The 57671-nt window shown below is 60.1% G+C and carries 47 protein-coding genes and 2 tRNA genes (2 of these 49 running past the window's edge); 14 read left to right on the forward strand and 35 right to left on the reverse strand.

Going from position 1 to position 57671, the window contains the following annotated elements; translation table 11 throughout:
* The 4 genes from BK665_RS00755 to amaB all read right to left on the reverse strand — a co-directional run.
* Positions 1 to 509: the 5' portion of an ABC transporter permease subunit gene (locus BK665_RS00755; RefSeq protein WP_123402406.1), read on the reverse strand. The gene continues 406 nt to the left of window position 1, outside the view; only the first 509 of its 915 coding nucleotides appear in the window; its start codon is at positions 507 to 509; its stop codon lies beyond the left edge, outside the window.
* A gap of 170 nt (positions 510 to 679) precedes the next feature.
* Positions 680 to 1813 carry a branched-chain amino acid ABC transporter substrate-binding protein gene (locus tag BK665_RS00760; protein WP_123402407.1) on the reverse strand — a complete coding sequence of 378 codons (1134 nt, stop codon included), beginning with the start codon at positions 1811 to 1813 and terminating at the stop codon, positions 680 to 682.
* Positions 1814 to 2177: 364 nt separating this feature from the next.
* On the reverse strand, positions 2178 to 3461 hold the full coding sequence (amaA, locus tag BK665_RS00765) for an L-pipecolate oxidase (protein ID WP_123402408.1): 1284 nt from the start codon (positions 3459 to 3461) through the stop codon (positions 2178 to 2180).
* Positions 3462 to 3618: 157 nt separating this feature from the next.
* Entirely contained in the window at positions 3619 to 5109 is a 1491-nt protein-coding gene (amaB, locus tag BK665_RS00770; RefSeq protein WP_123402409.1) for an L-piperidine-6-carboxylate dehydrogenase, read from the reverse strand.
* A 185-nt stretch (positions 5110 to 5294) separates the two neighbouring features.
* On the opposite strand from amaB, the gene BK665_RS00775 reads away from it, so the two are divergent.
* The 3 genes from BK665_RS00775 (at position 5295) to nadE (ending at position 8490) form a co-directional block, all read left to right on the forward strand.
* Positions 5295 to 6206 carry a LysR family transcriptional regulator gene (locus BK665_RS00775; RefSeq protein WP_123402410.1) on the forward strand — a complete coding sequence of 304 codons (912 nt, stop codon included), beginning with the start codon at positions 5295 to 5297 and terminating at the stop codon, positions 6204 to 6206.
* 228 nt (positions 6207 to 6434) lie between these two features.
* Entirely contained in the window at positions 6435 to 7658 is a 1224-nt protein-coding gene (gene pncB, locus BK665_RS00780) for a nicotinate phosphoribosyltransferase (protein ID WP_123402411.1), read from the forward strand.
* A 4-nt stretch (positions 7659 to 7662) separates the two neighbouring features.
* Positions 7663 to 8490 carry an NAD(+) synthase gene (gene nadE / locus BK665_RS00785; protein ID WP_123402412.1) on the forward strand — a complete coding sequence of 276 codons (828 nt, stop codon included), beginning with the start codon at positions 7663 to 7665 and terminating at the stop codon, positions 8488 to 8490.
* Positions 8491 to 8670: 180 nt separating this feature from the next.
* Here the strand turns inward: nadE and azu are convergent, their stop codons facing one another.
* A complete protein-coding gene (azu, locus tag BK665_RS00790) occupies positions 8671 to 9117 on the reverse strand; it encodes an azurin (protein ID WP_123402413.1) in 447 nt (148 codons plus the stop codon).
* Positions 9118 to 9459: 342 nt separating this feature from the next.
* Here azu and BK665_RS00795 point away from each other — a divergent pair, with 342 nt between their 5' ends.
* Positions 9460 to 10047 (forward strand): cytokinin riboside 5'-monophosphate phosphoribohydrolase, encoded by a 588-nt coding sequence (locus tag BK665_RS00795; RefSeq protein ID WP_123402414.1) that lies wholly within the window; start codon positions 9460 to 9462, stop codon positions 10045 to 10047.
* A 68-nt stretch (positions 10048 to 10115) separates the two neighbouring features.
* Positions 10116 to 10307, forward strand: a complete 192-nt coding sequence (locus tag BK665_RS00800; protein WP_033055559.1) for a hypothetical protein — start codon at positions 10116 to 10118, stop codon at positions 10305 to 10307.
* Positions 10308 to 10380: 73 nt separating this feature from the next.
* Here the strand turns inward: BK665_RS00800 and BK665_RS00805 are convergent, their stop codons facing one another.
* The 12 genes from BK665_RS00805 to rnr form a co-directional block, all read right to left on the reverse strand.
* Entirely contained in the window at positions 10381 to 10758 is a 378-nt protein-coding gene (locus tag BK665_RS00805) for an NUDIX hydrolase (RefSeq protein WP_123402415.1), read from the reverse strand.
* Between the two features lie 138 nt (positions 10759 to 10896).
* Positions 10897 to 11787, reverse strand: a complete 891-nt coding sequence (locus BK665_RS00815) for a transglutaminase family protein (RefSeq protein ID WP_123402416.1) — start codon at positions 11785 to 11787, stop codon at positions 10897 to 10899.
* Positions 11787 to 14273 carry a circularly permuted type 2 ATP-grasp protein gene (locus BK665_RS00820; protein ID WP_123402417.1) on the reverse strand — a complete coding sequence of 829 codons (2487 nt, stop codon included), beginning with the start codon at positions 14271 to 14273 and terminating at the stop codon, positions 11787 to 11789. Before BK665_RS00820 ends, BK665_RS00815 begins: the two co-directional genes overlap by 1 nt.
* Before the next feature lie 88 nt (positions 14274 to 14361).
* The gene (locus tag BK665_RS00825; protein ID WP_123402418.1) at positions 14362 to 17637 is read right to left on the reverse strand and encodes a transglutaminase family protein; all 3276 of its coding nucleotides are present in this window, start codon (positions 17635 to 17637) and stop codon (positions 14362 to 14364) included.
* A 487-nt stretch (positions 17638 to 18124) separates the two neighbouring features.
* A complete protein-coding gene (locus tag BK665_RS00835) occupies positions 18125 to 20428 on the reverse strand; it encodes a YgiQ family radical SAM protein (protein WP_123402758.1) in 2304 nt (767 codons plus the stop codon).
* A gap of 200 nt (positions 20429 to 20628) precedes the next feature.
* A complete protein-coding gene (dnaB, locus tag BK665_RS00845) occupies positions 20629 to 22023 on the reverse strand; it encodes a replicative DNA helicase (protein WP_123402757.1) in 1395 nt (464 codons plus the stop codon).
* A gap of 125 nt (positions 22024 to 22148) precedes the next feature.
* Positions 22149 to 22595: a 50S ribosomal protein L9 gene (gene rplI / locus BK665_RS00850; RefSeq protein ID WP_054044100.1), complete on the reverse strand. Its 447-nt coding sequence runs from the start codon at positions 22593 to 22595 to the stop codon at positions 22149 to 22151.
* A gap of 19 nt (positions 22596 to 22614) precedes the next feature.
* Entirely contained in the window at positions 22615 to 23508 is an 894-nt protein-coding gene (locus BK665_RS00855; RefSeq protein ID WP_123402421.1) for a YybS family protein, read from the reverse strand.
* A 36-nt stretch (positions 23509 to 23544) separates the two neighbouring features.
* Positions 23545 to 23775: a 30S ribosomal protein S18 gene (rpsR, locus tag BK665_RS00860; protein WP_002551829.1), complete on the reverse strand. Its 231-nt coding sequence runs from the start codon at positions 23773 to 23775 to the stop codon at positions 23545 to 23547.
* 28 nt (positions 23776 to 23803) lie between these two features.
* Positions 23804 to 24226 (reverse strand): 30S ribosomal protein S6, encoded by a 423-nt coding sequence (gene rpsF, locus BK665_RS00865; protein WP_007939579.1) that lies wholly within the window; start codon positions 24224 to 24226, stop codon positions 23804 to 23806.
* 317 nt (positions 24227 to 24543) lie between these two features.
* The gene (rlmB, locus tag BK665_RS00875) at positions 24544 to 25311 is read right to left on the reverse strand and encodes a 23S rRNA (guanosine(2251)-2'-O)-methyltransferase RlmB (RefSeq protein ID WP_123402423.1); all 768 of its coding nucleotides are present in this window, start codon (positions 25309 to 25311) and stop codon (positions 24544 to 24546) included.
* Positions 25308 to 27947 (reverse strand): ribonuclease R, encoded by a 2640-nt coding sequence (gene rnr, locus BK665_RS00880; protein ID WP_123402424.1) that lies wholly within the window; start codon positions 27945 to 27947, stop codon positions 25308 to 25310. The genes rlmB and rnr overlap by 4 nt, the downstream gene beginning before the upstream one ends.
* 226 nt (positions 27948 to 28173) lie before the next feature.
* On the opposite strand from rnr, the gene BK665_RS00885 reads away from it, so the two are divergent.
* From BK665_RS00885 to BK665_RS00900, 4 genes are all read left to right on the forward strand, one after another.
* A tRNA-Leu gene (locus tag BK665_RS00885) sits at positions 28174 to 28260 on the forward strand.
* Between the two features lie 166 nt (positions 28261 to 28426).
* Positions 28427 to 28513: transfer RNA gene (locus BK665_RS00890), tRNA-Leu, on the forward strand.
* Positions 28514 to 28829: 316 nt separating this feature from the next.
* Positions 28830 to 29840 (forward strand): extracellular solute-binding protein, encoded by a 1011-nt coding sequence (locus BK665_RS00895; RefSeq protein WP_123402425.1) that lies wholly within the window; start codon positions 28830 to 28832, stop codon positions 29838 to 29840.
* Positions 29840 to 31405, forward strand: coding sequence for an ABC transporter permease (locus BK665_RS00900; RefSeq protein WP_123402426.1), 1566 nt, complete (start codon positions 29840 to 29842; stop codon positions 31403 to 31405). The genes BK665_RS00895 and BK665_RS00900 overlap by 1 nt, the downstream gene beginning before the upstream one ends.
* A 96-nt stretch (positions 31406 to 31501) precedes the next feature.
* On the opposite strand, the gene BK665_RS00905 is transcribed toward BK665_RS00900, so the two are convergent.
* From BK665_RS00905 to BK665_RS00960, 12 genes are all read right to left on the reverse strand, one after another.
* The gene (locus tag BK665_RS00905; protein WP_123402427.1) at positions 31502 to 33436 is read right to left on the reverse strand and encodes a methyl-accepting chemotaxis protein; all 1935 of its coding nucleotides are present in this window, start codon (positions 33434 to 33436) and stop codon (positions 31502 to 31504) included.
* A 149-nt stretch (positions 33437 to 33585) separates the two neighbouring features.
* The gene (locus BK665_RS00910; RefSeq protein WP_010464193.1) at positions 33586 to 34878 is read right to left on the reverse strand and encodes an adenylosuccinate synthase; all 1293 of its coding nucleotides are present in this window, start codon (positions 34876 to 34878) and stop codon (positions 33586 to 33588) included.
* Between the two features lie 54 nt (positions 34879 to 34932).
* Complete coding sequence (locus BK665_RS00915) at positions 34933 to 36120, reverse strand: ATP phosphoribosyltransferase regulatory subunit (protein WP_123402428.1); 1188 nt, start codon at positions 36118 to 36120, stop codon at positions 34933 to 34935.
* Positions 36121 to 36435: 315 nt separating this feature from the next.
* Positions 36436 to 37305 (reverse strand): protease modulator HflC, encoded by an 870-nt coding sequence (gene hflC, locus BK665_RS00920; protein WP_123402429.1) that lies wholly within the window; start codon positions 37303 to 37305, stop codon positions 36436 to 36438.
* On the reverse strand, positions 37305 to 38477 hold the full coding sequence (gene hflK, locus BK665_RS00925; protein ID WP_123402430.1) for an FtsH protease activity modulator HflK: 1173 nt from the start codon (positions 38475 to 38477) through the stop codon (positions 37305 to 37307). The genes hflC and hflK overlap by 1 nt, the downstream gene beginning before the upstream one ends.
* 96 nt (positions 38478 to 38573) lie before the next feature.
* Positions 38574 to 39875 carry a ribosome rescue GTPase HflX gene (gene hflX, locus BK665_RS00930; RefSeq protein ID WP_123402431.1) on the reverse strand — a complete coding sequence of 434 codons (1302 nt, stop codon included), beginning with the start codon at positions 39873 to 39875 and terminating at the stop codon, positions 38574 to 38576.
* A gap of 12 nt (positions 39876 to 39887) precedes the next feature.
* Entirely contained in the window at positions 39888 to 40148 is a 261-nt protein-coding gene (gene hfq, locus BK665_RS00935; protein WP_007902656.1) for an RNA chaperone Hfq, read from the reverse strand.
* A gap of 94 nt (positions 40149 to 40242) precedes the next feature.
* A complete protein-coding gene (gene miaA, locus BK665_RS00940; RefSeq protein WP_123402432.1) occupies positions 40243 to 41214 on the reverse strand; it encodes a tRNA (adenosine(37)-N6)-dimethylallyltransferase MiaA in 972 nt (323 codons plus the stop codon).
* Complete coding sequence (mutL, locus tag BK665_RS00945) at positions 41214 to 43124, reverse strand: DNA mismatch repair endonuclease MutL (protein WP_123402433.1); 1911 nt, start codon at positions 43122 to 43124, stop codon at positions 41214 to 41216. Before mutL ends, miaA begins: the two co-directional genes overlap by 1 nt.
* On the reverse strand, positions 43121 to 44551 hold the full coding sequence (locus BK665_RS00950; RefSeq protein WP_123402434.1) for an N-acetylmuramoyl-L-alanine amidase: 1431 nt from the start codon (positions 44549 to 44551) through the stop codon (positions 43121 to 43123). Before BK665_RS00950 ends, mutL begins: the two co-directional genes overlap by 4 nt.
* The gene (gene tsaE, locus BK665_RS00955; protein ID WP_123402435.1) at positions 44552 to 45022 is read right to left on the reverse strand and encodes a tRNA (adenosine(37)-N6)-threonylcarbamoyltransferase complex ATPase subunit type 1 TsaE; all 471 of its coding nucleotides are present in this window, start codon (positions 45020 to 45022) and stop codon (positions 44552 to 44554) included. It abuts the gene before it with no gap.
* Positions 45010 to 46506: an NAD(P)H-hydrate dehydratase gene (locus tag BK665_RS00960; protein WP_123402436.1), complete on the reverse strand. Its 1497-nt coding sequence runs from the start codon at positions 46504 to 46506 to the stop codon at positions 45010 to 45012. The genes tsaE and BK665_RS00960 overlap by 13 nt, the downstream gene beginning before the upstream one ends.
* 63 nt (positions 46507 to 46569) lie before the next feature.
* On the opposite strand from BK665_RS00960, the gene queG reads away from it, so the two are divergent.
* On the forward strand, positions 46570 to 47658 hold the full coding sequence (queG, locus tag BK665_RS00965) for a tRNA epoxyqueuosine(34) reductase QueG (protein ID WP_123402437.1): 1089 nt from the start codon (positions 46570 to 46572) through the stop codon (positions 47656 to 47658).
* Positions 47659 to 47676: 18 nt separating this feature from the next.
* Here queG and BK665_RS00970 read toward each other — a convergent pair whose 3' ends face one another.
* The 3 genes from BK665_RS00970 to orn form a co-directional block, all read right to left on the reverse strand.
* Entirely contained in the window at positions 47677 to 48741 is a 1065-nt protein-coding gene (locus BK665_RS00970; RefSeq protein WP_123402438.1) for a Fic family protein, read from the reverse strand.
* Positions 48742 to 48911: 170 nt separating this feature from the next.
* A complete protein-coding gene (locus BK665_RS00975; protein WP_123402439.1) occupies positions 48912 to 49523 on the reverse strand; it encodes a trimeric intracellular cation channel family protein in 612 nt (203 codons plus the stop codon).
* A gap of 198 nt (positions 49524 to 49721) precedes the next feature.
* Positions 49722 to 50264 carry an oligoribonuclease gene (orn, locus tag BK665_RS00980; protein ID WP_123402440.1) on the reverse strand — a complete coding sequence of 181 codons (543 nt, stop codon included), beginning with the start codon at positions 50262 to 50264 and terminating at the stop codon, positions 49722 to 49724.
* Between the two features lie 107 nt (positions 50265 to 50371).
* On the opposite strand from orn, the gene rsgA reads away from it, so the two are divergent.
* Positions 50372 to 51403: a small ribosomal subunit biogenesis GTPase RsgA gene (gene rsgA, locus BK665_RS00985; RefSeq protein ID WP_123402441.1), complete on the forward strand. Its 1032-nt coding sequence runs from the start codon at positions 50372 to 50374 to the stop codon at positions 51401 to 51403.
* A gap of 157 nt (positions 51404 to 51560) precedes the next feature.
* Here rsgA and BK665_RS00995 read toward each other — a convergent pair whose 3' ends face one another.
* The 3 genes from BK665_RS00995 to motA all read right to left on the reverse strand — a co-directional run bounded on the left by BK665_RS00995 (position 51561) and on the right by motA (position 54987).
* Positions 51561 to 51830, reverse strand: a complete 270-nt coding sequence (locus BK665_RS00995; RefSeq protein WP_123402443.1) for a hypothetical protein — start codon at positions 51828 to 51830, stop codon at positions 51561 to 51563.
* Positions 51831 to 53085: 1255 nt separating this feature from the next.
* Entirely contained in the window at positions 53086 to 54132 is a 1047-nt protein-coding gene (motB, locus tag BK665_RS01000) for a flagellar motor protein MotB (RefSeq protein ID WP_123402444.1), read from the reverse strand.
* Between the two features lie 3 nt (positions 54133 to 54135).
* The gene (gene motA / locus BK665_RS01005) at positions 54136 to 54987 is read right to left on the reverse strand and encodes a flagellar motor stator protein MotA (RefSeq protein WP_123402445.1); all 852 of its coding nucleotides are present in this window, start codon (positions 54985 to 54987) and stop codon (positions 54136 to 54138) included.
* A 166-nt stretch (positions 54988 to 55153) separates the two neighbouring features.
* On the opposite strand from motA, the gene BK665_RS01010 reads away from it, so the two are divergent.
* The 3 genes in view from BK665_RS01010 to asd are tightly spaced (at most 42 nt apart) and all read left to right on the forward strand, a layout consistent with a single transcriptional unit that may run on beyond the window.
* Complete coding sequence (locus tag BK665_RS01010) at positions 55154 to 56692, forward strand: HDOD domain-containing protein (RefSeq protein WP_123402446.1); 1539 nt, start codon at positions 55154 to 55156, stop codon at positions 56690 to 56692.
* A gap of 42 nt (positions 56693 to 56734) precedes the next feature.
* A complete protein-coding gene (locus BK665_RS01015; RefSeq protein ID WP_123402447.1) occupies positions 56735 to 57550 on the forward strand; it encodes a rhodanese-like domain-containing protein in 816 nt (271 codons plus the stop codon).
* A gap of 18 nt (positions 57551 to 57568) precedes the next feature.
* Positions 57569 to 57671, forward strand: partial view of an archaetidylserine decarboxylase gene (gene asd, locus BK665_RS01020; RefSeq protein WP_054053334.1) — the beginning only. 758 nt of this gene lie beyond the right edge of the window; 103 of the gene's 861 nt are visible here — the first part of the coding sequence; its start codon is at positions 57569 to 57571; its stop codon lies off the right edge, out of view.

Here is a 57671-nt window from a genome sequence, read left to right on the forward strand (position 1 = left end):
ACATAGGTCAGCAGGGCCATCCCGGCGAACGCTGCGACCAGAATGAAGATCTTGGTGTAGGTCAGCTGGACGAAGCCAGTGCCGACATCCACGCGCCATGCGCCAGTCAGGAGTGTTGGCACACCCTGTTGCCGCGCACCTTGGGCGATTTGTGCATAGTTTTGCAGGATCAGGGAAATACCGATGGCGCTGATCAGCGGTGCCAGTCGTGTGGAGTTGCGCAGCGGTTTATAAGCGACGCGCTCGATGACCCAGCCATACACCGCCGTGACGACGATGGTGAAGACCAGAGTGCCGAGCATCAGCAGCGGGAAGGATTCAATACCGAAGTAAGCCAGCAGAGCCAGACTGATTGCCGCGAGGTAAGCGGAAATCATGTAAACCTCGCCGTGGGCGAAGTTGATCATGCCGATGATGCCATAGACCATTGTGTAGCCGATGGCGATCAGGCCATAGACCGACCCGAGGGTCAGGCCGTTGACCAGTTGCTGCAGGAAAATACCATCCATAACGCAATCTCACGCATTTGAGAGACTGCACAGAAGCGGGTTGCAACGGACCGGGGTTCAGCCGCCAGTGCAACACGGTTGTGTGCAGCTCTACGAGAAAAGACAGGTACTGCACGGACATGTTCTTTGAATGCCCGGCGCACATGGCGCCGGGCAATCAATGGTTCATATCACTTCTGTTTTTCCAGCTGGTGGTATTTGCCGTCCTTGTCCCACTGGTAAACCACGTAGTCGGAGACTTTCAGGTCGCCCTTCTTGTCCCACTCCTTCTCGCCCATCACGGTTTTGACCTTGTTGGCTTTCAGCCACTCGGCGGCTTTTTCGCCAGTGTTGGACTTGGCGCCGTTGAAAGCAGCCGCCAGGGTCTGGACCGAAGCGTAGGCGTACAGGGTGTAGCCTTCAGGCTCGGTGCCGGCTTTGCGGAAAGCGTCTACCACGGTCTTGCTGTCTGGCAGCAGGCGTGGGTCGGCGCCGAAGGTCATCAGCACGCCGTCGACGTATTGCGGGCCGCCAGCGGTGGTCACCAGTTCATCGGTCACGATGCCGTCGTCGGACATGAATTTCACGTCTTTGAGGCCTTCGGTACGCAGTTGTTTAACCAGTGGACCGGCTTCCGGGTGCAGGCCGCCGAAGTAGACCACGTCGGCACCGGCCGCACGGATCTTGGTGACCACGGCGCTGAAGTCTTTCTCGCCGCGGGTCAGGCCTTCGTACAGCACTGGCGTCACGCCGCGCTTGATCAACTGGGCCTTGGTGGCATCCGCCAGGCCTTGGCCGTAGGTGTCTTTGTCGTGCAGTACGGCAACTTTCTTGCCCTTGAGCACGTCGACGATGTAGTCGCCAGCCACGATGCCTTGCTGGTCGTCACGCCCGCACATACGGAACATGGCGCTCAGGCCGCGTTCGGTAACCTGTGGGTTGGTGGAACCTGGGGTGATCGCGATGATGCCCGCTTCGTCGTAGATCTCGGAGGCCGGGATGGTCGACGAGGAGCAGAAGTGGCCGACGACGCCAGCGACTTTCTGGTTGGTCAGGTCCTTGGCGACCGTCACAGCCTGTTTCGGTTCGCAGGCGTCATCGCCCTTGACCAGTACGATTTTTTCCCCGTTGACGCCGCCCGATGCGTTGATGGCATCGGCTGCTGCCTGTGCACCCTTCATGTACTGCTCGCCAAATGCCGCGTTGGCGCCAGTCATTGGACCTGCCACACCGATTTTCACATCAGCCTGTGCAAACGCAGAAACACCCAACGCAGTTGCCACTGCGAGGGCCAGAAAGCCTTTCTTGTAAAACGTCTGGGACATGAGGTGGTGCTCCAAGGTTTTTTTTTAGTTGGCACTGCGACTTCTCTGGTTGCTCAGAGCAAGGGCCGTGCCATCGGTTTTTTATTCTGAAAAAAGTCGCTGCTTTATTGTTATTTCGACTGTTTCGATCCCATTTTCATTGGGCGTGCAACCGTCTAAACCGCGGGAGGTGAAACCATATTTTTTAAAAGGCGCAACCCGCACGCGCCATCATTGCAACCGCGGCACCAAACGACGTGCAACCAGCCTGTAACAACGTGCGTCACCGAAGTGCACACTGCTGGTGCGGTACTGCTACAACCCGCACCATTACAGGCTAGTCGCTACGCGAAAAAGCGCCCCGTCCAGCAACACATTTCAACAATCAAATCACGATCCGCAAGCACTGGCCTGCGTGATACAGCGAAAAACCGGCCTCGTACAGACAACTGCGCAGGCCGACGCCCGCCACGGGCTGCATCGGTGCGAACGGAATCGGTAGCGCCTGAGGACTTCCGTTACACAAATAGTCGGCGAAGGCTTTGCCGACCACCGTGCCAGTGGTCACGCCCCGGCCGTTGTAACCGGTGACTGCCACTAAACCGGGCGCCGGTTCGAACAGGCGCATCAGGTGATCCGGGGTGAAAGCGATGCGGCCGGTCCAGGTGCATTCCCATTCCACTGGCTTGAGGTAGGGGAAGTAATGCTGCTGGACGCGATCGGCCCAGGCTTTCAGGAACCAGGTCGGTTTCTGATTGCCGTTGCCCAGGCTGCCGAGCAACAGGCGCCCGTCTTTATCGCGACGCACACTACTGAGTACCTGGCGGGTGTCCCAGGAGCCTTGGCCACCAGGCAGGATTTGCTGCGCCGCCTCTTCGGTCAGCGGCACGGAAGCCACTTGGTAGTAATAACCGGGGAAGAAATTGCGCCGCAGCTCGGTCCAGTCGCCTTCGGTGTAGGCGTTGGACGCGATCACTACCTGATCGGCGAGTACCGAGCCCTGGGCGGTTTGTACTGACCACTTTTGGCCCTGACGTTCGAGTCGGGTCACCGGGGAATGATCGAACAGTTGACCACCGAGCTTGAGCGCCGCATTGGCCAGCCCCGTGGTGTAAGCCATCGGATTGATGGTGCCGGCACGTCGATCCAGCAACGCGGCGGCAATCTTTTTGGTGCCGGTGGCTTGTTCGCAGGCCTGGCCGGTCAACAGCTCAACCGGTGCCCCGCGACGTTTCCATTGTTCTTCACGACTGCGCAAATCCGCTTCGCCACGGGCGTTGTGCGCCATGTGCAGCGTGCCTTCGCGGCGCAACTGGCAATCGATGTTGTACTTATCCACAAGGCTGAACACCAGGGACGGTGCGGCGCCGAGCATGCGGTTGAGCTGACTGCCCACCGCTTCGCCGAACCCGGCTTCGATCTCGTCCGGTGGAATCCACATCCCGGCGTTGACCAGCCCGACGTTGCGCCCGGACCCGCCATGGCCGGCACGATGGGCTTCCACCACGCAGACGCTTTTACCTGCTTCCAACAGATGCACCGCCGCCGACAGACCGGTGAAACCGGCGCCGATCACGCAGACATCGACCTTCACTTCACCCTTGAGCGCCGTATTGTCGGGCCTTTGCGGCGTCAGTTTTTCCCACAGACACTCTTCGCGTAACGGCATTGCCAGACTCCAATCAGAAACCTAACCAACACACACATTCCAATGTGGGAGCGGGCTTGCTCGCGAAAGCGGTGTGTCAGATAACATCAATGTCGACTGACAGATTGCATTCGCGAGCAAGCCCGCTCCCACAGGGGATCATCGCTTGACTCGAGATTTAGTCGAACGTAATACCCTGAGCCAACGGCAGCTCCAGCGAATAGTTCACGGTGTTGGTCTGGCGACGCATGTAGGCGCGCCATGCATCGGAGCCCGATTCACGACCGCCACCGGTTTCCTTCTCGCCACCAAACGCGCCGCCAATTTCCGCGCCGCTCGGGCCGATGTTGACGTTGGCGATGCCGCAGTCGCTGCCCACGTCCGACATGAATTGCTCGGCTTCACGCACGTCGGTGGTGAAGATGCACGAAGACAGGCCTTGGGGTACAGCGTTGTTCAGGCGCATCGCTTCGTTGAAATCGGTGTAGCCGACCACGTAGAGGATCGGGGCGAAGGTCTCGTTGCACACCACATCGCTTTGCTCCGGCATCTCGACGATGGCCGGGGACACGTAGTAGGCATTCGGGAATTTGTCTTCCAGTTGACGCTTGCCACCAAACACCCGGCCGCCTTCGCTCAAGGCTTGTTCCAGGGCTTCCTGCATGTTTTCGAAACTGTTTTTGTCGATCAGCGGGCCGATCAGGTTGCCTTCCAGCGGGTTGCCGATGCGGACCTTGGCGTAGGCAGCCTTCAGGCGGGTGACAATTTCTTCCTTCACCGATTCGTGGGCGATCAAGCGACGCAGGGTGGTGCAACGCTGGCCGGCAGTGCCGACGGCGCTGAAGAGGATGGCGCGCACGGCCATGTCCAGGTCGGCGCTTGGGCCGAGGATCATCGCGTTGTTGCCGCCCAGTTCGAGGATGCTGCGAGCGAAACGTGCGGCGATTTTCGGCGCCACTTCGCGGCCCATACGGGTGCTGCCGGTAGCGCTGATCAGCGCGACACGCGGGTCATCGACCAGTGCTTCGCCGGCATCGCGGCCGCCGATGATCACTTGGCTCAGGTGCGGTGGTGCGTCGCTGAAGTTTTTCAGCACACGATCAAACAGTGCCTGGCAAGCCAGGGCGGTCAGCGGGGTTTTTTCCGACGGCTTCCAGATCACCGGGTTACCGCAGACCAGCGCCAGCGCAGTGTTCCAGGCCCAGACCGCGACCGGGAAGTTGAACGCGCTGATCACGCCGACAACGCCCAGCGGGTGCCAGGTTTCGCGCATGTGGTGGCCAGGACGCTCGGAAGCGATGGTCAAACCGTACAGTTGACGGGACAGACCAACGGCGAAGTCGCAGATGTCGATCATTTCCTGAACTTCGCCCAGGCCTTCCTGGGTGATCTTGCCGGCTTCCCACGACACCAGCTCACCGAGATCAGCCTTGTATTCACGCAGAATGTCGCCCAGTTGGCGCACCAGTTCGCCACGGCGCGGTGCCGGGACCTTGCGCCACAGCTCAAATGCATGATCTGCGCGACTGATGTGCTGCTCGACTTCGGCAGCGCCTTCCCAGTTCACGCTGGCAATCTGGCTGCCATCGATCGGCGAATGCACCGGCACTTTGCCGTTCTGGTACAGGGCCGGGTTCACACCAAGACGATCAAGCAATGCGGCAACCATGGGTCACTCCTCAAGCAAAAAACGGAAATCGTGCAGCCGGAATATCACGGCTGATCAGACCTGTAGTTGTAGCGCCACTCAGACGAGCCAACAAACGACCATTAAGCGAGATATCATTCCGTTTATTCATGCTTCGCATCTGTCGGTAAAAGAAAAGCATAGAGCAACAAGAAAAAGGACCACCCATGCTGAATAAACGCTACTTGCCGTCGATCACCGCCCTGCAGTGTTTCGAGGCCGTGACCCGGCATCTGAGCTTCACCCGGGCCGCCGAAGAGCTGAACCTGACCCAGAGCGCCGTCAGCAAACAGGTCGCGCAACTCGAAGAGCTGCTGCAGCACCTGCTGTTCCGCCGGGTGCGCCGACGCCTGCAAATGACCCCGGCCGGCGATTTGTACCTGGTCGAGGTACGAAAGATCCTCACTCAGGTGGAAATGTCGACCCACTACCTGCGTTCCTACGGCGGTGACACCGAAGTCCTGCGCGTGTCGACGCCGCCGACCTTCGGCGCCCGCTGGCTGGTGCCGCGCCTGAAAGGCTGGCGCCTGCGTCATCCGTCTATTCACCTCGATTTGTGCAGCGAGCAGGAAGCCGACGACCTGCTGCAAGGTCGTAGCGACCTGGCGTTCTACTTCGGCCAAGGCTCGCGGCCTGGCACCGAAAGCCTGAAATTGTTTGGTGAAGAGCTGGTCCCGGTCTGCGCCCCGGGCAGCCTGCCGGACACGCCGTTCACCGACCCGACGCAACTCACCGACCTGGTCCTGCTGCAAAACGCCTCCCGGCCCCAGGCCTGGCACGACTGGTTCGACAGCCAGGGCTATCACACCGAACACAGCTACCACGGCCCGCGCTTCGAAACCTTTTATATGTGCATCCGTGCCGCGCAGGTTGGCTGCGGCGTGGCACTGTTGCCACGGTTTCTGGTGGAAGAGGAATTGGCCGACGGCAAACTGGTTATTCCGTGGAAGCATGCGATGCCGAGTTCCGACGCGTATTACCTGGCCTACCCCGAACATTCGGCGGAAGTGCCCAAAGTGCGGGACTTTGTGAAATGGATGTTGGAGCAGATTGATAGCCCGGACACCCCACAAATTTGATGCATCACACCATCCCTGTGGGAGCGGGCTTGCTCGCGAAAGCGATGGGCCAGTCAATATCGATGTTGAATGTACTGGCCCCTTCGCGAGCAAGCCCGCTCCCACAGGGATCTCCTGCGCCTAAAAAAACGCTGGCAATCCGTACCCCCGATATGCGCCACTAGCCCCATTCATTGATACAGCTGAAACGTCGCGACCACGGGCCGCGGCCAGCCTGGAGATTCCCTTATGAGCGAGAGCGTATTCGGCGATCGCATCGTGCAGAACCTGCTCGACACCGACTTCTACAAACTGACGATGATGCAGGCGGTGCTGCACAACTACCCTAACGTGGAAGTCGAATGGGAGTTTCGTTGCCGTAACAGTGAGGATTTGCGCCCGTACCTGGCGGAGATCCGTTACCAGATCGAGCGCCTGGCCGAGTTGAGCCTGAGCGCCGACCAGTTGAGTTTCCTGGAGCGCATCAGCTTCATGAAACCGGATTTCCTGCGCTTTCTCGGCTTGTTCCGCTTCAACCTGCGTTACGTCCATACCGGCATCGAGAATGGCGAGTTGTTCATCCGCCTGCGCGGGCCGTGGCTGCATGTGATTCTGTTCGAAGTGCCGATGCTGGCGATCGTCAGTGAAGTGCGAAACCGCTATCGCTACCGTGAAGTCGTCCTTGAACAGGCCCGCGAGCAGCTCTACCGCAAGTTTGACTGGCTGACCGCCAACGCCAGCAGTGACGAATTGTCCGAGTTGCAGGTCGCCGATTTCGGCACCCGGCGTCGGTTTTCTTACCGCGTGCAGGAAGAAGTGGTGAACGTGCTCAAGCACGATTTCCCCGGACGTTTCGTCGGCACCAGCAACGTGCACCTGTCCCGCGAGCTGGACATGAAACCCCTGGGCACCATGGCCCACGAGTGGATCATGGCCCATCAACAACTCGGCCCGCGGCTGATCGACAGTCAGATTGCCGCGCTGGATTGCTGGGTTCGCGAGTATCGCGGCCTGCTCGGGATCGCCCTGACCGACTGCATCACCACCGATGCCTTCCTCGGCGATTTCGACCTGTATTTCGCCAAGCTCTTCGACGGCCTGCGCCACGATTCCGGGGACCCGGTGCTGTGGGCGGAAAAATCCATCGCCCATTACCACAAGCTCGGCATCGACCCGATGAGCAAGACCCTGGTGTTCTCCGACAGCCTGACGCTGCCCAAGTCCCTGGAAATATTCCGTGCATTGCGCGGTCGGATCAATGTCAGCTTTGGCATCGGCACCAACCTGACCTGTGACATTCCGGGTGTTGAACCGATGAGCATCGTGCTTAAAATGACCGCCTGCAACGGCCAACCGGTGGCGAAGATCTCCGATGAGCCCGGCAAGACTCACTGCAAAGACCCGAATTTCGTCGCCTATTTGCGACACGTTTTCAAAGTACCTGCCCTTTCCAGTATTCCAAGCAAGGAGTGAATTCATGCAAGCCGTACAGCGTGAGATTGCTGATCAGCTCAAGGTTCAGCCGCCGTTCGCCAATCAAGCGGCCCTCGAGGCTGAAGTCGCCCGGCGGATTACCTTTATCCAGGATTGTCTGGTCAATTCCGGGCTCAAGACCCTGGTGCTGGGCATCAGCGGCGGCGTCGATTCCCTGACCGCCGGCCTGCTGGCCCAGCGTGCCATGCGCGAATTGCGCACCCGCAGCGGTGACGACAGTTACAAGTTCATCGCCGTGCGCCTGCCGTACGAAACCCAGTTCGATGAACACGACGCCCAGGCTTCGGTGGATTTCATCGCGCCGGACGAGCGTCACACCGTGAACATCGGCCCGGCGGTCAAATCCCTGGCCAGTGAAGTCGCGGCGTTCGAAGGCAAGCATGCGGTGTCGGTGGATTTCGTGCTCGGCAACACCAAGGCGCGGATGCGCATGGTTGCCCAGTACACCATCGCCGGCGCGGCCCAAGGGTTGGTGATCGGTACTGACCACGCGGCGGAAGCGGTGATGGGGTTCTTCACCAAGTTCGGTGACGGCGCCTGCGACCTGGCGCCATTGAGCGGTTTGGTGAAGAACCAGGTCCGCGCGATTGCCCGCAGCTTCGGTGCGCCGGAATCGTTGGTGGAAAAGGTCCCGACAGCGGACCTTGAAGACCTGTCGCCGGGCAAGCCGGACGAAGCGTCCCATGGCGTAACGTATGCGGAGATTGATGCGTTCCTGCATGGCGAGGCGGTGCGGGAGGAAGCGTTCAAGATCATCTGCGATACGTACAGGAAGACCCATCACAAGCGGGTGATGCCGTTTGCGCCTTGATGTGTGAACAAAAAAAGCCCGCTGAAGGAGTTGATCCTCAGCGGGCTTTTCTTTGGCCCAGGCATTTATCGATGCGCAAGGCCTATTCGCGAGCAAGCCCGCTCCCACACTGGACCGGTGTTCACAGGACCAATGTGGGAGCGGGCTTGCTCGCGAAGAACGATAACGCGGTGGCCCGACTTACTTCAGGGTAACCGTGCCTTTCATCATCGAGATGTGGCCAGGGAACGAGCAGAAGAAACCGTATTTTTCAGCAGCATCAAGCTTCGACACATCGAAAGTCACCGAGTCTGTCTCTTTAGCACCAATGATTTTGGTGTGAGCAATGATGCGTGCGTCACCTTCCGGCAGGTAGTTCTTGTCGATGCCGGCGGCCAAACCAGCGGTGGCGATCGGCTGCATGTCGGCTTCTTTGCTCAGCACCCAGTTATGGCCCATCACGTTTTTCGGCAGGCTGCCGGAGTGGGTCAGTTCCACGGTGAACGTCTTGCAGCTCTTGTCGATTTCGATGGCCTTGGTGTTGAAGGACATCTGGTCAGTGGAGTCGATGGTGGTCTTGCACTCGGCAGCCATCAATTGGCTGCTGGCCAGCGTCAGGAGGGATACCGCAACAAGTTTGGCAAACATGGTGAATCTCCAAGGCAGGGTTAACGAATCGCGAATGGACAGAAGACTGCCTGAAAACTTCGCAAGTTCCTATGACTTGAATCAAAAATTGTATACAACTTTCCAGCTATGACACTCATCGAAACAATCTAACAGCCAGGCCTCTGGTCCGGCCCTATCCTCAGGTGGTCATCCCTTATCTGGAGCGCCTGTCATGTCCATCAACAGCTTACTGCGCAGTTTGCTTGCCGCCTACGCCTGTGGCGCCAGCGGCACCTACGAAACACCTCAACGCGAGGTTTAAGCCTTGGATCGATGCGTGCGTGCCTTTACTCTGTGGCCATCCTGACCCTGGAGTAAGGCATGTCTATCGCATCCGTTTGTGTATTTTGCGGTGCCAGCACCGGCACCAACCCGGCCTATCGTGAAGCGGCTGTCGCCCTGGGGCGAGCATTGGCGGAGCGCAAGCTGACCCTGGTCTATGGCGGCGGCGCCGTCGGGTTGATGGGGATCGTCGCCGATGCTGCACTGGCGGCGGGCGGTGAAGTGATCGGCATCATCCCGCAAAGCCTCAAGGACAAGGAAATCGGCCACAGCGGCCTGACCCGCCTGGAAGTGGTCGACGGCATGCATGCGCGCAAGGCGCGGATGGCTGAACTCAGCGACGCATTCATCGCGCTGCCCGGCGGCCTCGGCACCCTGGAAGAACTGTTCGAAGTCTGGACCTGGGGCCAGCTCGGCTACCACGGCAAACCCCTCGGTTTGCTCGAAGTAAACGGTTTCTATGGCCAATTGACGGCTTTTCTTGATCATATCGTCGGCGAAGGCTTCGTTCGCGCACCACACCGTGACATGCTGCAAGTGAGCGAATCGCCGCAAACCTTGATCGATGCACTGGACGCCTGGCGACCCTCGGTCCTGCCAAAATGGGCCGAGCAAAAACCCAGCTAACGGCTAGGCACCGATACAGGGCAGAATATGCGCCGCTCAACCTCACCTTCGACCCAAGAGGATCGCCCATGGCTAAACCTAATTATTCCTTCGCCAAACGTCAGAGAGACTTGGCCAAGGAGCAGAAGAAAGAGGAAAAGCTTCAGCGCAAGAAAGCTACAGCTGAAGAAGAAGCAGCAGCACTGAACCCGGATGCAGAAGGTGAAGTGACGGCAGAAGATGATGTTGAAGCACCGAAAGATCAGGCGCCCGACGCCTGAGACCCTCAGGGCCCGATGATCTGATCAGGCTCACCGGATCTGTGTCCAGGGTCAGCAGCCCCGCTGCTGACCCTCACAGGCCCAACGCTTTACCAATCGAATCGCGATACCCCCTGGGCAAGTTGGCCGGCAAATCCTCCGGATCAAACAGCCCGATTTCCTTGTGTTCATGGCTGACTTTCGGCACAAAACCGCCCAGCAACTGGCAGCGGTAGGTCGAGATGAATACGTGTTTGCCGGGGATCACCTCGAACAGATACGAATCCAGCGGCTCTCCCACCTCCACCTCGACGTCCAGTTCCTCGGAGATTTCCCGAGCCAGGCAGTCGGCTGCCGTTTCGCCCAACTCAATTCGCCCGCCGGGTAGCTCCCATTCGTCGCGCTCGTTGAGCATCAGCACGATGAGGCCTTCGGGGGATTGCAGGACGCCTTTGATTGAAACCGGGAACATCGGATTTCCTCCTTTTCGCTGACAGCATCCAATCCCTGTGGGAGCGGGCTTGCTCGCGAAAGCGGTGTGCCAGACAACGTTGATGTCGATTGATACACCGCATTCGCGAGCAAGCCCGCTCCCACAGGGGGATTTCGGTTAATCCAGTGGCATTACGGTGACTCGGACTTCCGGGTCATGGTTACCGCCCCCCAGAATCACCCCACGCAACGGCGACACATCAGAAAAGTCCCGGCCCCAGGCCAGGGTGATGTGTTCCAGCGCCGGTTGCACATTGTTGGTCGGGTCGAAATCCACCCAGCCCAGCACCGGACAAAACACCGAGACCCAGGCATGGGACGCGTCGGCGCCGATCAGCCGAGGCTGGCCTGGCGGCGGCTGGGTCAGCAGGTAACCGCTGATGTAGCGCGCCGCCAAACCCCGGGAGCGCACACAGGCGAGCATCAGGTGCGCAAAGTCCTGGCAGACACCACGCCGCCGCTCCAGCACTTCCACCAGCGGCGTGGCGACCTGTGTGGCCTCGGCATCGAAGGTGAATTCGCTGAAAATCTTTTCCATCAACGCCTGGACGCCCAACAGCAATGGTCGGCCCGGTGGAAAACAGTTTTCCGAGAACTCGACGAAGTTGCGCTTCAAATGCACGTACGGCGACTCGAAACGATAGCGGCAGGCTTCCAGCAACTCAGGGGAAAGCGGCTGACTGCTGTAGGTCAGCGCATTGCGGGTTTGTTCCCAGGCTGGCGATTGAGTGAAATCCAGGATCGGTCGGGCCAGCACTTCGACGGTGAGTTCGGCGTTCACCAGCAATTCATCGTGGGGCCGTTCGAAGGCCAGGCGGGTCAGCGGATTGCCGAACACGTCCAGTTCATCGCGGCGGGTTGTCGGCTCCGGGCTGATCAGCAACGCCTGGGCGGTGCAACGTTGCCAGGTACAAGCTCGCGGCCACAGGTGCGCCAGTTGCTGCGCCAGGGACACCGGGCTGTCGTAGTGATAATGGGTGTCATGGAAAATCTGGTAACGGGCATTCATCAGACGGACACCGTGCGCTGGCTGACATCATCGACATGGGCAAAATGGCGCAACGCCAGGCGATCCGAAACCTGGCCGCTGGCGTCGGCGATTTCTTGCAGCAGATTGGCCAAGCCTTCGATGGCGGCCTCGATGCTGGCTTCGCCAAACAGCGAGTCCTCCAGGCAACCCAAATCGAAATGCGCCAAGCGCTCCACCAATCGCGGCAACCCGGCCTCGCGGGGGGCGCCGAAATCGTCGTTCAGACGCTTCAAGGTCCGTGTGACCAGTTTCAACTGGAACAGCACTGCATGGGGGTTCTGCTCATCCAACAGCAACAGGTCGAGCACCGGAATCAGCTGCGCCACCGCCAAATACCGCGAGCGGTAAGTGATGCTGCTGTTACCCAACTCCAGCAGCCATTCCAGCCCGGCCTGATCGAACGCGCCGGCACCGCGCAGAAACGCCGCGAGGCTGGCGCTGAGAAACTGCAAGCGCTCGATCCGCCGGCCGATCATCAGGAAGCGCCAGCCTTCATCCCGGGTCATGTCGTCCAGGGCAAAACCGGACAGCGCCGCCAGGGACATCACCAAGCGATTGAGGAAATCCAGCATCTCGCCGAAATCCGGTTCTTCGGTTTCCAGCTCCATGGCCTCGCGCTGCAACTCCACCAGCGCCTGCCAGTTTTCCCGGGAAAGCTTGCCGCGCACTTGCGAGGCCGCCCACTGCAAACGTTGCAGGTTGGAACGCAGGCTGAACGGCCAATCATCGCCGAGCAGTGCGGCGAGCAGGCGCTCCGGCAACTCGCCTTCCTCGGGCAACAGATGCAGGCGTTCACCAAGATCCACCGCCGCCTCCAGCGCTTGCGGATCATCGCCGTCGACATACCGCGCCAGCATCACCCGCAGCAACCGCGCACTGTCATCGCAGCGCTCGCAATAACGACCGAACCAGAACAGGTTCTCCACCACCCGCGACGGCAGGTACGGATCGCGCCGCACCAGATCATGAACACCAATCGTGCGCTGGGTTTTCCACTGCTCGCCGCTCGGCGCTCGTTCACCCAGCACCCACGTATCCTTGCTCGCGCCGCCGCGCTGCATCGACACCACTTCGGCGTCGGCCTCGGCGGCGACTCGGGTCAGACCACCGGGCAACACGCGATAACCATCACGACTGGCCACCGCGTACACGCGCATGCCAATCGCCCGGGGTTGCAATTGACCGTCCTCGGCCTGCCAGATCGGCGCCTGGGACAACTGCGCCAGTTCTTGCGCGACATAGGCGTAAGGTCGCGCCTGCATGCGCTCGGCCAGGGCCTGGCGCTGTTTTTCACTCAAATCACGGCCAAACACCGGTGCGAAGCTCTGGGACGGAAACGCCGGTTTGATCAGCAACTCCGGGAGTTTTTCCAGCGCCTGGGCCAGTACCGGGGCTTCGCCGCACCACCAGGTGGCGATGGACGGCAGGATCAGTTCTTCGCCGAACAGGAATTGATTGATCCTTGGCAAGAAGCCCAGCAACCCCGGCGACTCCAGTACGCCGCTGCCCAAGGCATTGGCGACCAGCACCCGGCCCTGGCGCACGGCTTCCAGCAACCCCGGCACACCGAGGGCCGAGTCGGTGCGCAGTTCCAGCGGATCGCAGAAATCATCATCGAGGCGGCGCATGATCGCGTGCACCCGGCGCAGACCGCTCAGGGTTTTCAGGTAGACGGTGGCGTCACGAACGGTCAGGTCGCCACCCTCCACCAGTGGATAACCCAATTGCCGAGCCAGATATAAATGTTCGAAATAGCTTTCGTTGAACCGCCCAGGGGTCAACAACACCACCAGCGGCGCGTCATCGTCGCTCGGGGCCTGGCGGGCCAACGTTTCCTGCAAGGTGCGGAAGAACCCGGCCAGGTGCTGCACCTTCAAATCCCGGTACAACTCGGGAAAGGCCCGGGACACGATGGTGCGGTTTTCCAACGCATAACCAGCACCGGACGGCGCCTGGGTCCGATCCGCCGTGACCCACCAACGACCGTCGGGCGTGCGCGCCAGGTCCACGGCATACAGATGCAAAAAAGCCCCGTCAGGCGGTGCAATGCCCTGACAGGGCCAGAGGAAGTTGTTGTGCCCGAACACCAATTCAGCCGGCAACAGCCCTTCGGCGATCAACCGCTGCGGACCATACAAATCCGCCAACACCGCATTGAGCAGCCGCGCCCGCTGGGCAATCCCGGCGGACAAATGCTGCCACTCATCAGCCGCAATCACGTGGGGTAACAAGTCCAGCTCCCACGGACGATCAGCGCCCTTGGGATCGGCATAGACGTTGTAGGTCACGCCGTTTTCCTGGATTTGCCGGGTCAGCAAGGCCTGGCGCTGCACCAGTTGCGCCGGGGTGCTGCGCTGCAATTGGTCGAACAACCGACGCCAGTGCGCACGTACCGCGCCGTTGTCGTCGAGCAGTTCGTGATAAGTGCCCGCCGTCAGCGGGTAGCGGTCAAGCAGGTCAGGCATGGAAAGCTCGGCAGACAGCAAAGAACGGTCAGACTAACGCAGGCTCATGACGCTCGGATATACGAAAAATCCGAGCGTCGTGTAGGGCTTAGAAACGTCGCAAATCGAGCGTCATCGGCAGCTCGTCGTTAATCGTCACGTTGGGTGTAGGAAGTTTCCCTGGGGTGTGTCCGATTCGGAAGAATCGCGCCATGCGCCGGCTCTCCGCCTCATTGGCATTCACCGGCAGGCTGTCGTAGTTGCGCCCGCCCGGATGGGCGACGTGGTACTGGCAGCCGCCCAGGGAACGCTCCATCCAGGCGTCGAGCAGGTCGAACACCAGCGGCGCGTGGACCGGGATGGTCGGTTGCAGACAGTTGGACGGTTGCCAGGCGCGAAAGCGCACGCCGGCGACGAATTCGCCGACCCGACCGGTCGGTTGCAACGGCACCGGAATGCCATTGCAGGTCAGCAGATAACGTTGCGGTGCCAGACCGGAAACCTTGACCTGCAAACGCTCCAGGGACGAATCCACATAACGCACCGTGCCGCCGACCGCGCCCTCCTCGCCCAGCACATGCCAAGGCTCAAGGGCCTGACGCACTTCCAGCTCGATACCACTGACGGCATAGTCGCCGACCTTCGGAAAACGAAACTCAAGATGCGCGGCAAACCACTCGGCCCGCACCGGATAACCGGCGGCATTCAGATCAACGATGACGTCGGCGAAATCCTGTTCGATAAAGTGCGGCAACAGAAAGCGATCGTGCAGTTCGGTGCCCCAGCGCGCCAGTTTCGGCGGTGCATAAGGTTCGCGCCAGAACCGCGCCACCAACGCCCGCAGCAACAACTGCTGGGCCAGACTCATCCGGGCATGGGGCGGCATTTCAAAAGCGCGCAACTCCAGCAAACCGAGACGCCCGGTGGCGCCGTCCGGTGAATAGAGCTTGTCGATGCAGAACTCGGCGCGGTGGGTGTTGCCGGTGACGTCGATCAGCAGGTTGCGCAGCAGTCGATCCACCAGCCACGGCGCGCATTCTTCCCCCGGTTTCGGCATCTGGGCGAAGGCGATTTCCAGTTCATACAGGGAATCGTTGCGCGCCTCGTCCACTCGCGGCGCTTGGGAGGTCGGGCCGATGAACAGCCCGGAAAACAGGTAGGACAGGGACGGGTGGTTATGCCAGTAACTGATCAGGCTACGCAGCAAGTCCGGACGACGCAGGAACGGCGAGTCCGCCGGCGTCGCGCCACCCAGTACGAAATGGTTACCGCCGCCGGTGCCGGTGTGGCGGCCGTCAATCATGAATTTTTCGGTGGTCAGTCGGGTCTGGCGTGCTTCTTCGTACAGGAACTCGGTGCGTTCCACCAATTCGTCCCAGGTCGCAGACGGTTGCACGTTGACTTCGATCACGCCCGGGTCCGGGGTAATGCGGAAGTTACTCAGGCGCGGATCGCTCGGCGGCTCATAGCCTTCCAGCAAGACCGGACACAGCAATTCCTCGGCGGTGGCCTCGATGGCGGCGACCAGTTCCAGATAATCCTCGACCCGTTCCAGCGGCGGCATAAACAGGTACAAGCGGCCATCCCGGGCTTCGGCGCAGAACGCGGTGCGGGTCAGCCAGTCGGCGGACTCGTCGATCTTCGGTTCGCGCTCATCGGCGGTTTTCGGTTGCCCGTGATTTTGTAGCTGCGTGGTGTCCGGCAGCTCCGCAAACGCCTGGTTCGGGTCCGTCGGATGAATAAACGGATACTCCGCGGCTTTCACCCAGGGTTGCGAAGCCAGCGGCAAGCGATAACCCAGGGGCGAATCCCCCGGCACCAACCGACAATGTTCCTCGCGCAGATACCAGCGCCCGCTCTGCCATTGATCACCCTTGGCGGTGCGTGCCAGCGGCAGGACCTGGCCGATGACCTTGTCCAGGCCCTGGCTGAAGACTTTGCGCAGTCGCGCCCGCTCCAGCGGTTCCTCCAGACGCGAATCTTCGGCACTGACGTTCTGCGGCAACGCGCCTTCGCGCCATAGGTAATAGAAATTGTCTTCGTAGGCTGGGAACACAAAGCGTGTGGGAATTTTCAGGCGTTCGGCGACACTTGCGAGAAAACGCCCGGCCAGTGCGCCATCGGCGCCATAGTCTTCCTGCTCATCGGCGATCAGCGCGCTGTTGTGCCAGATCGGCACGCCGTCACGGCGCCAATAGCAGTTCAGCGACCAGCGCGGCAGTTGCTCGCCGGGATACCACTTGCCCTGGCCGAAATGCACCAGGCCTTTGGGCGCGTAGTGCTTGCGCATGCGCTGGAACAGCTCGGCGGACAGGCGCCGCTTGTCCGGGCCAAGGGCGGCGGTGTTCCATTCGGCGCCGTCCGGGTCATCGATTGAAACGAAGGTCGGTTCGCCGCCCATGGTCAGGCGCACGTCGCCTTCCAGCAGGTCGGCATCGATCTGCCGGCCCAGTGCCTGGATCGCCAGCCACTGGTCTTCGGTGTAGGGCTTTGTGACCCGTGGCGCTTCCCAAATCCGCTCCACGGACATTTCGTGGGTGAATTCGCACTCGCACGGTTCCACCAAGCCACTGATCGGTGCCGCAGAGCCCGGATCGGGACTACACGCCAACGGAATGTGTCCTTCACCGGCAAACAGCCCTGAGGTCGCGTCCAGGCCGATCCAGCCGGCGCCGGGCAAGTAGACTTCGCACCAGGCGTGCAGGTCGGTGAAGTCCACCTCGGTGCCCGAAGGGCCGTCGAGGCTTTTGACGTCGGCGGTGAGCTGGATCAGGTAGCCGGAGACAAACCGCGCCGCCAACCCGAGGTTGCGCAGTAATTGCACCAGCAGCCACGCCGAGTCGCGGCAGGAACCGGAGGCGTGTTCGAGGGTATGTTCGGGCGTCTGGACGCCGGGCTCCATGCGGATCAGGTAACCGATGTCTTCGCTCAGGCGCTGGTTGAGGGCGACGAGGAAATCCACGCTGGGCAGCGGCGTGCGGTCGATGCCGTCCAGGTAGGCCTTGAACTTCGGCGTCAGGGGCAAGGTTTCCAGGTATGGCGCCAGTTCCTTGCGCTCATCGGCGGCGTAGGTGAACGGGATCTTTTCCGCGTAGGGCTCGAGGAAGAAGTCGAACGGATTGAACACCGCCATTTCCGCCAGCAGGTCGACCTCGATCCGCAGTTCATCGGTTTTCTCCGGGAACACCAGACGCGCCAGGTAATTGCCCTGGGGGTCCTGCTGCCAGTTGATGAAGTGCTGCTCGGGCGAGACTTTCAGCGCATAGGACAAAATCCGCGTGCGACTGTGGGCGGCCGGGCGCAGGCGAACGATCTGCGGACCGAGCTCAACGGCGCGGTCGTAGCGGTAATGCGTGACGTGATGCAATGCGACATGAATCGACACGGCGTGCCTCCTGCGAGCCTTAAGCGTATTCGACAGCGCGCAAGACTTATGCCATCGCGCAGCGCTGGCGCTTTCATAGATTGCTTAAGGCAGTACAGCACCAAAATCGGGCGATGCGGGAAATTGGTTTGGGCCAATTGCACGCAAATGTGGCGGTCCGGGGTGTCAGCCAGGATTTACAGTGGCTGTACCGGCCTCTTCGCGAGCAAGCCCGCTCCCACAGGGGATCGGTGGTGGAAGCATGATTTGTGAACAACAGAGATCAAATGTGGGAGCGGGCTTGCTCGCGAAGAGGCCAGTGACCCCAACACAAAATCTGGATGATCGTTCCCACGCTCCCGCGTAGGAATGCAGCCCGTGACGCTCTGCGTCACTGGACGCGGAGCGTCCCTGGAGGCATTCCCACGCAGAGCGAGGGAACGATCGATCTGCAGGCAAAAAAAAACGCCAACCCGAAGGTTGGCGTTTTGTTCAGCTCAAGCGACGCTTAGCGCGGCACTACCGGCTTACGCGCAGGCTTGGGCCCCTTGCCTTTAGCCGCATCCTTACGATCCTTGGCCGCTTGTTGGTTGCGGGCGAACGCCGCAGCCTTGGCCTGTTCACGCTTGTCCCAAGGATTACCACCGTCACTGGCACGCGGCGGCAAACCGGTGTGCTGGGTCAGGATCTTGGTGGTCTTCTCCCCCGCCACTTTATGGCTGCCTGCCGGGGTCGAGTTCTTGCGACGGGCGCTCTGGTAGCTGTCGGTGGCCGGTTGATGCAACGGGATCAACTGGTTCTTGCCCGGCCCGATCAGGTCGGCGCGGCCCATGCGAGTCAGCGCTTCACGCAGCATCGGCCAGCCTTTCGGGTCGTGATAACGCAAGAACGCCTTGTGCAGACGACGCTGCTCTTCGCTCTTGACGATGGTCACGGCGTCGCTCTTGTAAGTGACCTTACGCAGCGGGTTCTTGCCCGAGTGGTACATCGCGGTGGCGGTGGCCATCGGCGACGGGTAGAACGCCTGCACCTGGTCGGCACGGAAGCCGTTGCCCTTGAGCCACAGGGCCAGGTTCATCATGTCTTCGTCGGTGGTGCCCGGGTGAGCGGCGATGAAGTACGGAATCAGGTACTGCTCTTTCCCGGCTTCCTTGGAGTACTTCTCGAACATGCGCTTGAACTTGTCATAGCTGCCAATGCCCGGTTTCATCATTTGGTTAAGCGGACCTTCCTCGGTGTGTTCCGGGGCGATCTTCAGGTAACCACCAACGTGGTGGGTCACCAGCTCCTTGACGTATTCCGGCGACTCGACCGCGAGGTCGTAGCGCAGGCCGGACGCAATCAGGATCTTCTTCACACCCGGCAAGGCACGGGCGCTGCGATAAAGCTGGATCAACGACGAGTGGTCGGTGTTCAGGTTCGGGCAGATGCCCGGGAACACGCACGACGGCTTGCGGCACGCGGATTCGATTTCCGGGCTCTTGCAGGCGATGCGGTACATGTTCGCGGTCGGGCCGCCGAGGTCGGAAATGACGCCGGTGAAGCCTGGGACCTTGTCGCGGATCTCTTCGATTTCGCGAATGATCGACTCTTCGGAACGGTTCTGTATGATCCGGCCTTCGTGCTCAGTGATCGAGCAGAAGGTGCAGCCACCGAAGCAGCCACGCATGATGTTCACCGAGAAACGGATCATGTCGTAGGCCGGGATTTTTTCCTTGCCGTACGCCGGGTGCGGAACCCGTGCGTAAGGCATGCCGAACACGTAGTCCATTTCTTCGGTGGTCATCGGAATCGGCGGCGGGTTGAACCAGACGTCGACTTCGCCATGCTTCTGCACCAGCGCACGGGCGTTGCCCGGGTTGGTTTCCAGGTGCAGCACGCGGTTGGCGTGAGCGTAGAGAACCGCGTCGCCACGGACTTTCTCGACCGATGGCAGACGAATCACAGTCTTGTCGCGAGTCATCTTCGGGCTGGCCAGGATCTGTACGACCTTGGCTTCTTCCGGGTCTTCAACCGGGCCTTTTTCCTGCTCGATGGCGCAGGCCTGGGTGTCCTGGGTGTTGACGTACGGGTTGATGATCTTGTCGACCTTGCCCGGACGGTCGATGCGCGTGGAATCGACTTCGTACCAGTCTTTCGGCGTGTCACGACGGATGAACGCGGTGCCGCGTACGTCAGTGATGTCTTCGATCTTGTGACCGTAGGACAGACGCTGGGCGACTTCGACAATCGCCCGCTCGGCGTTGCCGTAGAGCAGGATGTCGGCGCTGGCGTCGATCAGGATCGAGTTGCGCACCCGATCCTGCCAGTAATCGTAGTGGGCGATGCGGCGCAGGGAGGCTTCGATGCCACCGAGCACGATCGGCACGTTTTTGTAGGCTTCCTTGCAGCGCTGGCTGTAGACCAGGCTCGCACGGTCCGGACGTTTGCCCGCCAGGCCACCGGGGGTGTAGGCGTCGTCGGAACGGATTTTCTTGTCGGCGGTGTAGCGGTTGATCATCGAGTCCATGTTGCCGGCCGCGACACCGAAGAACAGGTTCGGCTCGCCGAGCTTCATGAAGTCATCTTTGGACTGCCAGTTCGGCTGGGCAATGATCCCGACGCGGAAGCCTTGCGACTCCAGCAGCCGGCCGATGATCGCCATGCCGAACGACGGATGGTCAACGTACGCATCGCCGGTGACGATAATGATGTCGCAGGAATCCCAGCCAAGCTGATCCATCTCCTCCCTGCTCATGGGCAGGAATGGCGCTGGCCCGAAACATTCGGCCCAGTACTTGGGATAGTCAAATAACGGCTTGGCTGCTTGCATCATGTCGATAACCGGTGTTGGCTTTCATTGAATTTCGCGGGCGCGGAATATAGCACAAAAAATAACCAATTCCGACGGCTATGGTCGGAAATTGCGCATAACCCTTGTGGGAGCGGGCTTGCTCGCGAAAGCGGTGTGTCAGGCGACATTGATGTTGTCTGGTACACCGCTTTCGCGAGCAAGCCCGCTCCCACAGGTTGTTATTCGTCGTCGAAGTTGTAACTGCCCGGCGCCAGGTTTTCAAAACGGGTGTATTTACCGATGAACGCCAGACGCGACGTGCCGATCGGGCCGTTCCGCTGTTTACCGATGATGATCTCGGCGATGCCCTTGTGCTCGGTTTCCGGGTGATAGACCTCATCCCGGTACACGAACATGATTACGTCAGCATCCTGCTCGATCGCTCCGGATTCCCGGAGGTCGGAGTTGATCGGGCGTTTGTTCGGCCGTTGCTCCAGGGAGCGGTTGAGCTGCGACAGCGCCACCACCGGGCAGTTGAATTCCTTGGCCAGGGCCTTCAAGGAACGGGAGATTTCGGAAATCTCGTTGGTCCGGTTGTCGCCACCGGAGCCGGGGATCTGCATCAATTGCAGGTAGTCGATCATGATCAAAGCCACGTCGCCGTGCTCACGCACCAGGCGTCGGGTCCGCGCACGCATTTCCGAAGGGCTGATACCCGCCGTATCGTCGATGAACAGCTTGCGATCGTTGAGCAGGTTGACCGCCGAGGTCAGGCGCGGCCAATCGTCATCGTCGAGGCGACCGGCCCGGACCTTGGTCTGGTCGATGCGGCCCAGGGACGACAACATACGCATGATCAGCGATTCGCCTGGCATCTCCAGCGAGTAAACCAGGACGCACTTGTCGCTGCGCAACACGGCGTTTTCCACCAGGTTCATCGCAAAGGTGGTTTTACCCATGGACGGACGGCCGGCGACGATGATCAGGTCGGACGGCTGCAGGCCGCTGGTCATCCCGTCGAGGTCGGTATAACCGGTAGACAGGCCGGTGATGGCGTTGTCGGTGTTGAACAAGGTGTCGATGCGGTCGATGGCCTTGGTCAGCAGGTCATTCACACTCACCGGGCCGCCGGTTTTTGGCCGGGCCTCAGCAATCTGGAAAATCTGCCGTTCGGCTTCGTCGAGAATCTCTTCCGCCGAGCGGCCTTCGGGGTTGAAGGCGCTGTCGGCGATTTCGGTGGCGATGCCGATCAACTGTCGCAACGTCGCCCGTGCACGAACGATCTGCGCATAGGCCTTGATATTGGCGACGGACGGTGTGTTTTTTGCCAGTTCGCCGAGGTAACCGAGGCCGCCGACTTGCGAGGTCTGACCTTCCTTGTCCAATTGCTCGGCCAGGGTCACGACGTCGATTGGCGAGTTCATGTCCGCCAGTTTGGCGATTGCCCGGAAGATCAGGCGGTGGTCATGTCGATAGAAATCGCCGTCCGAGACCTGATCGAGCACGCGTTCCCAGGCGTTGTTGTCCAGCATCAAACCACCGAGCACGGCCTGTTCGGCCTCGATGGAATGCGGCGGCACCTTCAGGGCAGCGGTTTGCAGATCGTATTGCTCAGGAGCGGAGATATCGTTCATGGCCACTTGTTGAATAAGGAGTGTGAAAATCAGGAACTGCAGAAAGACAAAGGGCACGACCTGTAAACAGGATCGTGCCCGATGTTACCGGCAAGCACCTGAGGGTGCCAGCCGACAAGTGCTGCTTAAGCTGCTACCACGACAACGCGTACGGTGGCTTCAACTTCGGCGTGCAGGTGCACGGCTACGTCGAATTCGCCTACGTTGCGGATAGTGCCGTTCGGCAGACGAACTTCGCTTTTTGCCACTTCAACGCCGGAGGCGGTCAGTGCATCAGCGATGTCGTGAGTACCGATCGAACCGAACAGCTTGCCTTCGTCACCAGCGGTGGCAGTGATAGTCACTTCCAGCTCAGCCAGTTGGGCGGCGCGGTTTTCAGCCGAAGTCTTACGGTCTGCTGCGGCTTTTTCCAGCTCAGCGCGACGCTCTTCGAACGCAGCCACGTTGGCAGCGGTCGCAGCGGTAGCTTTGCCGTAAGGCAGCAGGTAGTTACGACCGTAACCAGCCTTAACGTTCACTTTGTCACCCAGGTTGCCCAGGTTGGTGACTTTTTCCAGAAGGATCAGTTGCATGTGAAAATCCTCTTAACTTTTAACCTTCACCGTTCGCGTTATCGGCGTCTTTCGACGCATGACGACCGCGAAAATCAATCAGGCTGTCGACGATGGCCAAGACCACCAGCAACGGATAGATCAGTTGCATGAACAGCAACAGCGTCACGTACAACCCCACCAGCCAGAACCTGGCCAGTCGCTTTTGCGCCACCAGCCCGTGGATCAGGGCCAGCCCGGCGAACACCAGCGGTACACTGCACAACGGCGTCAACATCGCCAACTGGGAACCGAAGTTCGGTCCCAGCAGCATGAACGCCAGCAGTAACATCGCCAGCCCCAGCGGGAATCGGATGGCGCGAAACTCGCGACCAAAACCACCCGGGTTGTACAACAACGCCTGCCAGTAGCGCCCGACAAGCAGGCTCAGCACACTGACGATTTGCAACAATGCCGCTATAAGGCCGGTCAGGACCGGTGCAATCAGGGACGCGAAACGCGCTTGCTCATCTACCGACAACTTCTGGTAGACATCACCGAGTAGCGACGGCATGACCTTTATCAAGGCCTGCGCCAGCATCTCGATTTGGGGAGCAAAAGCTGTCCCCAGCACCACTGCAAACACCACTCCCATCGCTATGCTGACCAGCAGCACGCGGTTCCAGGACTCGCTTGCGCGCAAAACCAACGCAAGGCCCGAAGACCCCAGCAGCACCAGAAGTGCCCGTGGGTCGTCGGAGTAAAGCCACCAGACCAAGGCCGGCAGCAGTCCCAGAGCAAGTACGCCTATGGCGTCCTTCAATCCGCGCCGCAGGAGCACAAGGCAACCTGCGGCAGCACCCAACCAATACAACAACGGCAACGTTGCGCATCCAGCCACTACCAGAGTGGCCTGCATACGGCCGCGCATGATGAACTCAGCTATGGCGCGCATGCATTCAATCCTTTGCTACGTGTCGACTGCCCGGTCTCAGCGGCCGTGGCTGTCGGTGTAGGCCAGCAGGGCCAGGAAGCGGGCGCGCTTGATAGCGGTGGCCAGCTGACGCTGATAACGTGCTTTAGTACCGGTGATGCGGCTTGGAACGATTTTGCCGGTCTCGGATACGTAGGCTTTCAGAGTGTTGAGATCTTTGTAATCGATCTCTTTCACGTCTTCAGCGGTGAAGCGGCAGAATTTACGACGACGGAAGAAACGTGCCATGTAATAGGCTCCTCAAAAGGTCCGTGGATTACTCGTCAGCGTTATCGCTGTTGTCGCTGTCATCACTGTCAACGCCTTCGGCGTCGGAGTGCTCAGGACGGTCGCGACGCTCACGGCGCTCACTGCGGTTTTCTTCAGCCTTGAGCATCTCGGATTGGCCGGTAACGGCTTCTTCGCGACGGATGACCAGGTTACGGATCACTGCATCGTTGTAGCGGAAGTTGTCTTCCAGCTCGGCCAGGGCCTTGCCAGTGCATTCAACGTTCAGCATCACGTAGTGAGCCTTGTGAACATTGTTGATTGCGTAGGCCAGTTGACGACGGCCCCAATCTTCCAGACGGTGGATTTTGCCGCCGTCTTCTTCGATCAGCTTGGTGTAACGCTCTACCATGCCGCCGACTTGCTCGCTTTGATCCGGGTGGACCAAAAAGATGATTTCGTAATGACGCATGAATGCTCCTTACGGGTTGTAGCCTGCCGTTCAAAAACGGTCAGACAAGGAGTGAATGACACTTATGGACTTGCTTGCGATAGACACATGCGTGCCTGCCGTCACAGCAAGGGGCGCAATTGTAGAGAAGGGACAGGAGAGGTGCAAGGCAATTGGTGATTATTTGAACAGTTCGTTCACTCACCCATTTTCGCCACCCCACAAACCACTGTGGGAGCGGGCTCGCTCGCGAAGAGGGTGTGTCAGACAGCATTTCTGCCTACTGACACTCCCTCTTCGCGAGCAAGCCCGCTCCCACAGTTTGGATCGAGTCTGACTTAAGACTTTTTGCCGGTTCCGGCAGCCTTGACGCTGCGCTGGCGCTGGGCCTCGAACAGGCAAACGCCAGTCGCCACGGAAACGTTGAGGCTGCTGACGCTGCCGGTCATCGGCAGATGCACCAGGTAGTCGCACAGGTCGCGGGTCAGGCGACGCATGCCGCTGCCTTCGGCGCCCATGATCAGGATGGTCGGGCCGGTCATGTCTTGCTGATACAGACTCTGCTCAGCCTCGCCCGCCGTACCGACCACCCACAAGCCGCGCTGCTTGAGCTTTTCCAGGGTGCGCGCCAGGTTGGTCACAGCGACCAACGGAATCACTTCCGCCGCGCCGCAGGCCACTTTACGCACCGTTGGGGTCAGGGTGGCTGACTTGTCCTTCGGCACGATTACCGCCAACGCACCGGCCGCATCGGCCGAACGCAGGCAAGCGCCGAGGTTGTGCGGATCAGTCACGCCGTCGAGCACCAGCAACAGCGGTGCGCCTTCGGAACGATCGAGCAGCTCGTCGAGCATTGCCTCGCCCCAGACCTGGCTCGGACTCACGTCCGCCACCACGCCCTGGTGCACACCATCAACCCAGGCATCGAGTTCACGACGCTCAGCGTTGCCGACAGGCACACGATTTTCGCTCGCCAGTGCAATCAGCGCCTGTACACGCGGCTCGCTGCGGCCTTCAGCCAGCCAGATTTGCTTGACGCGCTTGGGGTGGTGACGCAGCAATGCTTCTACCGCGTGCACGCCGTAGATTTTTTCCAACTGACTCATGACTTGGCCTTAGGTTTACGCGCCCCGCCGCTTTTGGCTGGGGCCGAGCCCGCTTTCGGCGGGCCTTTACGGTGTTTGCTCGGCTTGCTGCCGGAAGCCTTTTCAGGCGCCGACCGTCCGGTCTTTCCCCCAGACGCCGCTTTACCGCCGCTTTTCGCTTCAGACAGCAACGCCTGTTTCAGTTCACGGCTTTTGCGCAGCTCGGCATTTTTTGCCGCCGCATCGCTTGGGCGATAGGCTTCGGGCGCTTTTTCCTTGGCAGGACGACGGCCGGTTTTTGCCGGGGCCGGTTCTGCAGCGGTTTTGGCGCCTGTTTTTGCAGCAGAAGCCGCAGGTGCAGTGGCTTCAGTGCCGCGCTTCTTGCGACCGATCGGCGCGCTGATGGTCTTTTCAGCCATCTCGAAGTCGATCTTGCGTTCGTCGAGGTCAACGCGCATCACGCGCACTTCAACGGTGTCGCCGAGGCGGAAGCTGCGACCTGTACGCTCACCGGCGAGGCGGTGGTGCACAGGATCGAAGTGGTAGTAATCCCCCGGCAGCGCGGTGACGTGCACCAGGCCTTCGACGTAGATGTCGGTCAGCTCGACGAACAGGCCGAAACCGGTCACGGCGGTGATCACACCCGGGAACGATTCGCCCACGCGGTCTTTCATGAACTCGCATTTGAGCCAGTTCACCACGTCGCGGGTCGCTTCGTCGGCACGGCGCTCGCTCATCGAGCACTGCTCGCCGAGTTGCTCCAGGGCCGCTTCGTCGTACGGATAGATCCGCGCTTTCGGAATGGTCATCGCGCCAGCACGGCGAACGTGCGGCGTGTCTTGCTTGGAATGGATCACGCTGCGGATCGCCCGGTGCGTGAGCAAGTCCGGGTAGCGGCGAATCGGCGAGGTGAAGTGGGTATAGGCTTCGTAATTCAGGCCGAAGTGGCCCTGGTTATCGGCGCTATACACCGCTTGGCTCAACGAACGCAGCATGACGGTCTGGATCAGGTGGAAATCCGGACGGTCCTTGATGCTCGCCAGCAAAGCCTGGTAATCCTTCGGCGACGGGCCGTCCTTACCTTTGTGCAGGGACAGGCCGAGCTCGCCGAGGAAGGCGCGCAGTTTTTCCAGACGCTCCGGTGGCGGACCGTTGTGCACGCGATACAGCGCAGGAATTTCGTGTTTCTTCAGGAATTCAGCAGTGGCCACGTTGGCCGCGAGCATGCATTCCTCGATCAGTTTGTGCGCATCGTTACGCACGGTCGGACGGATTTCGGCGATCTTGCGCTCGGTGCCGAAGATAATCCGGGTTTCCTGAGTTTCGAAATCGATCGCGCCACGCACGTGACGAGCGCCCAGCAACACTTTGTACAGTGCGTAAAGCTGCTTGAGGTGCGGCAGAACGTCGGTGTACTCGCCGCGAAGCTGACGCGCTTCGGTGAGTTTCGGCGTTTCCAGCATCGCGCTGACTTTGTTGTAGGTCAGGCGGGCGTGGGAGTGAATCACCGCTTCGTAGAAGCAGTAGTCGGTCATCTCGCCGGTTTTGGAGATGGTCATCTCGCAAACCATGGCCAGGCGATCGACATGCGGGTTCAGGGAGCACAAGCCGTTGGACAACTGCTCTGGGAGCATCGGCACGACGCGCTCGGGGAAGTACACCGAGTTACCGCGAACCTGGGATTCGTTGTCCAGCGCCGAACCGATCTTCACGTAGCTGGAGACGTCGGCAATTGCCACGTACAACTTCCAGCCACCGGAGAACAGGCGCAGCTTGCCTGGCTTGGATTCGCAATACACCGCGTCATCGAAGTCTCGCGCATCTTCACCGTCGATGGTCACGAACGGCAGATGGCGCAGGTCGATACGCTTCTCTTTGTCTTTCTCTTCGACTTCAGGCTTGAGCTTGGCAGCTTCTTTCAACACCGCCTCAGGCCATACGTGCGGGATATCGTATGCGCGCAGGGCGACATCGATTTCCATGCCCGGCGCCATGTAGTTACCCACCACTTCAACCACGTCGCCTTGCGGCTGGAAGCGTGGCGTCGGCCAGTGAGTGATCTTCACTTCGACGAACTGACCGATATTGGCATTGGCGTTGCGGCCCGGGGTGACCAGCACTTCCTGCTGGATCTTCGGGTTATCCGCAACCACGAAGCCGATACCGCCTTCTTCGAAGTAACGGCCGACGATGGTCTCGTGGGCACGGGAAACGACTTCGACGATCATGCCTTCGCGGCGACCGCGACGGTCCAGGCCGGAAACACGGGCAAGGGCTCGGTCACCGTCGAACACCAGGCGCATTTGCGCCGGGCTCATGAACAGGTCGTCACTGCCGTCGTCCGGGACGAGGAAGCCGAAACCGTCACGGTGACCGCTGATGCGGCCCAGGATCAGGTCGAGCTTATCCACAGGCGCATAAGTGCCGCGACGCGTGTAAATAAGCTGAGCATCGCGCTCCATGGCGCGCAGGCGGCGACGCAGGGCTTCGATCTGGTCTTCTGTGGTCAGACCAAACTCCTCGACCAACTGCTCGCGGTTAGCAGGCGAACCTCGATCAGCAAGGTGCTGAAGGATCAGTTCGCGGCTAGGAATAGGGTTTTCATATTTTTCCGCTTCACGAGCGGCCTCGGGATCGAGGGACTGCCAATCGGCCATTAGAGAGTTTTCACCTTGTCTATATGCGGGTTAGTTTGGCATAGGCGTAATGAAACGGGAAATTTCAGGCTATGAGAGCCTATCTAAAGCCCTTTATCGACACCCCGAAGCTGAATTAAATGCCATTGGCGAAATTTTCCAGGTTTTTTTCATGGCAGGGGTTTACAGTTAAAAACACGCTCCGTATAGTGCGCGCCATCGACGACGCACTAGCGCTGCCGATACTGCCCAGATGGTGAAATTGGTAGACACGCCAGCTTCAGGTGCTGGTGACCGCAAGGTCGTGGAAGTTCGAGTCTTCTTCTGGGCACCAATTTCGAGCTTGAGATTAGATCAATTTCAAGGCTCACACAAAAACCCGCGAAAGCGGGTTTTTTGCATTCAGAGCTTCTGATTTATTAAAACCAAATCAGGGGTTTACAGATTAAAAAGCTCTCCGTATAGTGCGCCACATCAACAGCGGTGACGTTGCTGATACTGCCCAGATGGTGAAATTGGTAGACACGCCAGCTTCAGGTGCTGGTGACCGCAAGGTCGTGGAAGTTCGAGTCTTCTTCTGGGCACCAATTCAAATTTCAGAGTCGATCTGGAATTTCACAAAAACCCGCGAAAGCGGGTTTTTGCGTTTCTGCCTTTCAAAAACTTTCCAGTCAACATCAACCCCCTGTGGGAGCGGGCTTGCTCGCGAAGGCGTCGTGTCATGCAACATTGATGCTGGATGACACACCGCTTTCGCGAGCAAGCTCCCACAGGGTTTGTGCATAACCAAAAGACAGCCGCCGCTCTGGCAGGGCCTTATCCTGCCCTCAAGACGCACTTGAGAAACAATATCGTTTATCATTGTTGCAAGTTTTTGCAATGCGACAGTGAGGAACCCTGCGAATGATGTTTCGAAATACCCTGCGCCGAGGCCTGACCTTTACCCTCCTCGGCCTGGCTCTCGCCACTCCCCTCACCCAAGCCGCCGATCCGGTGTCCCTGACGCTCTACAACGGCCAACACAAGGAAGTCGGCGATGCAGTCGCCAAAGCCTTCGAAGCCAAGACCGGGATTCACGTCAATGTACGCAAGGGCAGCAGCAACCAGCTCGCCAGCCAGGTCGTCGAAGAAGGCGACCGCTCCCCCGCCGATGTGATCTACACCGAAGAATCGCCGCCGCTGAACAAACTCGGTGAACAAGGCCTGCTGGCCCAGACCGACGCCACCACCCTCGCCGTCCTGCCGAAAGACTACGTGGCCGGCAATGGCACCTGGATCGGCATCACCGCCCGGGTCCGCGTGGTCGCTTTCAACCCGAAACTGATCGACGAAAAAGACCTGCCCAAGTCGGTGATGGAATTCTCCGATGCCAAATGGCAAGGCAATGTCGGTTTCGTACCGACCAGTGGCGCATTCCAGGAACAGGCCGTGGCGATCATCAAGACTCACGGAATGGACGCCGCCGAAGAATGGCTGACCGGCCTGCGCGCTTTCGGCAAGGTCTACAGCAACAATATGGTTGCGCTGAAAGCCGTGGAAAACGGCGAAGTCGCCACCGTGCTGGTGAACAACTACTACTGGTTCGCCTTACAGCGTGAAAAGGGCCAGCTCGATTCGAAACTGCATTATTTCACCGGCGGCGACGTCGGCGGCTTGATCACGGTGTCGAGCGCTGCCGTGCTGAAATCCAGCAAACATCCACAAGAAGCCCAGCAATTGCTCGCCTACATGGCCAGCGAAGAAGGTCAGCGCGTAATCACCCAGACCACCGCCGAATACCCGCTGCACAAAGGCATGGAATCGGATCGCGGGCTCAAGCCGTTCAGCGAACTGGAAGCGCCGAAAGTCACCCCGGCCGACCTCGGCAATGCCGAAGAAGCCCTGGACCTGGAACGTGACGTTGGCTTGAACTGATGAGCGCATCGCTATCCGCTTCCGCCGCGCAGGCGAGTTACGTGCCTCGGCGCAAACGGCCGTCAATCTGGTTGCTGCTGCCGGTGTTGCTGCTGGTGGTGCTCAGCCTGTTGCCGCTGGCTTATGTCGGGCTCAAGACTTGGCAAGCAGGCTGGGCCGAAGCATTGCATCTGCTATGGCGGCCGTATGTGTTTGGCCTGCTGCGCAACACGTTGTCACTGATGGTCGGCGTGACCCTGGCCTGCGGCGTGATCGGCCTATCGCTGGCCTGGCTGCTGGAGCGCAGCAATCTGAAGGGCCGGCGAATCTGGGGCGTGATCCTGTGCCTGCCGTTTGCCGTGCCGGCGTTTGTCAGCAGCTTCACCTGGGTCTCCCTCAGCGCGCACTTCGAGGGTTTGGGCGGGGCGATTCTGGTGATGACCCTGTCCAAGTATCCGCTGGTGTTTCTGCCGGTGGCGGCGACCCTGCGCAACCTTGATCCGTCCCTGGAAGAGTCCGCCCGCACCCTGGGGCAGAATCGCTGGGGTGTGTTTTTCCGGATCACCCTGCCGCTGCTCTGGCCATCCTTACTGGCCGGCTCGCTGCTGATTGCGCTGCACATGCTCGTGGAGTTCGGCGCGCTGTCGATCATCGGCCTGCAAACTTTCACTACGGCGATCTATCAACAGTTCGAACTGGAATTCAGCAACGCCAATGCGGCGATGCTGTCGGCGGTGCTGTTGGCGCTGTGCCTGGTGCTGTTGTGGCTAGAGCTGCGGGTTCGCGGCAAGGGCCGACACGTGCGCACCGGCCAGGGTGCGGCGCGGCATGCCGAACAGGTTCGCCTCGGGCCTTGGGCTGTCGCCGGGCAGGCTTATTGTTTGGCGCTGGCAATCATTGGCAGCGGCATTCCGCTGGGGATGCTCGCGTATTGGCTGGCGGTTGGCTCCTCGGCGGCGTTCCCGGTGGCGGCGATCAGCGAAGCACTGCTGTCGTCCCTGGCACTGTCTCTCGGCGGTGCAGCGCTGTGTCTGGTGCTGGCGGTGCCTGTGGGCTTGCTGGTGGTGCGCTACAAAGGCCAACTGGCAATCTGGGCCGAGCGCTTGCCGTATCTGCTGCACGCGCTCCCTGGCCTGGTGATTGCGCTGACCCTGGTGTATTTCGCCCTGCACTACGTGCCGGCGCTGTACCAGACGTCGATGTTGCTGCTGATCGCTTATGCGCTGCTATTTCTGCCGCTGGCTCAGGCGCCGATTCGTACCGCGCTGAACAAAGCTGCGCCGCAGTTGGAAGAGGCGGCGCGCACGCTGGGCGCGTCGTCGTTCAGTGCGTTTTGCCGGGTGACGCTGCCGATTATCTTCCCGGCATTGGGCGCGGCGTTTGCGCTGGTGTTTCTGGATGCGATGAAGGAATTGACGGCGACACTGCTGCTGAGCCCGACCGGGTTGAACACGCTGGCGACAGAGGTGTGGGCGCATACCGCGAATGTGGAATTTGCGGCGGCGGCACCTTATGCGGCGTTGTTGATTTTGGTGTCGGGGTTGCCGGTTTACCTGCTGACTACCCGGATGTATTTGAGCCGCTGAAAAGCTTCGCGGGCAAGCCTCGCTCCTACAGGACTTGCGCAAACCCTGTAGGAGCGAGGCTTGCCCGCGAAGACGTCGGCCCAATCAACACAAATCCTAAGCCCTGAACTGCCCCAGACTCGCTTTCAACTGCGCCGCCAACCCATCCAGCACTTTGCCGCTGGCCGTGGTTTCCACCACTGCCTGAGCCGCTTTCTCAGCTTGCGCATGAATGGTCTCGACCCGCCCCCGCACCGCTTGCGCACCTTGCGCCTGATGCGCCGCTGCTTGAGTAGCCAAACCAATCGCCGCATGCACTTGCTCGACCGAGGCCTGAACCGACTGCTGTAACCGCGCGCTGTCACGCAACACCAGCAAACCTTCACTGGCCTGGCGCCCTGCCTGACCAATCGCTGCTACAGCTTCTCGCGCGCCTTGCTGCAAGGCGACGATATGCGCCTGGATGTCGCCAGTAGAACTTTGCGTCTTGCTTGCCAGCGCCCGCACCTCATCCGCCACCACGGCAAATCCACGACCGGTTTCACCTGCCCGGGCCGCTTCGATGGCGGCGTTCAGCGCCAGCAGGTTGGTTTGCTCGGCGATCCCGTGGATCACCGTCAACACCACTTCAATCTGTTCACTTTGCTGCGCCAGGCGTTCGATCACCTTGGCCCCGGTATCGACCTGCCCGGCCAGCGCCTCGATCAGGCTGCCGACCTTCGCCGAGGTCCGGGTGTTCTCATCGGTGGCCGAGCGGATATCCACAACCTGCTGCAAGGCTGCTTGCATGGCATGACTTTCAGACTGGGCTTCGTCAGCCATTTGCGACAATGCCCGCAGGCTTTCGGCGACTTCATCACGCTGCATGCCCGCCGCTTTATCGGCCCCGGCATTGCGCAGGGTCATCGCACCGATTTCCACGCCGGTACGCTGGGCGACATCGCCCGCTTCGCGCACGATCGGCTGCAACTTATCCACAAAGCGATTGACCGCCGAGGCCATGTCGCCGATTTCATCCTTGCTGTTGATCTGCACACGCTTGGTCAGGTCGCCCTCGCCCGCCGCGAGATCATCCATGGCCGCAATCAGCAGCTTCAGGCGATTGACTACCCGACGACCCAGCACCACGGCCAGCAACAGCAACACGCCGAAACCCACCACCGCCAGGCCCATGCCGATGCGCCAGCGCAAAGTGCCCGCCGCCTCCTGCACGGTGCTGGTGGTATTGGCTTGCATTTGCGACGCGGTGGACTGCGCCGACTTCAGACGCGCCCCCATCGCCGCTGCGCTATCCGCCGCCGCGCCCTTGAGGCTGTCGCCGACCAGTTGATCACTGCTGGCGATCAGCGCCGAGAAGCGCTTGTCCAGGGCTGCCAGATCGACTTCCACGGAAGCCGTGGAGACGCCCATCAGGACCTTGCCGATTTCCACGCCATTGGGGCTGATCGAAGCTTCGATGTAGTAGACCGAGGGATCGTTCTTCGCCGCATCCAGCACTTTGTCCAATGCGCGCTCGCCCTGTCCTTTCTCCAGCAGCGCTTTGTTGATCGGGTTCTCGCGGTTCAGATAGCGCGTCAGGTGCTGTCCGGTGGCGTCGTCGTAGATCACAAACAACACGTTGGGATTGCGCTGGGCGCGGCGGGCGAATTCGGACAGGGTAGGAACGTCGCTGTCCCACATGGCGCGGGGTGCAACCGAGGCCAGAAGCTGCGCCATATCGTTGGCGGAGTCCTTCAGGTCTTTTTCCAAAGTCCCACGCAACTGCGCCTGCTCGTCCTTCAGACGCGAGGACAAACCGGCAGTGAGGCGCTGACGGGTATTGGTGGACAGGCTGTCCAGGCTCGACGTGACTTCACGCCCCGCCTGCTCCAGTTCACCGGAGAGCTTTTGACTGTCAGCCCCCAGGCGCACGCCCAAGTCGGCTTCCAACGCGGTGACCGTGCTCCGAGTCAGGGCGACCGCAACCAGCACTTGCACCAAAAGGGCGATACCGAGGGTAACGAACACAGGCCGCAATAGACGGCTTTGTAACAGTGAGAGAATGGCTGACACTTAAAATCCCTCTGCTTGGCGCCATTAAATTGATGGCGCATCGGAAGCGATGCTTTTAATCAACATCACAGCAAAGGTCGTGCCGTCTGACAGACAGATACGACAAAGGCCCCAAATGAGGGGCCTTTGTGTTTTACATCAAAGACTTATTAAGCGAACGGATGACGCAGAACGATGGTTTCGTTGCGGTCCGGCCCCGTCGAAATAATGTCAATCGGCGCACCGACCAACTCTTCAACGCGCTTGATGTAGTTGCGAGCAGCTTGCGGCAGCTCTTCCAGGGTCTTGGCACCAACGGTAGATTCGGTCCAGCCTGGCATCTCTTCGTACACGGGCTCCAGGCCGATGTAGCTGTCGGCGTCGGTCGGTGCGTCGATCACTGCACCATCCTGGTTCTTGTAGCCAACACAGATGTTGATGGTTTCCAGGCCGTCCAGCACGTCCAGCTTGGTCAGGCACAGGCCCGAGATGCTGTTGACGTCGATTGCGCGACGCAGGATGACGGCATCGAACCAGCCGCAACGACGGGCACGACCGGTGGTAGCGCCGAACTCGTGGCCACGCTTGGCCAGGAACGCGCCAACGTCGTCGAACAGCTCAGTCGGGAACGGACCCGAACCGACGCGAGTGGTGTAAGCCTTGGTGATGCCGAGGATGTAATCCAGATACATCGGACCGAAACCCGAACCGGTGGCGATGCCGCCCGCGGTGGTGTTGGAGCTGGTGACGTACGGGTAAGTACCGTGGTCGATGTCCAGCAGGGAGCCTTGGGCGCCTTCGAACATGATGTCTTTGCCAGCGCGACGCAGCTCGTGCAGCTCAGCGGTGACGTCGAGCATCATCGGCTTGAGCAGCTCGGCGTATTCCATGCACTCGTCGAGTGTCTTCTGGAAGTCGATGGCTGGCTCTTTGTAGTAATTGACCAGGACGAAGTTGTGGTAGTCCAGCAACTCGCCCAGCTTGGCGGCGAAACGCTCACGATGGAACAGGTCACCGATGCGCAGACCGCGACGGGCGACTTTATCTTCGTAAGCCGGGCCGATGCCGCGACCGGTTGTACCGATCTTCAGCTCGCCACGGGCCTTTTCACGCGCCTGGTCCAGCGCAACGTGATAGGACAGGATCAGCGGGCAGGAAGGGCTGATACGCAGGCGCTCGCGCACCGGTACACCTTTCTCTTCCAGCTTGATGATCTCGCGCAGCAGAGCGTCCGGTGCAACCACCACGCCGTTGCCGATCAGGCACTGCACGCCTTCGCGCAGCACGCCCGACGGGATCAGGTGCAAGACGGTTTTCTCGCCGTCGATCACCAGGGTGTGACCCGCGTTGTGGCCACCTTGGTAGCGCACTACGGCGGCAGCATGTTCGGTCAGCAGATCAACGATCTTGCCTTTGCCCTCATCACCCCATTGGGTGCCCAGGACTACGACATTCTTACCCATAACACTTGTCCTCATTCGCGCAAACTTGGTGCCGGCAGCCGCCGGCAGGAAAACTCAAGAAGCCAGCGGCAATACTTGCCAAAGCCCGTTCTGCTGAATCAATTGCCGGTCGCAGTCCGCTTCACGGGCGGCGGCCAATGGTTGCCCAGGCAAAGCCTGGACGACACGCTGACCCTCACTGCGCAACTGGCAAACCTGCTGCCAGAGTGCCGCATCCGTACTGTCAGGCATCCAGATACCGCCAGACGGTAGCTCGATTTCAGCACGCCCCAGGGTCACCAGGGTTTTCAAATCGGTGGAGAAGCCGGTTGCCGGACGGGCACGACCGAAGTCGGCGCCGATGTCGTCGTAACGACCGCCCTGGGCAATGGACTGGCCAACGCCCGGGACGAACACCGCGAACACCACACCGGTGTGGTAGTGGTAGCCGCGCAACTCGCCCAGATCGAAGTAAAGCGGTAATTCCGGGAAACGCGCGGACAGCCGATCGGCAATCGCCAACAGGTCTTCCAGTGCCGCCAGTACCGGCGCCGGCGCATTGGCCAGACGCTCACGGGCAGCGCCCAGGACCTCACGACCGCCACACAGGTCGACCAGCGCCCGCAGCATGCCCGACAACTCGGCAGGCAAGCCTTCGGTCAAGGTAATGACCTCGTCGATAGCCTTGCGTTGCAACGCATCGAACAACTGTTGCTCGACTTCACCGGACAAACCGGCCGCGCGGGCCAGGCCACGGTAGATACCGACATGACCGAGGTCCATGTGCACGTCCGGCACATCGGCCAGTTGCAGCATGGCCAGCATCAGGCTGATGACTTCGACGTCGCTGCTCGGGCTGGCATCGCCGTACAACTCGGCGCCCAACTGGATCGGGCTGCGGGACGATGACAAGGCCCGTGGCTGCGCATGCAGCACGCTGCCGGCGTAGCACAAACGGCTCGGACCTTCACGACGCAGGGTGTGCGCATCGATGCGCGCCACTTGCGGCGTGATGTCGGCACGGAAACCCATCTGCCGGCCCGATTGCGGGTCGATGACCTTGAAGGTACGCAGATCCAGGTCCTGGCCCGCGCCGGTCAGCAGGGATTCCAGGTACTCGATATGGGGAGTCACGACAAACTCGTAACCCCAGCTCTGGAACAGATCCAACACCTGGCGACGCGCTACTTCAATGCGCGCCGCCTCTGGTGGCAGTACTTCTTCGATGCCATCTGGCAGCAGCCAGCGGTCTACCGTTGCCATTACGCCATTCCCCTATGATCCGGGCGGCCAGCCGTTGGGCGAGCCTTGAGTGAAGCAGAAAATGCCTGGCCCATGCGCAAAGCACGCGCATGGACGACGTGGCGAAAAGCCGAAACCGGCTTCGCCAATCACTTTCCTCGAAAAACCTGTCGAGTCATTCAACTCGGGCGCCTGCCTGAAAACCACAATCAAACGTGCAGACGCAAAAAAGCCGGGAATTTCCCGGCTGCCGCATCATACACACGTTTTCCCAAAGGATCACCCCGCCCGAGGTTTTAGCCGCCAGGCGGGGTGATGATTCAGGTCAACGCTGTATCAAGGCTTGGCTTTTTCCAGGTAACGGAAGAAGTCGCTGCTTGGGTCCAGGACCATGACGTCGGTTTTGTTCGCGAAGCTTTCACGGTAGGCACGCAGGCTACGGTAGAAACCGTAGAACTCCTGGTCCTGGCCGTAGGCCTTGGAGTAGATCGCAGCAGCCTGGGCATCACCATCACCACGAACCTCTTCAGATTCACGATAGGCTTCGGCCAGCAACACGCGGCGTTGACGATCGGCGTCGGCACGGATGCCTTCGGCCAGCTCGTTACCCTTGGCGCGGTGCTCGCGAGCTTCACGCTCACGCTCAGTGCTCATACGTTCGAACACGCTGCGGTTCACTTCTTTCGGCAGGTCGATGGCCTTGACCCGAACATCGACAACTTCGATGCCCAGCTCTTTTTCCGCCATCTTGTTCAGCGAAGCGGTGATGTCCGCCATCAACGCGTCACGTTCACCGGAAACCACTTCATGCAGGGTGCGCTTACCAAACTGGTCACGCAGGCCCGATTCCAGACGACGGGACAGACGCTCGTCGGCAATCTGCTTCAAACCAGATGTCGCGGTGTAGAAGCGCTCGGCATCTTTCACGCGCCACTTGGCGTAGGCATCGACCATGACAGCTTTCTTTTCCAGCGTCAGGAAGCGTTGTGTCGGTGCATCCAGCGTCATCAGGCGTGCGTCGAATTTGCGCACCTGGTTAACGTAAGGCACTTTCACATGCAGGCCCGGCTGAACATCAGTCTGGACCACGCGACCGAATTGCAGCATTACCGCACGCTCGGTCTGACCCACAATGTAGAAGCAGTTCCAGGCTGCGATCGCCACGACGACGCAGACAATAAGGGCGATCAGCGATTTATTGCTCATCAGCGACTCTCCCTGGTACGTGCTTGCTGTTGTTGCAGATCAGCGGCTGCACGCGCATTCGCTTCATTGCTGCTGGCTGCTGCGCCCGTTACCGGTGCGCTGGTGCTGCGGCCACTGTCGATCATCTTGTCCAACGGCAAGTACAGCAGATTGCTCTGGCCATTCTTGTTGCCGGTCACGAGAACCTTGCTGGTGTTGGTGAAGACTTCCTGAATGGTGTCCAGGTACAGACGCTCGCGGGTGACTTCAGGGGCCTTGCGGTACTCGGCGACCAGTTTGGTAAAGCGATCCGCCTCACCCTTGGCACGCGAAACCGTTTCGTCGCGGTAACCGTTGGCATCCTCAAGGATGCGCTGGGCCTGACCACGGGCTTCCGGAACGACGCCGTTGGCGTAGGTTTCAGCCTGGTTGCGCGAACGCTGCTCGTCTTCACGGGCGCGGATCACATCATCGAAGGCTTCCTGGACTTCACGCGGTGCGGCTGCGCTTTGAACGTTGACCTGGGTAACGGTGATACCGGTGCGATAGGTATCGAGGAAACGTTGCAGACGCTCCTTGATTTCGCTGGCCATCAATTCACGGCCTTCGGTCAGGACCTGGTCCATGGCGGTGGAACCCACCACATGGCGCAAGGCGCTGTCGGTCGCGTGTTGCAGGCTGATTTCCGGCTGATCGACGTTCAGCACGAAATCCTGCAGGTTGCTGATCTTGTACTGCACGGTCAGCGGCACTTCGACGATGTTCTCGTCTTCGGTCAGCATCTGGCCCTGCTTGGTATAGGCACGCTCACGCGTGACGTTTTCCATGTACTTCTTGTCGATCGGCGGGAAGTAGATGTTCAGGCCCGGGCCTACCGTCTCGTAGTACTTGCCGAAGCGCAGCACCACGGCTTGCTCCTGCTCGTCGACGACGTAGACCGCGCTGTACAGCCACACAGCGGCGAGCACGACCAGGCCGATGCCGAGCAGACCGCCGAAGCCGCCACTCTTGCCCGAACCACCGCCGTCGTCACCGCGTTTTTTACCACCACCGAACAACCCGTTCAGGCTTTCCTGCAGCTTTCGGAAGGCCTCGTCGAGATCCGGTGGTCCCTTGCGGTCGCCGTTATTGCGGCGCTTGCCACCCCAAGGATCCTGATTATTCGAGTTGCCACCCGGCTCATTCCAAGCCATAGCGCTCTCCATCTGATAAAGCAAAGACGCACCCACGGCGCGCCGACCAATGCTACAGAATGCCTGTCACCACGGCACAACCGCTTTCTCAGGCTTTTATTGCAAAGTGTGTTGCTCGATGAAGTCCATCGGTTGCAGGCCTTCGCGGCTGACCAGTCGATTCAACTCGACCCGAGGCAAGCGAACAGCCAGCAAGCTGACACCTTCTTCGTCGTGTTCTTCTTTCTGCACCGCACCGAGTTCGAAAAACTGCGCACGCAGTCGAGCAAAACGTTGCGGCAAGCGCAAGGTGCCAACAAACAAATCACTGCCCAGCAACTCGGCAATGGCTTGCTCAAGCAATTCCAGACCACTGCCATCACGCGCCGACAGCCAGACCCGCTGGGGCTTGCCGTTTTCGTCGCGCTGGATTTGTGGCTCAACGCCTTCAAGCAAATCGAGTTTGTTATAGACCTCGAGGATCGGCAAGTCCTGGGCCCCGATCTCGCCCAGCACCACCATCACCTGCTCGATCTGCAACATGCGATCCGGTTCGGCCGCATCGATCACGTGCAACAGCAGATCCGAGTTGCTCGACTCTTCGAGCGTAGACCGGAATGCCTCGACCAGTTTGTGGGGCAAGTGGCGGATGAAACCCACCGTGTCGGCCAGGACAATCGGCCCCAGGTCGTCGATTTCCAGACGGCGCAAGGTCGGGTCCAGCGTGGCAAACAACTGGTCAGCCGCGTACACGTCGGATTGGGTCACGTTATTGAAGAGCGTGGATTTGCCGGCGTTGGTATAGCCCACCAGGGACACGGTAGGAATATCCGCACGGGAACGGCCGCGTCGCGACTGTTCGCGCTGACTGCGCACCTTTTCCAGCCGACCCTTGATCTGTCGCAGGCGAACCCGCAGCAAACGGCGGTCGGTTTCCAGCTGGGTTTCACCCGGACCACGCATACCGATACCGCCACCCTGACGCTCAAGGTGAGTCCAGCCGCGAACCAGGCGCGTGCTCATGTGGTCAAGCTGGGCCAGTTCGACCTGGAGCTTGCCCTCATGGGTACGGGCGCGTTGGGCAAAGATATCGAGAATCAGACCGGTACGGTCGATCACGCGACACTCGAAAACACGTTCGAGGTTACGCTCCTGACTGGGCGTGAGGATGTGATTGAAGATGACCAGATCGGCCTTTTCGGCATGGACCAGGTCGCGCAGTTCCTCGACCTTGCCGCTGCCAATCAGGAACTTGGCAGTTGGCCGATGACGCGGCACGTTAAAAAACGCGACGGTCTCGGCGCCAGCCGAATTAGCCAATTCCTGAAACTCCTGCGGATCTTCGCGCGCCTCAGGGTCCTGTCCATCCAAGTGAACGAGGATCACTCGTTCACCACCACCGTGGCGCTCAAAGAACAAAGGAGACTCCTATCAGGCGTTACCTGGCTCAGCGTCACCCGCTTCGGATTCGGTTGCGCTAGGCAGACGAATTGGACGAACCGGCACCACTGTCGAGATAGCGTGCTTGTAAACCATCTGGCTAACGGTGTTTTTCAGCAGGATGACGAACTGGTCGAAAGACTCGATCGTGCCTTGCAGTTTGATCCCGTTGACCAGGTAGATGGACACCCCAACTTTCTCTTTACGTAAAGTATTCAAGTAAGGGTCTTGTAGCGAATGCCCTTTTGACATGTGCCGCACTCCTTTAAGGATTCAATATAAAAAATAGGTAATTCAGATGGCTTGGGCCGTCACACCCCCAAGGATAGACGGCAATTGCAAGGACTCAGCTCAATATGGAGATGGTCCCAAGGTATTTCAAGGCGCGTGGCAGATTGTCGCAATCGAGGCTGTCCAGCCAGTGTAAATCAGCCCAACTGCGCAGCCAGGTGAACTGGCGCTTTGCCAATTGGCGCGTGGCGATGATTCCACGCTCCTGCATCTCGGCTTGCGTCAGCTTGCCATCCAGATAATCCCAGACTTGTCGATACCCTACAGCGCGTATGGACGGCAACCCTGAATGCAGGTCACTTCTCGTACGCAGGGCTACGACCTCGTCGATGAATCCCTGTTCCAACATAATTGTGAATCTTTGTTTAATGCGCTCATGCAGCACCTGGCGATTTGCCGGTGCAATGGCCAAGTTCGCGACAGTATAGGGCAATTGTTGCAGTCCCGAAGCGGCTGCTTCAGTACTTTGCGCAGATTGTCTGAGCCGCAGCTCGGTCATGCTCTGACCGCTCACACGATAAACTTCCAGCGCTCGACTGAGACGTTGAGGATCGTTCGGGTGAATTCGCGCCGCCGACACCGGATCAATGATTGCCAATTGATCGTGCAGGGCTTGCCAGCCAAGGCTTGCAGCCTCTTCTTCGATTTGTGCACGAACTTCAGGATCGGCCGCCGGCATTTCCGCCAACCCTTCGACCAAAGCCTTGTAGTAGAGCATCGTGCCGCCTACAAGCAGCGGAATTTTGCCTCGGGAAGTGATCTCGGCCATCGCCTCAAGGGCATCACGACGAAAATCCGCTGCTGAATAGCTCTCCGCCGGGTCGATAATATCGATCAAGCGGTGCGGAAATTCGGCCAGGATCTCTTTCGATGGCTTGGCGGTGCCGATGTCCATGCCGCGATAGACCAGCGCCGAATCAACACTGATCAGCTCGCACGGCAGGACTTTGGTCAGCTCGATGGCCAGGTCGGTCTTGCCCGCAGCGGTCGGGCCCATCAGGAAAATCGCTGGAGGGAGCTGGCTCATCAACGACCGCGCAAGAACAGTTTGTCCAGATCGTCCAGGCCCAATTGGGTCCAGGTCGGTCGGCCATGGTTGCATTGACCGCTGCGTTCGGTGTTTTCCATGTCCCGCAACAGGCCGTTCATTTCCGGTATCGCCAGGCGCCGATTAGCGCGGATCGCGCCGTGGCAGGCCATGGTGCCGAGCAGTTCGTTCAGGTGCGCCTGAATCCGGTCGCTGGTTCCGTATTCCATCAGGTCGGCCAGCACGTCGCTGACCAGACGATTGGCTTCCGCTTGCTTGAGCAGCGCCGGAATCTGCCGGATCGCCAGGGTTTCCGGGCCCAGGCGTTGCAACTCAAAGCCCAGGCGCTGGAACCAGGCGACGTTCTCTTCGGCGCAATCGGCTTCGCGCTGACTCACGGCCAGGGATTCGGGCACCAGCAGCGGCTGGCCGCTCAGGCCTTCGCTGGCCATGGCGACTTTCAGGCGTTCGTACATGATCCGCTCGTGGGCGGCGTGCATGTCCACCAGCACCAGGCCCTGGGCGTTTTCCGACAGGATATAAATGCCCTTGAGCTGCGCCAGCGCGTAACCCAGCGGCGGAATATCGTCCTGCCCGGCGGGCAGCGCGACCGCATTGGCTTCGGGCAGCGGTGCGAAAAACTCGCGGTACGCCGCTTGAGCTTCCGCCACCGGCACGCCGGATTGAGGCTTTGGCGTGTACTGATATTGATAACCGGCGCCAACGCCCGAGCCTGCGGCCGTATTAAAGGTCGGCTGCCCTTGAGGCTGTTCCAGCAACGCATTCGCCGCCAGGCGCATTTCGCCCTGTGGACCGAACTCACCGGCATCGATGCCGGTCGGTCGGACAATGGCCGTCGCCACCGGCGCGGCCAGATGGTCTTCGGGCCGCACATCGCCTAAGGCGCGGTGCAAGGTGCCGTAGAGGAAATCGTGAACCATGCGCCCGTCACGGAAACGCACTTCGTGCTTGGTCGGGTGCACGTTGACGTCAACGCCCGCCGGATCGACTTCGAAAAACAGCACGAAGGTCGGGTGACGACCGTTGAACAGCACGTCGCGATAGGCCTGGCGCACCGCGTGGGCCACCAGTTTGTCGCGCACGGCACGGCCATTCACGAAGAAATACTGCAAGTCCGCCTGGCTGCGGTTGAACGTCGGCAACCCGACCCAACCCCACAAATGCAGGCCATTGCGCTCGATTTCGATCGGCAGCGCCTGCTCCAGGAACCCCGAACCGCAAATCGCCGCCACACGCCGGGCGCGAGCCGCGTCGTCATGGGCTTCGTGCAGGCTGAGGATGGTCTTGCCGTTGTGGCGCAAATGGAACGCCACGTCGAATCGCGCCAGAGCCAGGCGTTTGATCACTTCTTGCAGGTGATCGAATTCGGTTTTTTCGGTCTTGAGAAACTTGCGTCGGGCCGGGGTATTAAAGAACAAGTCGCGCACTTCCACCGAGGTGCCCACCGGGTGAGCGGCCGGTTGCACCCGGGGCGCCATGTCCCGGCCTTCGGTTTCGACTTGCCAGGCCTGATCGGCGTCCTTGGTGCGGGACGTCAGGGTCAGGCGCGCCACGGAGCTGATCGACGCCAGGGCTTCACCACGAAACCCGAGGCTCATCACCTGTTCGAGGTCTTCGAGGTTGCGAATCTTGCTGGTGGCGTGTCGCGCCAGGGCCAGCGGCAGGTCATCGGCGGAAATGCCGCTGCCGTCGTCGCGCACCCGCAGCAGCTTGACGCCACCCTGCTCGACATCGACGTCGATGCGTTTGGCACCGGAATCGAGGCTGTTTTCCAACAACTCCTTGATCACCGAAGCCGGGCGCTCGACCACCTCACCGGCGGCAATCTGGTTCGCCAGTCGCGGGCTGAGCAGCTCGATACGAGCCGTGTTGTTCAGCGCCTGATTCATTCTTTGGCCGCCAGTTCTGTGCCGGGAATGGTCAGGGTCTGGCCGATTTTCAATTCATCGCTTTTCAGATTGTTGGCGCTGCGCAGGGTCGCCGGGGACACCTGATAACGCACGGCAATCATCGCCAGGGTCTCGCCGGGGCTGACGCGATGGTCGCGGGGGCCTTGGGCGATCTTGCCGGAATCACGCAGCCAGGCAATGTAAGTGCCCGGTGGCGGGTTCTGCTGGAAGAACTGGCGAACACCGGCGCTGATGGAGCGCGCCAATGCCTGCTGGTGGCTGGCCGTCGACAGTTTCGTGGCTTCGTTGGAGTTGGAGATGAAGCCGGTTTCCACCAGGATCGACGGAATGTCCGGGGATTTCAGCACCATAAACCCGGCCTGCTCCACCCGTTGCTTGTGCAGCGGCGTAACGCGGCTAATGTTGCTCAAGACCTTCTGGCCAACGTTCAGGCTGGAGGTCAGGGAAGCCGTCATCGACAGATCGAGCAACACGCCCGCGAGCATGCGGTCCTTGTCGTCGAGGCTGACGCTGCCGGCACCGCCGATCAAGTCGGAACGGTTTTCGCTGTCGGCCAGCCAACGGGCGGTCTCCGAAGTGGCACCGCGATCCGACAGGGCAAACACCGAGGCTCCGAAAGCTGCCGCAGACGGTGCGGCGTCGGCGTGGATCGAGACAAACAGGTCGGCGCCTTTCTTGCGCGCAATTTCGGTACGGCCACGCAGCGGGATGAAGTAATCGCCGGTGCGGGTCAGTTCGGCGCGGAAGCCTTTCATGCCGCTGACCTGGCGCTGCAATTCACGGGCGATGGCCAGGACCACGTCTTTTTCATGCTGACCGCGAGAGCCCGAGGCACCCGGGTCTTCGCCGCCGTGGCCGGCGTCAATCACCACAATAATGTCGCGCTTGCCCGCCGGAGCCGGCGGCAGTTTCACCGGAGGATCGATCGGGGTGACCGGCACCGGGGCCACGGTCGCAACGTTGGTCGGTGGCGGCGGAATCGGGGCGGCGGCTTCGGCGCTGTCGAACAGGTCCACCACCAGGCGATTGCCGTACTGGGCGTTCGGCGGCAGGGTGAAGCTTTTCGGTGTGACGGCTTTTTTCAGGTCGATGACCACCCGCAGGTCGGTCGGTGTGCGCTGGGCCGAACGCATGGCGGTGATAGGGCTATTGGAGGCGTTGACGTTGAGCGGCGCACCGAGGGTCGCGCCGTTGATGTCGATGACCAGCCGATCCGGCGAGGTCAGGGTGAAAACGCTGTGCTGCACCGGCCCCGTGAGGTCGAACACCAGCCGTGTGTTATCCGGAGCTCGCCACAGGCGAACGCTGTTGACCTTCGTTTCGGCCACAGCGTCGACGGTCACCGCCAAAAACAACAACCCTACGGCAGCTACCATCGCGCGAAAGCGCATACCTGACCCCATCATTTAATTGGTTTCCAATGCCAAAGCGGCACACCACGACTCGCCACGCGAGCCCTGGGACAAAATTTTCAGCGAACGCCCGCTGTCTTGCGGGCTAATGGTAATGGTCAGGTCGGGCTTTGGCAAAAAGCCTGCACCCTTCTGGGGCCATTCAATCAAACACATAGCGTCGTCGTCGAAGTAATCGCGGATGCCGAGGTATTCCAGTTCCTCCGGATCGACCAGTCGATACAGGTCGAAATGGAACGCGCGAATGTCGCCAATCTCGTAGGGCTCGACCAGGGTGAAGGTCGGACTTTTTACCGCACCCACATGCCCCAGGCCACGGATGATGCCCCGGGACAGCGTGGTTTTCCCCGCCCCCAGGTCGCCTTCGAGAAAAATCAGACCGTGCCCTTGAGTGGTTTTTGCTATGCGTGCACCGAATGCGGTCATCGCCTCTTCATCAGCCAGGTACAGGGTTACTTCAGACACGGTGCTTGCTCCTCCAACAACTGACGAATGGCTGGAATCAGATCACTGGCCGCCAGCCCACGGCCCGATTTACCTTGTTGCGCCCCGGCATTGGCGTGTAGCCAGACTGCCAGGCACGCGGCCTCGAATGCATTCATGCCCTGGGCGAGCAAGGCGCCGACCAGACCGGCCAGCACATCGCCCAGACCGGCAGTGGCCATCGCCGGATGGCCCTGGTGACACGCCGCCAGCCGCCCATCGGGACTGGCGATCAGGCTGCCGGCGCCTTTCAGAATGACTACTGCTGTATATTTTTTGCTCAATGCGTGAGCGGCGGCGGGGCGATCGGCCTGCACGCCTGCGGTGCTGATTCCCAGCAACCGCGCCGCTTCGCCCGGATGCGGAGTGATGATGCAATCGGCGGGCAGTTTCACCTGTTCTTCGGCGAGCATGTTCAGCGCATCGGCGTCCCAGACTTGCGGCAACGGCGCGTTGGCGGCTGCTGACAACAGACTTTTACCCCATGCCCCCTGCCCCAAACCCGGACCGACCACCAACACCGACACTTTTTCCAACAATCCCATCAACTGATTGGCCGACGAAGTACCCAACACCATGGCTTCCGGGATTCTCGCCAACGCGGCGGGCACATGTTCGCTGCGGGTGGCCACGGACACCATGCCCGCACCGCTGCGCAGCGCACTTTGCGCACTCAGCAGGATCGCGCCGCCGAAACCGCGATCACCGCCGATCAGCAGCACATGGCCGAATTTGCCTTTATGGGAGGTGGGTGGTCGAGGGGCCAGGCGTGGCAGGTTAGCGGCGCTTAGACGACGGGCGCTGATCGCTGCGCTCTCAAGTAGTTGCGGATCTGCGTGCAGATCGTTGAAGACCAACTCACCGACCACATCCGCCGCATCACCGGTGAACAGCCCCAGCTTCAAACCGATGAACGTCACGGTGAGATCCGCCCGAACCGCCACGCCCAGCAGACGACCGGTATCGGCGCACAGCCCCGAAGGGATATCCACCGCCGCCACCGGCAAGCCACTGGCATTGATCGCGGCAATGGCGCTGGCGTAGGGCTCACGCACTTCACCGCTCAGACCAGTGCCGAGCAAGGCATCGAGGACGATGCCGCGCAACTCGGTGTCGGTCCAGGCTTGGATGATTACGTTTTCGCTCAAGGCCTCGGCATGAGCCCGTGCCGCATCACCCTGCAATCGCTTGGGATCACCCACCGCCAGCACCCGCACTTGCCAACCGGCACGCTGGGCCAGCACCGCCACCAGATAACCGTCGCCAGCGTTGTTGCCGTGACCGGCCAGCACCGTCAGTTCGTTGGCCGTCGGCCACTGCCGGACCAGCGCCCGCCACGTCGCCCGCGCCGCTCGCTGCATCAATTCGAAGCCCGGCGTGCCGGCCGCGATCAGGCTCGCATCGAGCCCTCGCACTTGCGCGGCGCTGTACAGCGCGTCGGGTAAATCATCTTTAGTGTGCGGCATGCGTCTTCGGGCTCCGATGTCTGGCAGAATTATACGCACCTCAGCTCCGGTTTCTCTCGTCTCATGCCCGCTATTACTACAGACCTGCCCGCCCTCGCCCAATCCATCAAGGACTGGGGCCGCGAGCTGGGCTTTCAGCAAGTCGGCATCAGCGGCCTGGACCTCGCCGAGCATGAGCAGCATCTGGAACGCTGGCTCGAAGCCGGCTACCACGGCGAAATGGACTACATGGCCGCCCACGGCAGCAAACGCTCGCACCCGGAAGAACTGGTGCCGGGTACTTTGCGTGTAGTGTCGCTGCGAATGGACTACCTGCCCGGCGACACGCAAATGGCGCAATTACTCGCCCAACCGGAAAAAGCCTACGTCTCCCGTTATGCCTTGGGCCGCGATTACCACAAACTGATCCGTAAACGCGTGCAACAACTGGCCGATAAAATTCAGGCCGAGATCGGCCCCTTCGGCTTCCGCGCTTTTGTCGACAGCGCCCCAGTGCTGGAAAAAGCCATCGCCGAGAAGGCTGGTCTTGGATGGATCGGCAAAAATACCCTGGTCTTGAATCGCAAGGCCGGCAGTTACTTCTTCCTCAGTGAACTGTTTGTCGATCTGCCACTGCCGGAAGACCCGCCCCACTCAACCGAACATTGCGGCCGCTGCACCGCGTGTCTGGACATTTGCCCGACCAACGCCTTCGTCGGCCCCTACGTGCTGGACGCCCGGCGCTGCATTTCCTACCTGACCATCGAACTGAAAACCGCGATCCCGGAAGACTTGCGACCGTTGATCGGCAATCGGGTGTTTGGCTGCGATGACTGCCAGATCGTCTGCCCGTGGAACCGCTTCGCCCGTCCGTCCGGGGAAAGCGACTTCAAGCCTCGGCATAATCTGGACAATGCCGAGTTGGCTGAATTGTTCATGTGGGATGAAGACAAGTTTCTCAGCAGTACCGAAGGTTCGCCGCTTCGCCGGGCGGGTTATGAGCGGTGGTTGCGCAATCTGGCGGTGGGCTTGGGCAATGCGCCGTCGAGTATTCCGGTGTTGGAGGCGTTGAAGGCGCGCAGGGAATATCCGTCGGAGTTGGTGCGTGAACACGTCGAATGGGCACTGAAGCAACACGAACAACGCGCTGACAACGCTGTATCTCCCTTTTAACGGGGCCACTAAATCGGTTCACGTACGTAGATCAACACCAGATGACTTTATCCACTTGGCATTGCGCCCCTTTCCTGTCGACTGAATGAGTCCTTCAGCCTTCAATGAACGCAAAACTATACGCACCGTATCGCGACTCACGCCAGGGCATGCCTCTTCAAGTTCGGTAATTGAAAAAGGCAAAAAGCGCTTCAGCGCTTCCACACGTACTCGATCACTTTTTCCTCCGTGGCGTTTTTCAATCGTGCCTACACGGACCTCAAACTCCTTATAAGCCCGAAGCAGCGCGCCCCAGAAATAGTCGAGCCATGGCTGAACATTATGCAGGCCTTCATGCCAGCCTTGGGAGCTGACCTCAAGCGTTTCGTAATAACTTTCTTTTGAGTCCTCGAAGATCCGCTCAAGGCTGATAAAACGTCCAACTCGATAATCAAACTGATAAAGCAGCAGCAATGTGAGCAGACGGGCCACGCGACCATTACCGTCCGAGAAAGGGTGGATACAAAGAAAGTCCAGAATGACAAGAGGAACCAAGACCAGAGGGTCCGCCTGATTCTGATCCAAGGCTTTGCGATATTGAGTAACCATCTCGACCATCGCAATAGGTGTCAGATGCGCCGCGACAGGCCGGAAGCGAATGCGTGAGCTGCCATCAGGATGACGTTCAATAATGTCGTTGTTCGTTGCTTTCCACTCCCCTCCATCCTGTGGCAGATAGCGGTAAAGCATGCTGTGCAACTGTCGAATGACACCTTCGGAAATTGGCATCCCCTCTGCTGCTTCATGAATCAAAGAAAGCGCGTCTCGATAACCTGCAATTTCTTGCTCGGAGCGACTTTTAGGTTCAGCATTTTTGACGACTAGAGATTTCAACCGGGCAGGCGTCACGACAACACCTTCAAGCCGGTTTGATGACTCAGTGGACTCGATGACAGCCAACTGCTTCAGGTCATTGAGAACCTCTGGAGATTGAGCAACGAATAATTGCTGTTTTCCTCGATATTCTCCAAGAGCCCGCAGTGTTGCGACCTGCGATCCGTTGTAGCGTAGCTTCGAGAGGAAATCAGGGGTGAGTGACTGCATAGGTAGCTTATCTGCTAAATAGGGTAATAAATTATTAATAGGGTAATACAGCAATGGGTTACCCTGTTTAAGGCCTTTTTACCCCATTTACGCCTAGCAAACCACCCGACGTCTTATGCAGAATATTTCTACCTTGCGCCTATCCAGAGAACATTAGCGCTTAGCTGAAATCAGGCTTCGTCGTTGTAGACGAACTTCGGCATTTCCCAATGAAACCGGATCGCCAGCAACCGCAGCAAGAACCCGCCGAACAAGGTGATCAAGATCGCCTGCTCCCCCGGTAATTGCAGATAGATGCACAGCATGTAGCACCATGCCGCCGCGAACGAGACGCTAGCGTAGAGCTCGCGGCGGAAGATCAGCGGGATGTCGTTGCAGAAGATGTCCCGCAGGATGCCGCCGAACACCCCGGTGATCACGCCGCTGACCGACGCCACCAACATGCCGTGGCCCATTTCCAGCGCGGTCATGCAGCCGATCAGGGTGAATGCCACCAGGCCCACGGCGTCGAGCACCAGGAACAGCGAGCGCAGATGGCGCATCCAGCGGGCGGCGAACACCGTGAACATCGCCGCGACCGAGGTCAGGATCAGGTATTCCGGGTGTTTGACCCAGGTCAGCGGGTAGTGGCCGAGCAGCACGTCGCGCACCGAGCCGCCGCCCAGCGCCGTGACGCACGCGATCAGCACCACGCCAAACCAGTCCATGCCCCGACGGCCGGCAGACAAGGCACCGGTCATGGCTTCGGCGGTGATGGCAATCAGGTAGAGCATCAGCAACATGGCGGCGGTCCTGGCAGGAAGGCGCGCAGTCTAGCCATTTAGTCGCGGCACCAAAAGAGGGCGGACCAGAATCGCCTGCCATCATATTGTGGGTGGCTGGACGGACGCCTTCGCGAGCAAGCCCGCTCCCACAGAGAAATGCATTCCACATGTGGGAGCGGACTTGCTCGCGAAGGCGCCGGCCCAGGCACCGCCGAATCAAAACTTGATGAAATGCTTGCGGTAGTGCTGCAACTCAGCAATCGACTCGCGAATATCGTCCAGCGCCAGGTGCGTGCTGCCCTTCTGGAAGCTGTCGCGCACGTCCGGCGCCCAGCGTGCGGCCAGCTCTTTGAGCGTCGACACGTCGAGATTGCGATAGTGGAAGTAGCTTTCCAACGCTTTCATGTGCGTATAAAGGAAGCGACGGTCCTGGCAGATGCTGTTGCCACAGATCGGCGACTTGCCCTTCGGCACCCACTTTTCCAGGAAGGCGATGGTTTCGGCTTCGGCTTCGGCCATGCTGATGCGGCTGTCGCGCACCCGCTGTGTCAGGCCCGAGCCGCCGTGTTGACGGGTATTCCACTCGTCCATGCCAGCAAGGATCTCGTCGCTGTGGTGGATCGCGATCACCGGGCCTTCGGCCAGAGTGTTCAGGTCACTGTCGGTGACAATGGTCGCCATCTCGATGATGACGTCGGTATCAGGGTTCAGACCGGTCATTTCCAGGTCGATCCAGATCAGATTCTGCGGGTTTTGCATGTGTCGGCTCCTAGGCAATGCTGCGCAGTTTAGCCTAGGCAAGTGGCCGGGCGTGCTAAACTCGCGGCCGTTTTACCTAATCGCTGCATTCTTGATACGGAACACCCATGGCCAAACGCCAACTCAATCGTCGTCAAAACTGGCGCATCGAAAAAATTCAGGGCGAACGCGCTGCCCGCGCCGCCAAACGCGAGTCCTCGGCTGTCGAGGCACTTGAGGGCGGCGACCTGGGGCCGGAACAGACGGGTCTGGTGATCGCGCACTTCGGTGTGCAGGTCGAAGTGGAAGCCCTTGAAGGCGAACTGGCCGGCGAAGTGTTCCGTTGCCACTTGCGCGCCAACCTGCCTGCGCTGGTGACCGGCGATCAGGTGGTCTGGCGTGCCGGCAATCAAGGCATCGGCGTTATCGTGGCGCAACTGCCGCGTAAAACCGAACTCTGCCGCCCGGACAGCCGTGGCCAGCTCAAGCCCGTAGCGGCCAACGTCGACATGATCGTCATCGTCTTCGCCCCACTGCCCGAGCCCCACGCCAACCTGATCGACCGCTATCTGGTCGCTGCTGAGCACGCCGGGATTCGTCCGCTGCTGCTGCTCAACAAATTCGACCTGATCGACGAACAGAACGCCCCGGCCCTGAATGCCTTGCTCGCGGTCTACCGCACGCTCGGCTACCCGGTGCTCGAAGTGTCGGCCCACCACGGCAACGGCATGGAGCAACTGCAGGAACAACTGGACGGACGCATCAGCGTATTCGTCGGCCAGTCCGGCGTCGGCAAATCCTCGCTGGTCAACAGCCTGCTGCCAGAAGTCGAAACCCGCGTTGGTCCGCTGTCCGAACTGTCCGGCCAGGGCACCCACACCACGACGACCGCGCGGTTGTTCCACTTCCCCGGCGGCGGCGAACTGATCGACTCCCCAGGTATTCGTGAATTCGGCCTCGGCCACGTTAGCCGCGCTGACGTTGAAGCTGGTTTTATCGAGTTCAATGATTTGATCGGTACTTGCCGTTTCCGTGACTGCAAGCATGATCGTGAACCGGGTTGTGCGTTGCTCAAGGCGTTGGAAGATGGGCGTGTTCAGCAGCAGCGGATGAACAGCTATCGCTCGATTATTGCGAGTTTGCCGGAGACTAGTTACTAAGCCGACACAAAACCTGTGGGAGCGGGCTTGCTCGCGAAAGCGGTAGGTCAGTCAACAGAAATGTTGAAGCTGATGGCCCTTTCGCGAGCAAGCTCGCTCCCACAGGGGTTTAAGTGCCACACAAGAAAGCCGCGATCATCTCGCGGCTTTCTTGTTTTCAGAGTACTGCTTTTTCCAGCTTCCAGCCCAACGCATCCAAGGCGTCACAGCCATCCTGAATCAACATATGCGCAGCATTGGCGAAATGCTCCAGATCGTGACCTTCAGCGTCTTTGACACACAGGCAGGTGACGCTGTTGAGCAGATTGCGGGCAGCTTTGATTCGGTGGGTGGCGGTTTCGAGGAGGTCAGAGACTTTGGCTTCGGTGTCGATGTACAGCGTCGGGCCAACGCTGAAATTACCTTGGAGCGGGTGGTACTTAGCCATGGGTCAAAACTCCGTTGACTGTCGAGAGATTTCATCTGTAATTCGACCGGCTAAGATCGGTCACCGCACTGGCAGCAACGGGCGAAACTATAGGCAGATGTTCACACGACTGAGAACCCCGGAACGCAATTTCAGACCGTTCCTACAACTACCAATCTCACCAGCAAAACGCATCCGACAGACAAACGCGACCCACCCGACAACCAGGTCGGCTATCAGGCCGCCTCGCGGTGCGATGTGCGCCCCCTCGAGAGGCCGAGTGGAGGTTCTGCGTAGTGGGCAACCCGGCATGGATGCCGGGTTAGCCGCCCCCGGCCATGGATGGCCGATGGCGGCGGGCCCACGGAGCAGGACCGGAGCGAGGGCATGCCGAGCCACAGCGAGGCACCGAACGACAGGGGCAAAAGCGCTTTGGTTACTTTCGCGCTTTTCGAAAGTGACTCGCTGTAAGAGCGAAACCCTAGGCGGCCGTTACCGCAGGAATGGATCTGCACACAGCCCCAAATCCCCCAGCGCCTGACACAAAGCTTTCGCGAGCAAGCCCGCTCCCACAGTTGATCGATGTACACCTGCAAAAGATGGGGCGGCTATTAGGCCGTCTTCGCGGGCAAGCCTCGCTCCTACAGGCATCGTGCCCACGCTGAAAATGGATAAGGAGAACGCACGCGCCCGAGCCAGGTCGGCTATCAGGCCGCCTCGCGGCGCTGTTGCGGTGTTCGCCCCCTCGAGAGGCCGAGTGGAGGTTCTGCGTAGTGGGCAACCCGGCATGGATGCCGGGTTAGCCGCCCCCGGCCATGGATGGCCGATGGCGGCGGGCCCACGGAGCAGGACCGGAGCGAGGGCATGCCGAGCCTGGGCGAGGCACCGAACGACAGGGGCAAAAGCGCTTTGGTTACTTTGGGGCTTTTCCAAAGTGACTCGCTGTAAGAGCGAAACCCTAGGCGGCCGTTACCGCAGGAATGGATATGTACACAACCCTCACGATCCCCAGCGCCTGACACAAAGCTTTCGCGAGCAGGCTCGCTCCCACAGTAGATCGATGTACATCTACAAAAGATGGGGCGGCTATCAGGCAGTCTTCGCGGGCAAGCCTCGCTCCTACAATTGGTCGATGTATATCTGCAAAAGATGGGGCGGCTAACAGGCCGTCTTCGCGGGCAAGCCTCGCTCCTACAGGGACCGTGTCTGCGATGAAAATGAATGACGCACAAAAAAGCCGACATCGCTGTCGGCTTGATTGTTACGGCTCAGTACGTCACTTCGGCGGTCCCGCCGGTTTGGCTGGATCACCCGGCTTCGGCGCCGCGTCCTCGAACAGATTCAGACGCTCGCGAAGCTCATGGGCCGGCACCGGTTGCTTGTCCGCAGGCAATGCATTCGGATCAACCGGCGTCGCTGGCGCATTCGGCGCTTCACCCGGAGCGCCCTGCCCCGGCGTCGTCGTTGGATCAGCCCCTTGCGCCCCTTCGATAGCCGCTTGGGCCTTCTTGGTCAGCACAACAATGTCGATACGACGGTTGACCGGGTTGAACGGGTTCTCCCGGTCGAACAACGCCGACGAGGCATAACCCACCACCCGCGCCACTTGCGACTCCGGATAGCTACCAGCCACCAATGCACGGCGAGCCGCGTTGGCGCGGTTGGCCGACAATTCCCAGTTACCGAAATCACCGGTGCCCGAGTACGGCTTGGCGTCGGTGTGGCCGCTGATGCTGATCTTGTTCGGCACCGCTTTAATGGTGTCGGCCATGGCCAGCAGGATGTCTTCGAAATACGGTTTCAGACGCGCCGAACCCGAGTCAAACATCGGCCGGTTATCCGCGTCCATGATCTGGATACGCAGACCGTTCGGGGTGATCTCGAACAGGATCTGGTCCTTGAACTTCTGCAGTTGCGGGTTCTCTTCGACCTTGTTCTGCAATTCTTGCAGCAGCAATTCCAGGCGTTCTTTCTCGACCTGTTCAGCCATGCCTTCGACCTGTTCGGTATCGACGGTCACTTTGTCCGGCTGCGGCTGGGATTTCACCTCGGGGTTGAGGGTGTTCTCCGGCGCCAGGGTCGGTGTGCCGCCCAAATCGATGATGTACGGCGTGCCGCTTTCGGAGAAGCCGACCGGGTCCTTGAAGTAACCGGCGATGGCGATCTTCTGTTCCGGTGTGGCGGTGGACAGCAGCCACAACACCAGGAAGAACGCCATCATCGCCGTGGCGAAGTCAGCGAAGGCGATTTTCCAGGCGCCCCCGTGATGCCCGCCGGCGATGCGCTTGACGCGCTTGATGATTATCGGCTGATTATTTTCCATGGCTTAACGACCGCGAACGGCTTGTTCCAGCTCGGCAAAGCTTGGACGGTGCGCGGGGTACAGAACCTTGCGACCGAACTCCACCGCCAGCGAGGGCGGCATGCCGGAAGCCGAGGCTACCAGCGAAGCCTTGATGGCTTCGTAGACGTTCAGTTCTTCCTTGGCATCGTGGGCCAGGGAATGCGCCAACGGGCCGAAGAAACCGTAGGCCGCGAGAATACCGAAGAACGTACCGACCAGTGCCGCACCCACGTGCAGGCCGATGGATTTCTGGTCGCCTTCACCCAGGGAAGCCATGGTCACCACGATACCGAGTACCGCCGCGACGATACCGAAACCCGGCATGGCGTCGGCGATGCCGTTCACTGCGTGGGACGGGTGCTCGAGGTCTTCCTTGAGGCTGTAGAGTTCCATGTCGAACAGGCCTTCCAGCTCATGGGGAGCCATGTTGCCGGAGGACATGATGCGCAGGTAATCGCAGATGAACGCGGTCATGCGTTCGTCTTTGAGCACGGTCGGGTACTTGGCGAAGATCGGGCTCGCGGCGGCATCTTCGATATCGCCTTCGATGGCCATCATGCCTTCGCGGCGGCTCTTGTTGAGGATCTCGTAGATCAGGCCCAGCACTTCAAGGTAGAAGGTGTGGCTGAAGCGCGAACTGAACATGCCCAAGGATTTCTTGAGCACGTGCATGGTCATGTAACCGGGGTTGGCCTGCAGGAATGCACCGAGGGCCGCACCACCAATGATCATCACCTCGAAAGGCTGAATCAGGGCGGCGATTTTGCCATGGGACAGCACGTATCCGCCGAGCACGCTCGCGAATACGACGATGATGCCGATTAATTTAGCCATAGGTAGGAGAGCACTTACTGAGTCGGGTTCAAGGTCATATTCGGAAGTTAAAAAATCTCTTCTTCTACTTATCGGCAAAACTGCGCCAGACTATAGCCAGTTCAGGCGAAAAGCCAATTTAGCCCGCGCCGGGCGTGTTTAAAGCCAATGATGATCCCGTCCAGCCATGGCTAACGAAACGAACGTTCCAACTCCAAAACCGATCAATCTCGAAGGCTGGGTCAAGCTTCTCGATGGCGTGCGTCTGCCCGTTCCGCAGGAGAGTCATGACCGTGTCTGCAAAGCCATTCGCAATAACCGCAGTTCGCTGCGCGACATTGCCGAGTTGATGCAGGAAAGCCCGGCCCTGGCCTTGAGCGTGATTCGCGAGGCCAACCGCCACACCCACGGCAGCATGACGGAGCCGGCGGAAAACCTCGATGTGGCGCTCAATCGCCTCGGCCTCAAACGCACCGAGGAACTGCTCGCGCGCCTGCCCGCCGAGCCGCAATCCGAGATCCCGAAGGCCCTGCGCCAGTTGCAACTGATCAGCCAGCACGCGTCGCAACAGGCCAACGGTTTTTTCGCCAACCGGCTGGCGCGGCTGTGGCAGGACATCCATTGGGGCAGTCTGCTGTTTCTCTCGCCGCTGTGGCCGATGGCGCTGACGCATCCGCACTTGCTCGAAGAATGGGAGCTGCGGGTCATCCATAAAGGCGAGCCGGCGCGCAAGGTCGAAAAACAGTTGTTCGGTGTACGCCTGCTGGAAATCTGCCTGGCGCTGGTGGATGCCTGGCGGCTGCCGATCTGGGTGCAACAGGGTTATCGCCTGCTGCTCAATGAGCAACGGGAGCTGGTGAAAGTCCTGCGCATTGCCCGCGACAGCGAGCACCCGTTACGCCAGCAAAACCGACTCGATGATGATCCGACCTTGCGCCGCTGGCTCAATCAGCCGGCCAACACCGTGCTGCTGGCCAATGGTCTGGCGCTGTCGGCGCAACAGGCCTGGGACTGTCCGCACAGTGAACGCTGGCAGTACCTGACCAGCCTTTACCTGCAAATTTCGATGGATGAAGTGCAACAACAGTTGCACCAACAGGCCGCCAACAGCGCCCGCCAACATGCCATGCCGGACCTCTGGCACCCGGCGGTTTCGCTGCTGTGGCCCTGGGGCATGAACCGCGTCCACGCCGGTTTGCTGCCGGCACCCGCGCCGACCACTGAAGACCTGACCCAGTGGCGCAAACAATGCGCCGAACTGCTGGTGGAGCCGAGTCGTTTCACCAACGCGATGCACCTGACCACCTCGGCCCGGGATGCGATGGTCGCGTGCGGCATGCGCCGGGTGATGATCCTGATGGCCGATCGCACCCACGCCAATCTGCGGGTGCACCAGACCGCCGGGTTGCCGAAAGAAGCCGCTGGCCTGAATTTCCTGGTCAGCCAGAGCAGCGTGTTGCAACGCTTGCTCTCGCAGCAGGCCCAAGTACGCCTGACGCCGGCCAACAACGCCCAGTTCTCGGCCCTGCTGCCCGCCAGCCTGCGCTCGCAGTTCGGCGGCGAACACTTGCTGCTGCGCTCGCTGGTCAATAATGGTCGGGTGATCATGATTGTGGTGGCGGACCAGGGCGGCGGGCCGTTTTCGGAAATCACCGTGCAAGCCTTCGGCAAAACCGCGCAGTGCGTTGAAAAGGCACTGAGTACCTTTAGCAGCCGCGGCCAATGATGCTGCGCTACAATCCTCCCTTTTTCGCCCTGGAGACCTCACATGTCTGACTTCTCTGGCTTGCCGCTGGTGATCGAGCCGAGCGACTTGCTCCCGCGCCTCGACGCCCGCGATCTGATTCTGGTGGACCTGACCAGCAGCGCCCGCTACACCGAAGGGCATCTGCCCGGCGCGCGGTTTGTCGATCCGAAACGCACGCAACTGGGTCAAGCGCCGGCGCCAGGCCTGATGCCGCCGCAAGCGGCGCTCGAAGCGTTGTTCGGCGAACTTGGGCATAACAAAGATGCGGTCTACGTGGTCTATGACGACGAAGGCGGCGGTTGGGCCGGGCGTTTCATCTGGTTGCTGGATGTCATCGGCCACAGCAAGTACCACTACATCGACGGTGGCCTGCCGGCCTGGTTGGCGGCGGGCTTGCCAATGTCGATCCAGGTCCCGGCGCCGGTCGGCGGCCCGGTCAAACTGACCTTGCATGACGAACCCACCGCCACCCGCGAATACCTGCAAAGCCGTCTCGGCGCCGCCGACCTGGCGATCTGGGACGCCCGGGGGCCGCTGGAGTACTCCGGCGAGAAAGTCCTCGCGGCCAAGGCCGGGCACATCCCGGGCGCGGTGAATTTTGAGTGGACCGCTGGCATGGATCAGTCGCGCCACCTGCGCATCCGCACTGACATGCCGCAGATCCTCGAACAACTCGGCATCACCAAAGACAAAGAAATCATCACCCACTGCCAGACTCACCACCGTTCTGGCTTCACTTATCTAGTGGCCAAGTCCCTCGGTTATCCGCGGGTCAAGGGCTACGCCGGCTCCTGGGGCGAATGGGGCAACCATCCCGACACCCCCGTAGAGATTTAAGATTTTTAAGGACAGTTAATGAATAAGCGTTTGTTTATCCTCAGCCAATACCTGCTGCCCCATCACTTGCTCTCGCGACTGGCCGGCTGCATTGCCGAATGCCGTGTGCGCTGGTTCAAGA

Source organism: Pseudomonas frederiksbergensis (genome assembly GCF_003732665.1).
Classification (GTDB): Bacteria; Pseudomonadota; Gammaproteobacteria; order Pseudomonadales; family Pseudomonadaceae; genus Aquipseudomonas; species Aquipseudomonas frederiksbergensis_G.

Coding starts and splice junctions, on each gene's coding strand:
- BK665_RS00775 (WP_123402410.1), top strand. CDS start 5,295: ATGCTGAATAAACGCTACTTGCCGTCGATCACCGCCCTGCAGTGTTTC.
- motA (WP_123402445.1), bottom strand. CDS start 54,987: ATGGCTAAATTAATCGGCATCATCGTCGTATTCGCGAGCGTGCTCGGC.
- rpsF (WP_007939579.1), bottom strand. CDS start 24,226: ATGCGTCATTACGAAATCATCTTTTTGGTCCACCCGGATCAAAGCGAG.
- BK665_RS01010 (WP_123402446.1), top strand. CDS start 55,154: ATGGCTAACGAAACGAACGTTCCAACTCCAAAACCGATCAATCTCGAA.
- BK665_RS00760 (WP_123402407.1), bottom strand. CDS start 1,813: ATGTCCCAGACGTTTTACAAGAAAGGCTTTCTGGCCCTCGCAGTGGCA.
- rpsR (WP_002551829.1), bottom strand. CDS start 23,775: ATGGCACGTTTCTTCCGTCGTCGTAAATTCTGCCGCTTCACCGCTGAA.
- BK665_RS00975 (WP_123402439.1), bottom strand. CDS start 49,523: ATGTTGCTGATGCTCTACCTGATTGCCATCACCGCCGAAGCCATGACC.
- BK665_RS00915 (WP_123402428.1), bottom strand. CDS start 36,120: ATGGCAACGGTAGACCGCTGGCTGCTGCCAGATGGCATCGAAGAAGTA.
- rnr (WP_123402424.1), bottom strand. CDS start 27,947: ATGGCCGATTGGCAGTCCCTCGATCCCGAGGCCGCTCGTGAAGCGGAA.
- BK665_RS00950 (WP_123402434.1), bottom strand. CDS start 44,551: ATGATGGGGTCAGGTATGCGCTTTCGCGCGATGGTAGCTGCCGTAGGG.
- amaB (WP_123402409.1), bottom strand. CDS start 5,109: ATGGTTGCCGCATTGCTTGATCGTCTTGGTGTGAACCCGGCCCTGTAC.
- BK665_RS00855 (WP_123402421.1), bottom strand. CDS start 23,508: ATGCGCGCCATAGCTGAGTTCATCATGCGCGGCCGTATGCAGGCCACT.
- nadE (WP_123402412.1), top strand. CDS start 7,663: ATGCAAGCCGTACAGCGTGAGATTGCTGATCAGCTCAAGGTTCAGCCG.
- azu (WP_123402413.1), bottom strand. CDS start 9,117: ATGTTTGCCAAACTTGTTGCGGTATCCCTCCTGACGCTGGCCAGCAGC.
- BK665_RS00960 (WP_123402436.1), bottom strand. CDS start 46,506: ATGCCGCACACTAAAGATGATTTACCCGACGCGCTGTACAGCGCCGCG.
- BK665_RS00795 (WP_123402414.1), top strand. CDS start 9,460: ATGTCTATCGCATCCGTTTGTGTATTTTGCGGTGCCAGCACCGGCACC.
- BK665_RS00805 (WP_123402415.1), bottom strand. CDS start 10,758: ATGTTCCCGGTTTCAATCAAAGGCGTCCTGCAATCCCCCGAAGGCCTC.
- hflC (WP_123402429.1), bottom strand. CDS start 37,305: ATGAGCAATAAATCGCTGATCGCCCTTATTGTCTGCGTCGTCGTGGCG.
- hflK (WP_123402430.1), bottom strand. CDS start 38,477: ATGGCTTGGAATGAGCCGGGTGGCAACTCGAATAATCAGGATCCTTGG.
- BK665_RS00995 (WP_123402443.1), bottom strand. CDS start 51,830: ATGGCTAAGTACCACCCGCTCCAAGGTAATTTCAGCGTTGGCCCGACG.
- rplI (WP_054044100.1), bottom strand. CDS start 22,595: ATGCAACTGATCCTTCTGGAAAAAGTCACCAACCTGGGCAACCTGGGT.
- dnaB (WP_123402757.1), bottom strand. CDS start 22,023: ATGAACGATATCTCCGCTCCTGAGCAATACGATCTGCAAACCGCTGCC.
- BK665_RS00895 (WP_123402425.1), top strand. CDS start 28,830: ATGATGTTTCGAAATACCCTGCGCCGAGGCCTGACCTTTACCCTCCTC.
- amaA (WP_123402408.1), bottom strand. CDS start 3,461: ATGCCGTTACGCGAAGAGTGTCTGTGGGAAAAACTGACGCCGCAAAGG.
- motB (WP_123402444.1), bottom strand. CDS start 54,132: ATGGAAAATAATCAGCCGATAATCATCAAGCGCGTCAAGCGCATCGCC.
- orn (WP_123402440.1), bottom strand. CDS start 50,264: ATGCAAAACCCGCAGAATCTGATCTGGATCGACCTGGAAATGACCGGT.
- BK665_RS00970 (WP_123402438.1), bottom strand. CDS start 48,741: ATGCAGTCACTCACCCCTGATTTCCTCTCGAAGCTACGCTACAACGGA.
- BK665_RS00820 (WP_123402417.1), bottom strand. CDS start 14,273: ATGCCTGACCTGCTTGACCGCTACCCGCTGACGGCGGGCACTTATCAC.
- rsgA (WP_123402441.1), top strand. CDS start 50,372: ATGGCCAAACGCCAACTCAATCGTCGTCAAAACTGGCGCATCGAAAAA.
- BK665_RS01015 (WP_123402447.1), top strand. CDS start 56,735: ATGTCTGACTTCTCTGGCTTGCCGCTGGTGATCGAGCCGAGCGACTTG.
- BK665_RS00900 (WP_123402426.1), top strand. CDS start 29,840: ATGAGCGCATCGCTATCCGCTTCCGCCGCGCAGGCGAGTTACGTGCCT.
- queG (WP_123402437.1), top strand. CDS start 46,570: ATGCCCGCTATTACTACAGACCTGCCCGCCCTCGCCCAATCCATCAAG.
- BK665_RS00835 (WP_123402758.1), bottom strand. CDS start 20,428: ATGCAAGCAGCCAAGCCGTTATTTGACTATCCCAAGTACTGGGCCGAA.
- hfq (WP_007902656.1), bottom strand. CDS start 40,148: ATGTCAAAAGGGCATTCGCTACAAGACCCTTACTTGAATACTTTACGT.
- rlmB (WP_123402423.1), bottom strand. CDS start 25,311: ATGAGTCAGTTGGAAAAAATCTACGGCGTGCACGCGGTAGAAGCATTG.
- pncB (WP_123402411.1), top strand. CDS start 6,435: ATGAGCGAGAGCGTATTCGGCGATCGCATCGTGCAGAACCTGCTCGAC.
- BK665_RS00815 (WP_123402416.1), bottom strand. CDS start 11,787: ATGAATGCCCGTTACCAGATTTTCCATGACACCCATTATCACTACGAC.
- miaA (WP_123402432.1), bottom strand. CDS start 41,214: ATGAGCCAGCTCCCTCCAGCGATTTTCCTGATGGGCCCGACCGCTGCG.
- mutL (WP_123402433.1), bottom strand. CDS start 43,124: ATGAATCAGGCGCTGAACAACACGGCTCGTATCGAGCTGCTCAGCCCG.
- BK665_RS00910 (WP_010464193.1), bottom strand. CDS start 34,878: ATGGGTAAGAATGTCGTAGTCCTGGGCACCCAATGGGGTGATGAGGGC.
- BK665_RS00800 (WP_033055559.1), top strand. CDS start 10,116: ATGGCTAAACCTAATTATTCCTTCGCCAAACGTCAGAGAGACTTGGCC.